Source organism: Arthrobacter sp. IK3 (assembly GCF_051337705.1).
GTDB classification, from domain to species: domain Bacteria; phylum Actinomycetota; class Actinomycetes; order Actinomycetales; family Micrococcaceae; genus Arthrobacter_B; species Arthrobacter_B koreensis.
In genome coordinates this window covers 1-56,351 of sequence record NZ_JBPPSW010000006.1, presented here as the reverse complement: position 1 = coordinate 56,351, position 56,351 = coordinate 1, and the positions used below count along the sequence as shown (strand labels likewise).

Genomic DNA, 56,351 nt, shown 5'->3' with positions numbered 1-56,351 from the left:
GGACATCCCGCTGATCGGTTCGCAGCTGACGCTGGCACTGATCGAAGCGAAGCTGCAGGAGCACCGCATCAAGCCCTTCACCCTGACCGTGACGGAAGGCCAGGTCGAGCAGTTCGGTCCGTTCGAATGCGAATTCGTGGCCGTCAACCACTCCATTCCTGATGCCCTCGCAGTCTTTATCCGCACCCGGGCAGGCAACGTGCTGCACACCGGTGACTTCAAGATGGACCAGCTGCCCCTGGACGGACGCATCACGGACCTCCGCGCCTTCGCCCGCCTCGGCGAAGAAGGCGTGGACCTGTACATGGCGGACTCCACCAACGCGGACGTCCCGGGCTTCACCTCCCCGGAAGGAGCAATCGGCCCGGTACTCGAGGAGCTCTTCGGCAAGGTCAAGAAGCGCATCATCGTTGCGTCCTTCTCCTCGCACATCCACCGCGTGCAGCAGGTGCTCGACGCCGCTGCAGCCCACGGGCGCAAGGTCTGCTTCGTGGGCCGCTCCATGGTCCGCAACATGGCCATCGCGGAGAAGCTCGGCTACCTGCACGTCCCCGACGGCATCCTGGTGGACCTGAAGAACGTGGACAACATGCCGGACCACAAACTGGTCCTGATGTCCACGGGTTCGCAGGGCGAGCCGATGGCAGCACTGTCCCGCATGGCCAACGGCGACCACCGGATCAGCATCGGCAAGGGTGACACCGTCATCCTCGCCTCATCCCTGATCCCGGGCAACGAGAACGCGGTGTTCCGTGTGATTAACGGCCTCATGAAGCTCGGCGCCGACGTGGTGCACAAGGGCACCGCCAAGATCCACGTTTCAGGCCACGCCTCCGCCGGGGAACTGCTGTACACGTACAACATCCTCAAGCCCAGGAATGCCATGCCCGTGCACGGCGAGACCCGGCACCTGATCGCCAACGGCAAGCTCGCGATCCAGACCGGCGTCCCGGAAGAGAACATCATCCTGGCGGACGACGGAACCGTAGTGGACCTGGTGAACGGCAAGGCGAAGGTCGTTGGCGCCATCGACTGCGGCTTCGTCTACGTGGACGGCTCCAGCGTTGGCGAGATAACCGACACCGACCTCAAGGACCGCAGGATCCTCGGCGAGGAAGGCTTCATCTCAGTCATCACCGTGGTGAACCGCAGCACTGGCACCATCGTGTCCGGTCCGGAGATCCATGCCCGCGGCTTCGCTGAAGACGACGCAGTGTTCAACGAGATCAAGCCGAAGATCAGCAAGGCACTCGAAGAGGCTGTGACCTCCAACCGGGACCATACTGCCTACCAGCTGCAGCAGGTGGTCCGCCGAGTGGTGGGAACCTGGGTCAACCGCAGGCTCCGCCGCCGCCCGATGATCGTTCCGGTGGTCCTCGAGGCCTAGGCTCACAAGCCGGTTTCCTTCCCCGGACGGGTTCCTGTCCGGGGAAGGAAGAGCGCCCGGTTGGCGCGTATATTCGCCGGTTTTTCCCCGCTGTCCGGTAGCGTGGCACCTATGGCGACTCGTACTTCCCCTGCCGCGCGCGGCAGTTCCTCCAGCCGGACTCCAGCCCGCGGCGGCGGGAAGTCCGCGCAGCGCGGGAAGTCTTCCAGCCGCACCCCGGCCAAGACCCAGCCCGAAGAGACGCTTCCGCTCCCGCTGCGGGCCATGCAGGGCGCCTGGATGGGCGTTGCCCGCATCGTCGGCGCCGGAATCCGCAAACTGGGCACCGACGTCGTGCCGGACCGGGAGATCCGCAGGGACGGAACCGGTTTCTTCCTGATCCTCTCCGCACTGCTCATTGCCACCGTTGAGTGGTGGGCACTCCGCGGCCCCGTGGCCGATGTAATCCACGCCGGTGCCGCAGGCACTTTCGGCTGGATGGCCGTGGTGCTGCCGTTTATGCTCCTCACCGCCTCCGTACGCCTCTTCCGGTATCCGGAACGGCACCGGGCCAACGGCCGCATCAGCATCGGCCTGACCATCATGGCCTGCGCCGGGGCGGGCCTGACACACCTGATTGGCGGAGCGCCGGCCCTATCCGACGGGTTCGACCGCCTCTGGGTCTCCGGCGGAATTGTTGGATTCCTCGTCGCCGGGCCCCTCTCCGCCGCAATCACCCAGTGGCCTGTCATCATCCTGCTGTCGCTGCTGGTGTTCATCTCCGTCCTGATCGTCACCGCGACACCGTTCCGGCACATTCCGCTGCGGCTGCGTGCCCTGTATGAGCACCTCATGGGCCAGGACCTGGCCGACGACGATCCCGAAGCCCACGACCAGAGCTACCTCTACTCCACGGACCGCCCTGCCAAGCCGAAGAAGGAACGCCGCTTTGGCCGCGCCAGGAAGGAAGCCGAGCAGGAGCACAGCGACGGTTTCGCCGGGGACGAGGCGTTCGAGGCAGCCCTGCTGCGCGACGAGGAAGAACGGGCCGAAGCCGCCGCCGCAGCCGAGCCGCAGGTACCGCCGGGCGTCCGCCGGCCCACCAAGTCCGAGCTCGCCACCCAGAAGCTGCGCCGCGACCAGGGCCTGGAAGACGCCGAGCCGCCCACGGAAGCCATTTCCCTGGTTCCGGAGGCAGCAGCCTCGCTGGTCGCCGCTCCGCCTGTTCCGCCGGTGCCTTCACGCCCCGTGGCCCATGTGCCGCCGTCGGCTCCTATCCCGCAGCGCACCGAACAGCTGCAGCTGTCCGGGGACGTCACCTACACGCTTCCGCCGTCGGAGTTCCTGCCCTCCGGCCCGCCGGCCAAGGAGCGCTCGGAAGCCAACGACGCCGTCGTTGCCGCCCTGACCCGCACGCTCGAGCAGTTCAACGTTGATGCCAAGGTCACCGGGTTCTCCCGCGGTCCGACCGTTACCCGGTATGAGATCGAACTGGGCGAAGGCACCAAGGTGGAGCGCGTGACGGCGCTGTCCAAGAACATTTCCTACGCGGTGGCCAGCTCCGATGTGCGCATCCTGTCGCCGATTCCCGGCAAGTCCGCGATCGGCATCGAGATTCCCAATGCGGACAAGGAAGTCGTCGCGCTGGGCGACGTGCTGCGCTCGAACGCTGCCCGCAAGACCGAGCACCCCATGGTCATGGGCGTGGGCAAGGACGTTGAGGGCGGGTTCGTCGTCGCGAACCTGGCCAAGATGCCCCACCTGCTCGTGGCAGGTGCAACCGGTGCCGGTAAGTCATCCTTCGTGAACTCAATGATCACCTCGATCCTCATGCGTTCAACCCCGGACGAGGTGCGCATGGTCATGGTGGACCCCAAGCGCGTGGAACTGACCGCGTACGAAGGCGTTCCGCACCTGATCACTCCCATCATCACCAACCCGAAAAAGGCCGCCGAGGCGCTGCAGTGGGTGGTCCGGGAGATGGACACCCGCTATGACGACCTCGCGAACTTCGGCTACAAGCACATCGACGACTTCAACAAGGCAGTCCGCAACGGCAAGGTGGTACCGCCGGCCGGGTCCAAGCGCGTCCTGAAGCCGTACCCGTACCTGCTGGTGATCGTGGACGAACTCGCGGACCTGATGATGGTCGCTCCGAGAGACGTGGAAGACTCGATCGTCCGCATCACGCAGCTCGCCCGCGCCGCCGGCATCCACCTGGTCCTGGCCACGCAGCGCCCGTCCGTCGACGTCGTCACCGGCCTGATCAAGGCCAACGTTCCGTCGCGGATGGCGTTCGCGACGTCCTCTGTCACGGACTCCCGCGTGGTCCTGGACCAGCCCGGTGCCGAAAAGCTGCTGGGCCAGGGCGACGCGCTGTTCCTGCCGATGGGCTCGAACAAGCCGATCCGTGTCCAGGGCGCCTGGGTCACCGAATCAGAAATCCACCGCGTGGTGGAGCACGTCAAGAACCAGCTGCAGGCTACCTACCGCGAGGACGTCACCGTCACGGCGCCGAAGAAGCAGATCGACGACGACATCGGAGACGACCTCGACGTGCTGCTGCAGGCCACCGAACTGGTGGTGACCACCCAGTTCGGCTCAACCTCCATGCTCCAGCGCAAGCTGCGCGTCGGCTTCGCCAAGGCAGGGCGCCTTATGGACCTGCTCGAGTCCCGCGGGGTGGTTGGTCCCTCAGAGGGGTCCAAGGCCCGCGACGTGCTGGTGAAACCGGACGACCTGGCGGCAACGCTGGCAGCGATCCAGGGCGGGGAAGCGCTGGCCGGTCCGGAGGCGGCAGAGGTTGCGGCCCTGGCGGACAACGCCAACGTCAACCAGGGCTTCGAGTCCGGCGGTCCCGTGGACCTGGTGGCACAGGACCTGGACTCACGGCCGCAGGCACAGGATTATTACGACGGCGCTGAAGGCTCCGGCGATGACGGCGAAGGTTCCGAGGACGCCTGGAACCTCACCGGGCGCTGAATCCGGTTAGGCTGGTTTTGTGAGCAATTCTGGAACCGAGCGGGTCCCCACCCTCAATATCGCCAACGTCCTGACGGTCATCCGCATCGTCATGGTGCCCCTGTTTATCTGGTTCCTCGTGGCCGACGACGGCAGGGACGGGCTCTTCCGCTGGCTGGCCGTGGCCACGTTCGCCGTCGCCATCTACACCGATAAGCTCGACGGCGACCTGGCGCGCAGCCGCGGCCTGATCACTGACTTTGGCAAGATTGCCGATCCAATCGCTGACAAGCTGCTGATCGGCTCGGCGCTGGTCATGCTTTCCATCTTGGGCGAGCTCTGGTGGTGGGTGACGATCGTGATCCTGGTGAGGGAAATCGGCATCACCGTTATGCGGTTCGTAGTAATCCGCTACGGGGTTATGGCAGCGTCCCGCGGAGGGAAGCTCAAGACCGTCATCCAGACGTTCGCTATCTTCCTGTTCCTGCTTCCCCTCACGTCCTGGCTCGGGGACTGGGCCTGGTGGATCAGCGCCGCAGTGATGGCCGCCGCCGTCGTCGTCACCGTGGTGACCGGTCTGGATTACGTGGTGCAGGCGGTCCGGCTGCGTTCCGGCGCCCGCAGGAACCCGGGGACGGCATCGTGAGCACCCCGGCGGAGCTGGTGGTAGCGGCCGCGGCCGCCACACGAACACGGATCGCAGCAGCGGAGTCACTGACCGCAGGCATGGTCGCGGCCGAACTGGGCACCGTGCCCGGCGCATCCGCGGTTCTCCAGGGGGGAGTGGTCGCCTACCAGAACTCCGTCAAGGAGAGCGTGCTTGGCGTGGACGGGTCCCTTCTTCAGGCAGCGGGTTCAGTGGATGCCCGCGTGGCCGAACAGATGGCTGCGGGGGTGCGGCGGCTCCTCGACGCGGAGATTGGAATTTCCACCACGGGCGTGGCCGGACCCGAGCCCCACGACGGAAAACCCGTTGGTACCGTCTTCATCGGGGTCGCGGCAGCATCCGGCAGCAGTGCACGGGAGTTCCATTTCACGGGGGACCGGGCCTCGATCCGCAGCCAGGCCTGCGCTGCCGCCCTGGACCTGCTCGCCGTCGAGCTGGGTGCCGCTTAGCAGCTGCCGGAGACGGTGTCTGGAGGATCCGGAACGGGTCCGGGAACAAATCCGCCGGGGCATGAGTTACTAGTATCAGGAACCACCAAGGTTTCCGGTTTAGGATCGTAGACATTCCGCGGTTCGAACCGCGGTCGGATCGATATAGGGAGCAGGACATACACATGGTGAAGCAACCCGTGTCCGTGAACGGCGTCATTCGCTGGCGGGATGTAGGGTTGGCGGAAGATGCACACCGGGAGCCTAAGGAGCGCAAAATGGTAGTTCTACGCCACGAGATTGGTGATGTACTCCGTGATGTACGCCAGCGCCAGGGCCGTACCCTGCGTGAGGTGTCGCACAGTGCCCGGGTTTCGCTCGGTTACCTGAGCGAAGTTGAGCGGGGCCAGAAGGAAGCTTCTTCTGAACTCCTGTCCTCTATCTGCAGTGCCCTCGATGTACCTCTGTCCCTGATGCTTCGTGAGGTCAGTGACCGTGTGGCCAGCGCCGAAGGCGTTTCCATTCCCGATACTGTTCCAACGGAGTTCTCGCGCGAGTTCGCCCGCGAGTTCCCGGAGGACCTGGCTCGGGACCTGGCCCGCACGCCGTAACAACCTCGGACAGCAGTGTGAGCTGTCCGCCCCAAAGACATACTCGACAGACCCCGCCTCCGGGCGGGGTCTTTCGTCGTTTGGGGCAGGCTACTTGGAGCCCTCCGGCACCTGCGAAGCGTTGAGTTTGTGGAGCAGGAGGCTGAGGGTATGCACCTCGTCCTCGTCCCAGGAAGCCAGCAGGGCGCGGAAGTGCTTCTCGCGGGCCCGCTGGGTGCGCGCGAGCTGCTCACTTCCGGATTCGGTCAGGCTGATGGTCTGTGCCCGGCCGTCCTCCGGATCCGCCTGCTTCTCCACTAGTCCCAGGGACTCGAGCATGACGATCTGGCGGCTCACGGAAGGTTTGCCCACTCCGATGGCCGCAGCAACGTCCGTCAGGCGCAGCGGACCCCGCCGCTGCAGGAGGACGAGCAGGCCATAGGCTGCCGGCTCGAGGTCCGGGTGCACGGCCCGTGCCACACGCTGGGAGGCAGCGCGCGCCCGGCGCCACAGGACACTGAGTTCCTGTTCGAGGTTCTCGATGGCCTGGTTCGAACTGGAAGCGGCTGCCGGGGGCTTGTCGGTCATACAGCCATTCTAGGCGGCGGAGGGCGGGCGGCTGGGCCGGAGCGGGAAGCACGGACCGGGTTGGGGAGCGGGGCGCCACCCGGGCGTGAGACGATTAATTGATGCGTATCAGTGATTTCTGGCGGCTCATGGATGATGAATTCGGGTCTGCGTACTCCCGCGTGCTGGCGGCGGACCTCGTCCTGACCGGTCTGGGCGGCCGGACCGCGCAGCAGGCACTGGATAGCGGAACGGACCCCAAAAGGGTCTGGCTGGAGGTCTGCGAGATGCAGGAGGTCCCGCCGGAGCGCAGGCTGGGGCGGGACATCAAACCCAAGCAGTCGTAGACACGCGGGAGCGATCTATTCGAATATCTGTTCGGATCCCGATATGCTCCTACACAGGGGTAGCAACTGGTCCGCCCCGCTCCGGCTGTCCACACCGGCACCTGGCCGCCGCGGCAGTGTCAGTGCCGTCGCATACGGTTCACAGTGAGCAACCGACAGTCGGCCCACGGGCCGGGAATATCAGCAACAGCCACAACAACAGAGGTGAAGAATGGCCGCTCCAGACCGCGCCAAAGCACTCGAAGCAGCACTGGCCCAGATCGACAAGCAGTTCGGCAAGGGCTCGATCATGCGGCTTGGCGACGAGACGCGCGCCCCGATCGAAACAATCTCCACCAGCTCCATTGCGCTGGACATTGCGCTGGGCATTGGCGGCCTTCCCCGCGGCCGCGTCGTGGAGATCTACGGACCCGAATCTTCCGGTAAGACCACGGTGGCGCTCCACGCCGTTGCGAACGCGCAGAAAAACGGCGGTATCGCCGCGTTCATTGACGCTGAGCACGCCCTGGACCCGGAGTACGCCAAGAAGCTCGGCGTTGACACCGACGCCCTGCTGGTTTCCCAGCCGGACACCGGCGAGCAGGCGCTCGAGATCATGGACATGCTGGTCGGCTCGGGCTCACTGGACATTGTCGTCATCGACTCCGTGGCCGCCCTTGTGCCCCGCGCTGAAATCGAAGGCGAAATGGGCGACAGCCATGTTGGCCTGCAGGCACGGCTCATGAGCCAGGCGCTGCGTAAGATCACCGGCCGCCTGAGCCAGACCAAGACCACCGCCATTTTCATCAACCAGCTGCGTGAAAAGATCGGTGTGTTCTTCGGCAGTCCGGAAACCACCACCGGTGGCAAGGCACTGAAGTTCTACGCGTCCGTCCGTATTGATGTACGCCGCATCGAGACGCTGAAGGAAGGTACCAACCCGGTTGGTAACCGTACCCGCGCCAAGATCGTCAAGAACAAGATGGCCCCGCCGTTCAAGCAGGCCGAGTTCGACATCATTTACGGTCAGGGCATTTCCCGCGAAGGCGGCCTAATCGACATGGGCGTTGAGCACGGGATCGTCAAGAAGTCCGGTGCCTGGTTCACCTACGACGGTGACCAGCTGGGCCAGGGTAAGGAAAACTCCCGCCGCTTCCTCCGGGACAACCCGGAACTGGCGGACGAGATTGAGCGGCGCCTGCGGGTCAAGCTCGGCGTGGACGTGCAGCCCGAAGAACAGGCAGCTGACGGCAAGGCCAGCGCGGCAGCAGCCGGCGCCTAGCCGAAACCCGTGCAGAAGCGCCGCCGCAGGCCGGGGGGAGGGGGCCAAGACGGTCCCACCCCCGGCTCAGCAGCAGACGCAACGCCGGAAGCCGATCCACACTCCGTAGCGCGTGCGATTATCCTGCGCCAGCTGACGAGCTCCGCCAAGAGCAGGCAGCAGCTGGCGGACAAACTGGCCGAGAGGGATGTCCCCGAAGACGTGGCCAACGCGGTCCTGGACCGGTTCGAAGAAGTCCAGCTGATTGATGACGTTGAGTTCGCGCGCATGTGGGTCAGGAGCCGATCCCAGACACGGTCGCTGGCACGCTCCGCCATCCGGCGGGAACTGGCAGGCAAGGGGATTGATCCGGAACTGGCCGAAGAAGCACTGGAGCAGATCAGCGCTGATGACGAGGTCGAGGCAGCCAAGGACCTGGTTGGGCGCAAACTTCGCCGTGCCGCCGTGCCTGCCGACCCGCAGGAACGAGACAAACTGGTTCGTCGGCTGGTGTCCATGCTCGCCAGGAAGGGCTACTCACCTTCGCTGGGCTTTTCGGTCGTCAACGACGCCCTAAGCGCACGCCAGGACGGTGGGCTGTAACAGCCTTCCAGGCGTCTTGATGTCGTGCCGTATGCTGTCATCACTATGTTTACTGTGAGGCTGTTGGGGCGGAAGTTGCACAGCCCTGCCCTGGCAGCTGTTGCAGCGGGCATTTTGGGGGCCACCCTGCTGACCGGAATACCTTCGGCCGCCGCTGCTGAGTACCCGTCCTGGGACGACATTTCTGCGGCCAAGTCAGACACAGCTTCCACCGAGGAGCAGGTCCGGAAACTCGAAGACCTCCTGGACCGTCTCTATGACGAAGCGGGAAACCTGGGCAATGCCGCCGTGTCTGCGTCGAGCCGCTACGACGAGCTTCGGGCCGAAGTCGAGGCCAGTGACGCACGCCTGGCGGATCTGGCAGCACAACGCAGTGCCGCCTCAGCCCGCGCCGGCGAACTCCGGAACCAGATTGGGGCCTTGGCCGCCCAGACCTACAAGACGGGAGGGATGGACAGCACTGTCCTGTTCCTTCTCGATGCGGAGGAGGGCGCCGAACATCTGGACCGTCTCACCACGCTCTCACTTGTCACCGAACGTACCTCCCGCCTCTATGGCGAAGCTGAAGCGGCCCGGAAAACGGCAGAGTCCCTCGAAGAAGCCGAGCAGCTGGAACGTCAGGCGCGGGGCAAGCTGGCGGCGCTGGCCGGAGAGCAGTACGAGGACGCCCAGTCCGCCACGCAGGCCGCAGAGAAGGCCGTACGTGAGCAGGAAGAGCGCAGTACGGTTCTTGCCGCCCAGCTGGCAGAGCTGCGCAGTTCGACCGCCGAAGCGGAGCTGGACCGGATCCAGGCTGCGCGGCTGGAGGAATCCGTCCGGCAGCAGGCAGAAGAAGCCCGCAAGGCCGCCGAGAATTCATCCGGCAGGGATGCCGACGCGGTGATTAATCCCACAACTCCCAGACCTCCGGCAACGCCGGAAAACACCCCGGCGCCAGCCCCCGTCCCGGAACCAGTGCCCGCTCCGGCGCCGGCGCCGGCACCGAATCCGGCGGTTCCCGCACCCCAACCACCGCCCCCTCCGCCGCCCGCCGCGCCGGTGAATGATCCGGCCGGAGCCCAGGCCTTCGCGGCTTCCATGATGGGCGGCTACGGATGGAGCAACGGTGAATTCAGGTGCCTCGTCGATTTGTGGAACCGGGAATCAAACTGGCTGACCAGCGCCATGAATCCCTACAGTGGTGCCTATGGGATTCCGCAGTCGCTGCCGGGAGACAAGATGGCTGCGGCCGGAAGCGACTGGCGCACCAACTACCAGACCCAAATCCGGTGGGGCCTCAGCTATATAGCGCAGAGATACAAGACGCCCTGCGGGGCCTGGGCCCACTCGGAGCAAAAGGGCTGGTATTAAACCGGCTTCGTTACCGGAACGCAACCCGGGCGTTACCTAAACGCGACCTTGTTCAGGATCGATGTGTACAGTCGCGGTCCTATGAGCAACTTTCAGGGACGCCGTGAACAGAGGCAGCAGCGTGCTGCGCAGCGCCGCCGCAACCGGATGAAGGTGGGCGCGGTCGCCGCTCTCGGTGGAATCATGGTGCTGGGAACCGCCGGTGCTGCCGCGGGCGAAGAAGACTTCCGCGCCACGGCAGGTATCCAGCTGGCGAGTCTCGCGTTGCCGCTGTTCACCGACGCCCCGGTGCCGGAAAGCGGCAATGCTCCCGGGCAGGAGTCCGCTTCGGAACCCGAGCCGAACACCTCCGCTGACGCTGGTCCGCAGGCCGGCGAAACCCCCACGGGGCAGCCCGAGGCGGGGCAGCAGGCGGCCGGACAGCAGACGGCAGACCAGCAGAGTGGTGAACCGGCCGAGGCAGAAGCCCGGGCAGCCGCAGCCCAGGCAGCCGCAGCCCGTGAAGCTGAGGCTGCTGCCGCAGCACAAAAGGCTGCAGCAGACCAGGCGGCAGCCGAAGAAGCAGCCCGCATTGCAGCGGCCTCCGTGCCGGTGGATGATCCCGCCGGAGCCAAGGCCTATGCCGCTTCCGTCCTTGGCGGCCATGGCTGGGACGCTTCACAGATGACGTGCCTGGACACCCTATGGAACAAGGAATCCGAGTGGCTGACCAGCGCAACGAACGCCAGCTCCGGTGCCTACGGCATCCCGCAGGCACTGCCCGGGACCAAGCTGGCCGCCGCCGGCGGCGATTGGCAGACCAACTACCGCACCCAGGTCAACTGGGGCCTGACCTATATCGAGTCGCGCTACGGCAGTCCCTGCTCCGCGCTGAACTTCCACTACGCCAACAACTGGTACTAAGCCCCGGCGAACCGCCGAGAGGCCAGTTACGGCTCTTCCCGGCGCTGAAAAGAGCCGTAACTGGCCTCTCGCGGGAAATTGGGGAGCGGCGCCCGGCGGGACGTACCCTTGAAGGGTGAGCCTGTCTGTATCCCGCCCCGCACCCGAACCGCCTGCCGGCCCTGAGGCCCAAGAGCACCAGCGCACGTACCAGGTGCGGACCTTCGGCTGCCAGATGAACGTCCACGATTCCGAACGGATCTCCGGCCTGCTTGAAGGCGCCGGCTACGTTCCCGCGGAAGAGGGGGACGCCGACGTCGTTGTCTTCAACACCTGCGCCGTGCGGGAGAATGCGGACAACAAGCTGTACGGCAATCTGGGGCAGCTGGCACGTGTCAAGGAATCCCGGCCCGGGATGCAGATCGCAGTCGGCGGCTGCCTGGCCCAGAAGGACCGCGACACCATCGTCGCCAAGGCCCCCTTTGTGGACGCGGTCTTTGGCACGCACAACATCGGTGCCCTGCCCGCCTTGCTGGAGCGGGCCCGGCACAACGACGCTGCGCAGCTGGAAATTCTTGAATCCCTCGAAGTCTTCCCGTCCACGCTTCCGACCAAGCGCGATTCCGTCTACTCCGGCTGGGTTTCAATCTCGGTTGGCTGCAACAACACCTGCACGTTCTGCATTGTCCCGTCGCTGCGCGGCAAGGAACGCGACCGCCGGCCGGGGGAGATCCTCGCGGAGGTCCAGGCGCTGGTGGACGACGGCGCCATCGAAGTCACCCTGCTGGGCCAGAACGTAAATTCCTACGGGGTCGAGTTCGGGGACCGGGGCGCGTTCGCCAAGCTCCTTCGCGCCTGCGGATCCATTGAGGGACTCGAACGTGTTCGCTTCACCAGCCCGCATCCGGCCGCCTTCACCGATGACGTTATCGATGCGATGGCTGAGACGCATAACGTGATGCCCCAGCTGCACATGCCGCTGCAGTCCGGATCGGACAAGGTCCTCAAGGACATGCGGCGGTCCTACCGCTCCGGGAAGTTCCTCGGCATTCTGGAGAAGGTCCGCCGGCAGATGCCGCATGCCGCCATCTCCACGGACATCATTGTCGGATTCCCGGGTGAGACCGAAGAGGACTTCCAGGCAACGCTCGACGTCGTCGAGCAGGCCCGGTTCGCCACTGCCTTCACCTTCCAGTACTCAAAGCGGCCCGGCACCCCGGCGGCCGAACTTCCGGACCAGCTGCCCAAAGCCGTGGTGCAGGAGCGTTACGAGCGGCTCACCGCACTGCAGGACCGCATCGCCGCGGAGGAAAACGCCAAGCAGGTGGGCACAACGGTGGAGGTCATGGTCACGGCCGCGGCCGGCCGCAAATCCGAGGAGACCGGACGCCTTTCAGGCCGGTCACGCGACCAGCGGCTGGTGCACTTCTCCGTTCCCGATGGCGCCCCGGTTCCGCGCCCGGGAGACCTGGTGACCGTTCCGGTTACGTCCGCAGCAGCCTTCCACCTCGTTGCGGACCCGGCGACGCCCGCCGACTACTCGCTGCGCCGCTCCAGGGCCGGCGATGCCTGGGACCGTTCGCAGGCTGACTCCTGCGGCGTGCCGGCCCCAGCGGCCGACGGCGCCGCCCGCGCAGGCGTCTCCCTCGGCATGCCTGCCCTGCCGCCGCGCCGGTGACGGCCGCGCAGCTGCCCGTTGTCGCCGTCGTCGGTCCCACCGGAACCGGCAAGTCCGACCTCGGCGTCGCCCTAGCCCGGCACCTGGGCGGGGAGATTATCAACGCGGACTCAATGCAGTTCTACCGCGGCATGGACATCGGCACTGCCAAACTGCCCGAAGCCGAACGCGGGGGAATTCCGCATCATCTGCTGGACATCCTGGATGTCACCGAAGACGCCAGTGTGTCCGCCTTCCAGGCCCAGGCCCGCGCGGCCATCGACCAGATCCGTGCCCGCGGCAAGTATCCGATCCTCGTGGGCGGTTCCGGACTGTACGTCCGCGCTGCCCTGGACGTCCTCGAGTTTCCCGGCACCGACCCGCAGGTGCGGCAGCGGATCGAAACTGAACTTGAGCGCGCCGGACTCGACGCGCTGCGCGGGCGGCTCGCGGCGGTTGACCCGGTGTCCGCCGGACGGCTGGGCGATGCCCGCCGGGTGGTACGCGCGCTGGAGGTCTACGAGCTCACCGGACGGCCGTTCAGTTCGTTTATGCCGGACCGCACCTACCACCAGCCGGCCATCCAGGTGGGGCTCGACGTCGACCGCCAGGTACTGCACGAACGGCTCGCCCTGAGGGTGGACCGCATGGTCGCGCAGGGCCTGCTGGAGGAAGTCCGGAACCTGGACGCTGCCGGTCTGCGCACCGGACGCACCGCTTCACGGGCTCTGGGGTACGCCCAGTTCCTGAAAGTCCTCGATGGACTGTGGAGTACGGAACAGGCGGTTGAGGACACCGTGGTGGCAACCCGGCAGTTTGCTCGCCGCCAGCTCACCTGGTTCCGGGCCGATCCGCGCGTCACGTGGCTGGATGCCCTCGATCCCAACCTGCATGAGAAGGCGCTCACCGCTATTCTGGATCAGTGAGCACTACTTCCCCCGCTGCCCTGTCCGCCTCTGGTCTGCCCTCCGGCCTGGCCGGCCTCGCCTTCGCGAAGGGACACGGTACCGGCAACGACTTTGTCCTGGTTGCCGATCCGGACGGGCTGCGGGACTACGACGCCGGGGAGGTGGCAGCCGTGTGCGACCGCCACAACGGCATTGGCGCAGACGGCTTCATCCGTGCCGTGCGTTCGGAGCACCTTCCCGAAGGACAGGCACTGCTGCAGACCAACCCGGACGCAGAGTGGTTCATGGACTACCGCAACGGTGACGGCAGTGTCTCGGAGATGTGCGGCAACGGCGTGCGCGTATTCGTCCACTTCCTGCTGGAAGAGGGGCTGGCGCAGCTCGCCGAGGGCCAGGCCCTTCCGATCGGAACCCGCGCAGGACTGAAGACGGTGACCCGCACCGAAAACGGCTACGCCGTGGACATGGGCCCGTGGGAATTCATCTTTCCGGATCACGCTGCGGCGAAGGCCATGGATACAGTGGTGGACGCCGGCGGACTGGAAGTACCCCGGCCCGGCCTCTCAGTAAGCATGGGCAACCCCCACACCGTGGTGGCCCTGGCGGAACTGTCGGAACTGGCTGCGACGGACCTTAACACGGCGCCGTCGGTGGATCCCGTCCCCGAAGACGGGACCAACGTCGAATTCGTCGTTCCGGCGGAACCTCTGGTGGTCGACGGCGTGGGCCAGCTGACCATGCGGGTGCACGAACGCGGGGTGGGGGAGACCCAGTCCTGCGGCACCGGAGCCTGCGCTGCAGCCGCTGCGACCCGCTTCTGGGCCGGAGCCGCTGCCCCGAACAGCTGGAGCGTTGCCGTGCCCGGAGGTGTGCTGGGGATCCGTTTCCTCACCGGACCGGAAGGGCGCGAGCACGTAGAGCTCAGCGGACCCGCCGTGCTGGTGGCACGCGGAACCCTGCTCTAGCGGTTACCGCGGGGTCCTAGGCGGCGCGCTGGACCTTCAGGATGCGGAAGGACTTTGCCGTGCTGTGCCGGGACACGCCGAAATCCGCGCCCAGCGTCTCGTCCAGCCAGCGCTGAAGCGAATCGGACCCGAGGTTCTTCTGCACCACCAGCCAGGCGGTTCCTCCCGGAGCCAGGCGGGGAAGCCAGAGCAGCAGCAGCGCGTGCAGCTCGTCCTTGCCGATCCGGATCGGGGGATTGGACCAGATGGTTTCGAAGCGCAGGGACGGATCGACATCGTCCGGGAGGGACGCCCGCACGTTGGACAGGCCCAGCGCCGCAGCGTTGTCCCGGGTCAGGCCAAGGGAACGCTCGTTGACGTCCACCGCGTAGACCTGGGCCGCCGGGGACTTCAGGGCCATGGTCAGCGCGATCGGTCCCCAGCCGCAGCCGATGTCCAGGAGATTGCCCTCTGCTGCCGGATCGGGAATACCGGAGAGCAGAACCTGCGTTCCCTTATCAACGCCGTCGGGAGAGAAGATCCCGCCCGAGGTTGCGAGGGTGACCTCGCGTCCTGCAAGCGAGACGTGCAGCGGCCTGCGGACCTCCGGCGTTGCCGGCTGCGAACTGAAGTAATGCTCTGAACCCATAACTACCAAGATTAGTGGCTGTCCGGGCTCCAGGCCCCATCGGGGACGGCCGCGAACCTTCTTGCACAACCTGCCGGGCGCCCCTCACAATGTGGGTCCACTGGCATACCATGGTTAACACCGCTTCTAAGGAGATTATGACGATCAACAATTCCCGTCCTGCTGCCGGCTCGACGCCCACGGACCTCCAACCCGAAGAAATTCAGGGTGTCATTGACCGGATCCTGGCCAAGGAAGACGCAGCTGCCGCCAAGCAGAGCGTCAATCCTGCCGGCGGATACCGCGGACAGGCCCAGGCGCTGTCATCGCAGGCAGCAGAGCATTCAGATTATGACGGGGATCAGCAGGATCTGGCGGACCGTCGTGCCCTGCGCCGTGTAGCCGGACTGTCCACGGAACTCGAAGACGTCACCGAGGTTGAATACCGGCAGCTGCGGCTTGAGCGCGTTGTGCTCGCCGGACTGTGGACGGAAGGAACGGCGGCGGACGCCGAGAATTCGCTGCGTGAACTGGCGGCACTGGCTGAGACTGCCGGTTCCGAGGTGCTGGACGGAATGATCCAGCGGCGCCTCAAGCCGGACCCCGGTACTTTCCTTGGCTCCGGCAAGGCCCAGGAGCTCAAGGACGTGGTGATGGCTACCGGTGCGGACACCGTAATTGTGGACAGTGAGCTTTCGCCGTCCCAGCGCCGCGGACTGGAAGACATCGTCAAGGTGAAGGTCATCGACCGGACAGCGTTGATCCTGGACATCTTCGCGCAGCACGCGAAGTCGCGCGAAGGCAAGGCCCAGGTTGAACTGGCGCAGCTTGAATACCTGCTTCCCCGGCTCCGCGGCTGGGGCGAATCAATGTCCCGGCAGGCAGGCGGCCAGGTTGGCAGCGCCGGCGCAGGCATGGGCTCGCGCGGTCCCGGTGAAACCAAGATTGAACTTGACCGCCGGAAGATCCGCACCCGCATGGCCAAGCTGCGCCGCGAAATCGCCGGCATGAAGCCGGCCCGGGAAACCAAGCGTGCCAACCGCCAGCGCAACGAAATTCCTTCCGTGGCGATCGCCGGCTACACCAACGCCGGCAAGTCCTCGCTGCTGAACCGCCTCACGGACGCCGGGGTCCTGGTGGAGAACGCACTGTTCGCCACCCTGGACCCCACGATCCGCCGCGCGGAGACCCCGGACGGCCTGGGCTATACCCTGGCGGACACGGTGGGATTCGTGCGGTCCCTGCCCACGCAGCTGGTCGAAGCCTTCCGCTCCACGCTTGAAGAAGTGGCGGACGCAGACCTCATCCTGCACGTGGTGGATGCCTCCCACCCGGATCCGGAAGGGCAGGTCGCGGCCGTGCGTTCAGTCCTGGCCGACGTCGATGCCCGCCGGATCCCGGAGATCATTGTGCTGAACAAGGCCGACGCCGCGGACCCGTTCGTCATTGAACGGCTGCGCCAGCGCGAACCCCGTACCGTCGTAGTATCCGCCCGCACGGGGCAGGGCATCGACGAGCTCCTCCAAGCCATCTCCGAAGGTATTCCGCGCCCGGGCGTTGAACTCGAGCTGCTGGTTCCTTACGACCGCGGCGATGTTGTTTCCCGCCTGCACAGCCAGGATGCCGAGATCCTGCAGCTGGACCATGAGGAAAGCGGCACCCGGATACGGGTGAAGGTCCGCGATTCCCTGGCTCCGGAGCTGGAGCCGTTCCTTAGCCATGCCTAGGAAAGACACCGCCGGGGAGGTCCTGGACCTGCTGCAGACGGCCGTGACAGCAATGGGCGGCCAGCAGCGTCCGGGACAGCAGCAAATGGCCAGGGAGGTTGCCGAGTCAATCGACTCCGGCCGGCACCTGCTGGTCCAGGCCGGAACCGGTACGGGCAAGTCACTGGCATACCTGGTGCCGCTGATCCACCATGCGCTGCAGAGCAGCAAGCCGGCGCTGGTTTCGACCGCCACTCTGGCCCTCCAGGCGCAGATCGTTGGGCGTGATGTTCCGCGCCTGCTGGCTGCCCTGAAGCCCAAGCTGTCCCGTGACGTTGACGTCGCGCTCCTGAAAGGACGCAGCAACTACGTCTGTGTCCACAAGACGGGCGGCGGATTTCCCGACGACGATGACCCGGGGGCCCTCTTTACCCTTGGCGAAGAAAAGGCGGTGTCCCATCCGGCTCCTGCCGCGGGGCCGACATCGGCCCTTGGCCGAGAGGTAGTGCGGCTGCGGGACTGGGCTGAGGAAACCGAAACCGGTGACCGGGATGAGCTGCTGCCCGGCGTCAGCGACCGCGCCTGGCGGCAGGTGTCCGTCACGGCGATGGAGTGCCTGGGAGCCCAGCGCTGTCCCGTGGCCGAGCACTGTTTCAGTGAACAGGCACGTGCCAAGGCAGCCGTAGCCGACCTCGTGATCACCAATCACGCAATGCTGGCGATCAGTGCGTTCGAAGGACTCGCGGTGCTGCCGGACTATGACGTGGTGGTGATTGACGAGGCCCATGAGCTCCAGGACCGGGTGACCGGGGCAGTGACCGGCCAGCTCTCCGGAACGGTCATCAGCGCCGCCGTGACAGCCGCACGCAAACACACTTCGGCTTCCGTGGAAGAACTGGCAGCAGCCGGCCGTGCCTTTGACTCGTCCGTGGAAGGCCTGCCCGCGGGACTGATGCCCTCCGGCCTCAACGAAGAACAGCAGCTGGCGGTTTCCCGGGTGCGCGAAGCCTGCCGGGTTGCCCTCTCTGATTCGAAGCCCGAAGGCGGGGACGCCGGCGACGGCGGACGGCAGATGGCCCGTTCACGGCTGCTCGCCGTGCTGGAACTGTGCGAACGGCTTCTTGAGGCCCCGGACTCAGGCGAAGTCCTGTGGTCCTCGCGGCCGAGCACGTTCTCCCCGGGCGAGGGATACTCCCCGGCGGACGACTCGGCGCCCGCGACCCTGAACATCGCACCGATCTCCGTAGCCGGACGGCTCAGGGACGGACTCTTCGACGGGCACACCGTGGTGCTGACCTCTGCCACCCTGGCGATCGGCACCGAGTTCGGACCGGTAGCGGGCGGACTCGGCCTGAGCGGAGCCGGCGCCCCGGACTGGACGGGCACCGACGTCGGCAGTCCTTTCGACTATCCCCGGCAGGGTGTCCTGTACGTGGCGAAAGACCTGCCCAAGCCGGACCGCGGCACGTCACCGGCCCAGCTGGAAGAACTCGAAGCGCTCCTCAAGGCATCCGGCGGAGCCGCCCTGGGGCTGTTCTCGTCCCGGCGTGCTGCCGAGGACGCAGCGGCTGCCCTGCGCGACAAAGTGGACTTTCCCATCCTGTGCCAGGGCGAGTCCTCTATGTCCGCCCTGGTCAAGGAATTCGCCGAGGACGACGCGACATGCCTGTTCGGAACCATGTCCCTGTGGCAGGGTGTCGATGTCCCGGGCGAAGCCTGCCGGCTGGTCGTGATCGACCGCATTCCGTTCCCGCGCCCCGATGATCCGCTGATGACAGCGCGGACGAGGGCTGTGGCGAAGGCCGGCGGCAACGGCTTCATGAGCGTCTCGGCGACCCATGCCGCCGTCCGGCTGGCCCAGGGGGCCGGCCGGCTGATCCGTGCTGCCGGAGACCGCGGCATGGTGGCGGTGCTGGATTCGAGGCTGGCGACGGCCCGGTACGGAGCGTTCCTGCGCGCGGCGCTGCCGCCGTTCTGGTCGACCACGGACAGGTCCGTGGCGCTGGGCATCCTGGAACGGCTGAACGCCGGCCAGCGCGCGGAAGCCTAGCTTCGAAGACCGTCGAAGAGGCGGAGACCGGAGCGGGACCTGGGCTGGCTAGAGGGAACGCATCACTGAAACGACCTTGCCCATGATGGTTGCGTGGTCGCCCATGATCGGCTCGTAGCGGGTGTTCTGCGGCAGCAGCCAGGTGTGGCCGTTGCGCTGGCGGAAGGTCTTGACCGTGGCCTCGTCGTCCAGCAGGGCGGCAACGATGTCCCCGTTTTCAGCAGTCTGCTGGCGCCGGACAACTACCCAGTCCCCGTCACAAATGGCGGCGTCCACCATTGAATCTCCGGAGACGCGGAGCATAAAGAGTTCACCGTGACCCACCAGCTGTCGGGGGAGCGGGACCATTTCCTCAACCACCTGCTCAGCCAGGATCGGCCCGCCGGCAGCAATCCGTCCCACCAGCGGAACCATTGCTGTGTCCACGGCGGTGGTCAGCTCCGTGACGGACGCCGCGGCTCCGGTCTCCGGGGTTTCCGGTGCGGAGCCGGAGGTCTCCTTGTGCATCAGCAGCGGTACCAGGATCTCCATGGCACGGGGGCGTTTCGGGTCCCGCCGGATATATCCCATCTTCTCCAGCTGGCTCAGCTGGTGCGTGACGCTGGACAGGCTGGCCAGTCCTACCGTGTCTCCGATTTCGCGCATGGATGGCGGGTAGCCGTTGGCACTGACCGATGCCTGGATGGTCTCCAGGATCTTCTTCTGCCGCGGGGTCAGCGCCCGGGGGCGGGGGGAATCGACCGCAGCAGCGGCAGCCGGGCGGCCTTCGGAGTCTGTCCTACGGGGCACTTCGGCTTCCCTTCGAGCGTTCCGGGCTACCCGGAAGTGGCGGCAATGTCAGTGGCGGGTGTTTTCCTTTAGTCCGAACGCTGATGCCGGAAACGGTCCGCTCATCAAGAGGGTCACATCCAGCGGCTTTCGAAGGTTTCCGCTGGTACCACGCTAGGTGAGCGGAAGGCCATTTTCAAACATTTGTTCGAGTGAGTCTCGACAGCGTTCGTAGATAGATGCTAGAAAAGGAAACAGCAGGAATCGAATACATGTTCGATTCGAAGATGCCAACAGTTCGAATCCAGTTTCGAAGCCGGGTGAGTGTGCCGGCGAAGAAAGGCTTCGATCCGGAAAGGTTTGCCATGTCCGTTCAGTTTGCGGCAGCCCCCAGTTCAATGGGCTCCATCCGTCTCGCCTCCGCTGCCCGCCGCTCAGGTGCCAACCCCGCGGCCGCCCGCACCACAGAAAGCCGTTCCGGCAAAAGCCGCACCGCGCCGCAGGGTCCCTTGAAGCTCACCCGCCGCGGCCGGCTCCTGCTGATCGGCGCTCCAGTGATGCTCGGCGGGGCAGCGCTGCTGACATTCATCGGGTTCTTCACCGCCCCTGCACTCGCCTCGAGCGGCGTCGCAGAGGTAACGCGGACACAGCAGGTGAGCGTGCACACGGGGGGACAGCCTCTGGAGCCTCGCGGGAGAGTACGCTCCCGAACGTGACCCCCGCGCCGTCGTCGCGGACATCATGGAACTGAACAACCTCTCCGACGCCGTGGTCCCCGCCGGTGTCCAGCTCTACATCCCGGTGGCCGGCTAGGCCCTTACAGCACCCCGGGCTGCCGGTCACCGTTACGCAGGATTCTGCGGCGCGGCGGGCAGCGCCTTAAGCTGTAGTGGTGAACGAACAGCTGGAAAGACTCAACCGACTTCCCCTGCGAGACGATTTGAGGGGCCAGACTCCGTACGGAGCTCCGCAGCTGGAAGTGCCCGTCCTGCTGAACGTCAACGAGAACACCCATGGACTGCCGCAGGAAGTTGCGGACGCCATTGCCGGGTCTGTCCGCCAGGCGGTAGCCGGGCTCAACCGCTACCCCGACCGGGAATTCACTGAATTGCGTGAACGGCTGGCCTCCTACCTCGGCCACGGGCTGTCGGTCGAAAACATCTGGGCAGGAAACGGTTCCAACGAAGTCCTGCAGCACATCCTGCAGGCCTTCGGAGGCCCGGGCCGGACCGCCATGAGCTTCCCGCCCACGTACTCCATGTATCCGCTGCTCGCCAACGGGACCGGCACCGAGTACATCGCAGGGCACCGCGCCGCGGACTTTACGCTCAGCGTCTCCTCGGCTGCTGACCAGGTGCGGGAAGCGAAACCGAACATCGTCCTGCTGTGCACTCCCAACAACCCCACAGGCACGGCTCTCGGGCTGGACGTCGTGGAAGCCGTCTATGAGGCGGGCAGCGCCAGCAACGCCGTCGTGATCGTGGATGAGGCGTACGCCGAGTTCTCCCACGCAGGGACTCCGAGTGCGCTGTCCCTGCTCCCCGGACGCGAGCGTCTGATCGTTTCCCGGACCATGAGCAAGGCGTTCGCCCTGGCCGGTGCCCGCCTGGGGTATATGGCCGCGGCGCCGGAGGTTACCGATGCCCTGCGCCTGGTCCGCCTGCCATACCACCTCTCGGCGGTCACGCAGGCCACCGCCAATGCCGCCCTTGCCCACGCTCCCGCCCTCCTGGCCAATGTGGAGGACATCAAGGCCCAACGGGACCGCATTGTCTCCGAACTGACCGAACTGGGCCTGCAGCCGGCCGAGTCGGATGCTAACTTCGTCCTCTTCGGGGGACTCGAGAACCCGCGGAAGACCTGGCAGGGGCTCCTGGATGCGGGTGTGCTGATCCGCGACGTGGGTATCCCGGGGCATCTTCGCGTGACCGCCGGCACGGAGGCCGAAACCACCGCCTTCCTCACCCGGCTCCGTGAGCTGCTCTCGGCCTAGCATGCAGCGGCGACCGGAGCGCCGCCTCCGGTGCGCAAACACTAGACTGGTAACCAGAGCCCCTTCTTCCTAAGGAACCTTTTATGACCGTGGAGACCGCCACCGGCCGCACGGCCCGCCTCGAGCGGACCACCAGCGAATCATCCGTCCTCGTGGAACTGGATCTGGACGGCACCGGACAGTCGGACATCAGCACCTCCGTGCCGTTCTACGACCACATGCTCACCGCCCTGGCGAAGCACTCGCTGATCGACCTCACAGTCAAGGCGACCGGAGATACCCACATCGACGCCCACCACACGGTTGAAGACGTTGCCATCAGCATCGGTGAAGCCCTGAAGACTGCCCTGGGCTCCAAGGCGGGTATCCGCCGCTTCGGCGAGGCCACCGTTCCGCTGGACGAAGCGCTGGCCAACGCCGTCGTCGACATCTCAGGACGCCCCTACCTGGTCCACTCCGGAGAGCCCGCCGGGCAGGAATACCACCTGATCGGCGGTCACTTTACCGGGTCACTGACGCGCCACGTATTCGAGGCGATCACCCTGCACGCCCAAATCTGCCTGCACATGAACGTGCTCGGTGGCAGGGACCCGCACCACATCGTGGAAGCCCAGTTCAAGGCCTTCGCGCGCGCCCTGCGTGCCGCAGTCGAACCGGACCCGCGCGTAGACGGTATTCCTTCCACCAAGGGCGCGCTGTGAGCCGCAACGTCACGGTCCTGGACTACGGATCCGGCAACATCCACTCCGCCGTGCGCGCGCTGGAGCGGGTGGGGGCCAACGTCACCCTGAGTTCCAAGTCGTCGGACGTGCTGGAAGCGGACGGCCTGGTGGTTCCCGGCGTCGGTGCCTTCGCGGCCGTGATGCAGGGACTGAAGGATGTCGACGCGCTGCGGATGATCGGCCGCCGCGTAGCCGGCGGCCGGCCTGTGCTCGGCATCTGCGTGGGTCTGCAGGTCCTCTTCGACGAGGGCGTGGAACACGGTGTCCGCACCCAGGGCATGGGCGAATGGCCGGGCGTGGTGGAGCGGCTGGCCGCGGATGTGGTTCCGCACATGGGCTGGAATACCGTCGAAGCCCCGGCGGGGTCCCGCCTCTTCTCCGGCCTCGAAGACGAACGGTTCTACTTTGTGCACAGCTACGGCGTGCAGAAGTGGGACTTCGACGTCACGCAGCCTGCCATGCAGCCGCCGCTGGTTACCTGGGCCAACCACGGCGGGCCCTTTGTGGCTGCCGTTGAAAACGGTCCGCTGAGTGCCACCCAGTTCCATCCGGAAAAGTCGGGCGATGCCGGCGCCGCGCTGCTTGAAAACTGGCTGAAAGGCCTGGGCTGAGCCGTGTGGAGTGTTGTCCTCATGGGTCTGGCCGGCCTGCTGATTGGCGGAGCCATCTCCTTCCGGCGGCAGGGCATGCCGCGCATGATCTCCATCAGTTTCTGGGTGCTGGCAGGAATGTCCCTGCTCGGTGCCTACGTCCTTACCCTCGGCCTCTGAGCCGGCCCCACCTCTGAAAGCAGGACCATGTCCCTCACCGAAACACCCATCCTCGAACTGCTCCCTGCGGTGGACGTTGCCGACGGCCAGGCCGTGCGGCTGGTCCAGGGCGAAGCGGGCTCCGAGACGAGCTACGGCGACCCGCTGGATGCTGCCATGGCCTGGCAGAACGACGGCGCCGAGTGGGTGCATCTGGTTGACCTGGACGCAGCTTTCGGCCGCGGCAGCAACCTGCCGCTGCTCAAGCGCGTGGTGGAAGAGCTTTCCATCAAGGTGGAGCTTTCCGGCGGTATCCGGGATGACGCATCGCTGGAGAAAGCGCTGGAACTCGGTGCCCGCCGGGTGAACCTGGGCACCGCTGCCCTGGAGAACCCGGAATGGACCGCCAGCGCGATTGCCCGCTACGGCGACGCGATCGCCGTCGGGCTGGACGTGCGCGGCACCACGCTGGCCGCCCGCGGCTGGACCAAGGAAGGCGGTGACCTCTGGGAGGTCCTCGCCCGCCTCGAAGATGCCGGCTGTCCACGCTACGTCGTCACCGACGTGACCAAGGACGGAACCCTCCGCGGACCGAACGTTGACCTGCTGCGTGACGTGCTGGCACGCACCGACCGTCCGGTAGTGGCCTCCGGCGGCATCTCGAGCCTGGATGACCTGGCTGCGCTGCGTGAACTCGTTCCGCTCGGGCTGGAAGGCACCATCGTGGGCAAGGCACTGTACGCCGGCGCCTTCACGCTGCCCCAGGCATTCGACGTCGCCGGCCACCCGGAGCGCTAGTACCCGTGGCCAAGCGCGAACTTCCCGGACACATCGCCGCAGCACTGGCGGGGGCCGGAGGGCCGACGGACTCCGCCGGCGTGCCCTGGGAAGGGCGCAGCCTGGAGGGTGAGGGCAACCCGCTGCACCAGTTCGACAAGGACGACGGCCAGGCGGACGCCGGGTACGCGGCTGCCGTGCAGGCCCTGGTCACGGGAACCGGCACGGAGGCCGGGGTGGTGGAATCGCTTGCCACAGCCAGGGTCTACGTGGCGATCGTCGCGACCCTCGGTGAGGAAGCTACGTCGGACCACGGACTGACGGCAGACAAGGAAGCCGACCTGGCGCTGGTGACCCTTACCGCGCCCGACGGGCGGAAGGCCCTGCCGGTTTTCTCCTCCGTGGACGCTCTTGCGCACTGGCATCCGGAGGCGCGCCCCGTGGCGGTCTACGCACCGCGGGCAGCCCTGTCCGCGGTGTCCGAGGGGGCCCAGCTGCTGGTCATCGACCCCGGCAACGATGTGACGTTCGTGGTACGCCGGCCGGCCATGTGGGCATTGGCCCAGCAGCGGGAATGGGTGCCCTCCTACGAAGACGGCGGGCTTGCCGGGATCGTCGCCGAAGCCGCCGGCCAGGAGTCGGCGGTGCGCCAGGTGCGCCTCGCCGCCGGGGGTGGCGTAGCCTCCCGCACGGCAGGGGGTACGCTGGTTTCCGGCGGGGGCGCAGGGCCGGAACTGAGAATCATTCTCCAACTGGCACCGGGACTCGACGCGGCAGGCGTCCAGTCACTCGCAGCAGCGTTCCAGCAGCGCCTTGCCGGCCATCCCGAATTCGTTGAGCGCGTAGATTCCCTGGAACTGAAAATCACGCGCTGACCGGCCCGAGCGGCCAGAAGAGAAGTGCAGTGAATTTTAGTGTCTACCGGGACCTGCTTGCCATCGTCCCGGTCCGGCGTGTGCTCCTGGTGGGCATGCTGGCCCGTTTCCCCCATGCTGCCGCCGGCGTGCTCCTGACCCTCCACGTAGTGCTCACCCTGGACAAGGGGTATGCCGCTGCCGGAGTCGTCGCCGCCCTTGTGACCATCGGCATCGCCGTCGGAGCTCCGTGGCGCGGCCGCCGGGTGGATAACGTGGGCCTGCGCAAGGCGCTCATTCCCTCGGTGATTTCCGAAGCCGTGATCTGGTCCGTGGCCCCGCACGTCAGCTACGAGTGGCTGTTGGTACTGGCCCTGATCGGCGGGCTGTTCACGCTGCCCGTCTTCAGCGTGGTGCGGCAGTCCCTTGGCGTGCTCGCAAAGGGGGACAAGCGGCGGACCGCCTTCACGCTCGACTCGATCGGCACCGAAGTGGTGTTCATGGGCGGGCCGGCCGTAGGTGCCGTCCTGGCCACTTCAGTCTCCACCGCCGTCGGGCTGACCCTGGTGGGCATCTGCACGGCCGGTGCCGGGCTCTTCCTGATGTGGTTCAACCCGCCCACCAGGTCTGAATCGCCCGAGGCCACGGAGCACGACGTCGAAGCGGCCACGGCGGCCGTGGTGTCCTCCGCGCCGGCCCACCTGGGCGAACCGGCGGCTGAGCTGACCGAAGCGGCCGGTGCCGCGGTTGAAGCGGAAGGCCAGAGCGGCGGACTGCTGGCCCGTGCAGCAGCAGGCTTCTCCTGGCTGACGGTCAGCGTTGCCGTGGTGTTCGTCGTGGCTGCAGGCGCGGGCCTGCTGCTGGCCAGCAGCGACGTCGGCATCGTGGCCCTGGTGGAGTCCTCCGGCAACCCGGGCCAGCTGGGCATAGTCTTCGCGGTCTGGTGCTTCGCCTCGCTCGTGGGCGGCCTGGTCTACGGCGCCATGAAGCGGCGTGTCTCGCCCATGCTGCTGCTGCTCGCCATGGCGGTGCTGACGCTGCCGATGTCCTTGGCAACCGACACCGTGTCCCTGGCGCTGCTTTCGATTCCCGGTGGACTGCTGTGCGCGCCTGTCCTTTCAGCGGCGTCCGAGCGCGTCGCGGACCTGGTCCCGGAAGAACGCAGGGGAGAGGCCATGGGCTGGTACGGGTCCGCGCTGACCACGGGTACCGCCATCGGTGCGCCGCTGGCGGGAATGGCGATCGACGTCGTCGGACCCTGGGCGGGTTTCGCCTTCGCCGGCACCGCAGCAGCGCTGATGGTTCTTCTCACGCTTGGCATTCGGGCTGTGGTGAACGCCCGCCGCACGCTGGTCTAGGCATGCATAAGGCCCGAAGGAACATCCTTCGGGCCTTATGCGTGTGCTGAAACCTAGTTGACGGGTCCGGTGAATTTCTCGCCCGGTCCCTTTCCGGGAGCATCCGGAACGGAGGAAGCCTCACGGAAGGCCAGCTGCAGGGAACGCAGCCCGTCACGCAACGGACCGGCATGCTGGCTGCCGATTTCCGGAGCGGCCGCGGTCACGAAGCCGGCCAGTGCGGTGATCAGCTTGCGGGCCTCGTCCAGGTCCTTGAGTTCTTCTGCATCCGCACCTTCGGCCAGGCCGCACTTCACGGCGGCCGCGCTCATCAGGTGGACTGCCGCGGTGGTGATGACTTCAACCGCCGGGACTTCGGCGATGTCCCGGACGTGGTCCGACACGGGGCTCTCAGAATGGGTGTGGGTTTCTTCTTCGGAGGTTCCGGGGAAGGAATGGCGGGCAGAATCGCCAGCCGGATTGCTCTGTGGGGTACTCATACTGGTAAGCTTGTCACAGACCGACCGGTACACGTTATTTGTGCCCAGCTCACCGACATGATGAAAATCAGTGGAATGCTGGCGCAGGTAACGGGACCGGTATGCAAGCGGAGTCTCTCCCACCCGCGTCAGCCTGATTAAACCAGCCTCACGGCCGGATCAGAGTTGCCGGGTTCTGGTCGGCCCTTCCGGGGCATCATCTTCGGATGATTCCGGGAAGTGCACTGCAAAGCAGTGCCCGGCCGATCCCCGAGGCCTCCGATTGCGCGTGCAATTGGGGGCCTTCTTCAGTTGCAGGCGGTAGCCGTTTTGAGTCAAACAGGAGCTGCAACATTAGCGAGCCAAGAATCAATGATCGGATCCGTGTCCCTGAGGTGCGGTTGGTAGGACCGGCTGGGGAACAGGTAGGTGTGGTCCGGATCGAGGACGCCCTTCGCCTGGCAGCGGAGTCCGACCTGGATCTTGTAGAGGTAGCACCTCAGGCGAAGCCTCCGGTGTGCAAACTAATGGACTTCGGCAAGTACAAGTACGAAGCCGCAGTCAAGGCCCGTGAGGCACGCAAGAACCAGACCAACACGGTCCTGAAGGAAATCCGTTTCCGTCTCAAGATCGACACCCACGACTACGAGACCAAGCGCGGGCATGCCCTTCGCTTCCTCGGTGCGGGTGACAAGGTCAAGGCCATGATCCAGTTCCGTGGACGTGAGCAGCAGCGCCCTGAAATGGGCATCCGCCTGCTGCAGAAGTTCGCTGAGGACGTCTCCGAGGTGGGTGTGGTTGAGTCCAGCCCCCGCATCGACGGCCGGAACATGGTCATGGTGATCGGCCCCCTCAAGAACAAGGCAGAAGCCAAGGCTGAAGCCCGCCGCGCTTCCCAGCGCGCTGAGGCGAAGGCCGCCAACGAAGCCGCCAAGAATGGTGAAGCCCCGGCACGGGTCGACACCAGTGCTGACAAGGCACCCATGACGCAGAGCCTGGCAGATCTGCTGCCGGACGGTCTGCGCCTTGGATCTTCCGCAGCCGAAGCCGACCAGGCCCGTGCTGAGCAGGAACAGGCTGAGAAGGCAAAGGCAGCGCAGGCCGCCAAGGCTGCGGCGGACAAGGCTGCTGCCGATGCCCGCCGTGCGGAGGAAGCAGCCAAGGCTGCTGCCGCCAAGCCGGCCACAAAGCCTGCTGCGGCACCTGCTGCAGCAAAGCCGGCCGAAGCGCCCAAGCCCATGGCAGTGCCCAAGCCGACGGCCGTCAAGCCGTCCGCGCCGAAGCCCGCTGCCCGGCCGAAGCCGGCCGCCGCGCCCAAGCCTGCTGGCAAGGCACCCTCCCCGGGAGCCTCGAGCCAGAAGAAGCCTGGCTCAGCGGAGTAAGCACCGCTAGAACGCCCAGGCGTCCCTAGGAAACCCCGGCACCGTTACAGGTGCCCATATCCCCGCGGGCTCGTACCGCGGAAACCAAAGGAGATCGGTTCCCATGCCGAAGATGAAGACCCACAGTGGCGCCAAGAAGCGCTTCAAGCTGACCGGTACCGGCAAGCTCAAGCGCCAGCAGGCGAACCGCCGCCACTACCTGGAGCACAAGTCCTCCCGCCTGACCCGCCGTCTCGCCGGTGACAAGATCGTCACCCCGGGCGAGGCCAAGGTCATCAAGAAGATGCTCGGCAAGTAACCATCTTCCCCTGCGGTTCTGAGAAGGACTGCTCCATATTTCAACTAACTTTCCCGCGGCCCGACAGGGGCCGCAGCACCGGTAGTGTGCGCGGGACTATTTCTAAGGAGTACGCACGTGGCACGTGTGAAGCGGGCGATTAACGCCCATAAGAAGCGTCGGGTAATCCTCGAGCGCGCCAAGGGCTACCGCGGACAGCGTTCGCGCCTGGTCCGCAAGGCCAAAGAGCAGCTGCTGCACTCGTACGTGTACAGCTACGGTGACCGCCGCAAGCGCAAGGGCGACTTCCGGCGCCTGTGGATCCAGCGCATCAACGCTGCGTCCCGCGCCAACGGTCTCACCTACAACCGCCTGATCCAGGGCCTGAAGGCTGCTGAGATCGAGGTTGACCGCCGCATGCTGGCCGAGCTGGCCGTCAACGACGCCAACGCTTTCGCCACCCTGGTGCAGGTTGCCAAGGACGCGCTGCCGTCCGACACTTCTGCTCCGGCCGCTGCTGCTGCAGCACCGGCTGCCAAGAAGGCTCCCGCCAAGGCTGCTGCCAAGACTGCCCCGGCTGCTACCGCCACCGTTGCTGACGGCGGCTTCAAGGCCTCCGAAGGCGAAGCTCCTGAGGGCTACGTCATCAAGGGTGCGGCAACCGGCAAGTACCACGTCCCGGGTTCCACCTGGTACGAGCAGACCGTAGCCGAGTACTGGTTCAACTCCGTGGAAGCAGCCAAGGCTGCCGGCCTGGAGCCTGCTGGCGGCGAAGCCCGCCAGAAGTTCCAGGGCTAATTTCGGTACCTGCTGAACATGCATGACGCCGGACGCTCCGCCGCTCTGCTGATGTCCAACCCCCGAGCAGATCGGGTGAAGGAGGCAGCGAAGCTGGCGGGGCGTTCGGCTCGTTTAAAGACCGGCCGGTTCCTGGCCGAAGGCCCGCAGGCTGTCCGTGAAGCCCTCGTGGCGCACCGCGCGGCGGTTGCGGACGGCCGTCCCGGCGTCGTCGTCGAGGCTTACGCCACCGAAGCGTGCCTGGACCGGCTTCCCGAGCTGGTTGACCTGGCGGAGCAGACCAGCCTGCGCCTGGCCACGGACGAGGTCCTGGCGGCCATGGCGGACACGGTGTCCCCGCAGGGGATTGTCGCTGTGTGCCGCATCCAGTCGCCGTCGCTCGACGACGTACTGGCCACCCGGCCGAAGCTCCTGGCAGTGATGTGCGAGGTACGGGACCCCGGCAACGCCGGAACCATCCTGCGGGCGGCGGACTCTGCCGGAGCTGACGCCGTGATCCTCACGGCGTCCAGCGTGGATATCCACAATCCCAAGGCTGTGCGCTCCACCGTTGGCTCCCTGTTCCACCTGCCCGTCGTTTCCGGCGTGGACTTTGCTGAGCTTTCCTCCCGGCTGCGTACGGCCGGCATCACGATCCTCGCCGCGGACGGCTACGGCAGCCAGGACCTGGATGCACTCCAGGACTCATCTGCGCTGCGTCGGCTCGCACCCGTTTCCGGAGACCTTGCGCAGGCACCGGCAGATGCTGGTCCGCGCCTGGAAGATCCCACCGCCTGGCTGTTCGGCAATGAAGCCCAGGGCCTTGCCGAAGATGAACTTGCCGCAGCGGACTACCGCGTCGCCGTCCCCGTGTACGGCCAGGCCGAGAGCCTCAACGTCGGCACGGCCGCGACCGTGTGCCTCTACGCCTCCGCCCGCGCCCAGAACCGCTAAAGACCCAGAACCGCTAAAGTCCCAGAACCGCCGCTAGCGCTGCAGTGCCTTCTCCGCCTCGTTCGCGGACGCCCCGGCGGGACGACGGCGGTCCAGAGCCCCGCTGAGCAGGGCAACTCCCAGGCCCAGCAGCGCCAGAACCGCACCCACGATCGCAGGTGACCGGAAGCCCCAGCCCCACGCGATGACCAGACCGCCGGCCATGGCACCCAGGGCGTTGGCCATGTTGAGGGCGGCGTGGTTCAGCGAGGACGCCAGCGACGCGGCACCGGGGGAGACATCCAGGAGGCGGGTTTGGAGTGCGGGAGTCAGTGCTGACCCGATAGCCCCGACCAGGAAAACGAGGATGATCGCACCGGCTTTGTACTGCACGCCCCAGGCATAGACAGCCAGGATCACGACGGTTCCGGCCAGGACGGCATAGATGCTGCCCATGACTGAGCGGTCCGCGATCCGTCCGCCCACGATGTTGCCCACCACCTGTCCCACGCCGTAGAGGCCCACGATCAGCGGCAGCACTCCCATGGAGAAACCTGCAACCTCGGTCATGGTGGGGGAGATGTAGGTGTAGACGGCGAAGAAGCCGCCGAAGCCGACGGTGCCCACGAGCAGGGCCAGCCACATCTGCATCCGGCGGAGGGCACTCAGTTCACGTTTGATGCTGGCATCCGGGTGCGCGGCCTGGAACGGAACGAACCACGCCACCAGGGCGACCGTCAGGAGGGCGATGGCACCAACGAGTACGAACATCCAGCGCCAGCCGGCAAGCTGTCCGAGCCAGGTGGCGAAGGGCACGCCGATCACGTTGGCGATGCTCAGGCCCAGCATGACCATCGAGATGGCCCAGCCGCGCTTTGTGGGTGCAACAAGGGAGGCTGCAATGACCGCTGCGACGCCGAAAAATGCCCCGTGCGGCAGCCCGCTGAGGAAACGGGTGAACAGCAGCCAGCCGTAGTCCGGAGCCATGAAGGACGAAAGGTTGGCGACGGCGAAGAACGCCATCAGCCCCAGTGCCAGCCACTTGCGCGGCAGTTTGGCGCCGGCAGCGGCGAGCAGCGGGGCTCCGACGACGACGCCGAGGGCGTACGCGGAGATGACGTGGCCGCCCTCGGGGACGGAGACACCGAGGTCGGCGACCATTTCCTGGAGCAGGCCCATGATGGCGAACTCGGTGGTGCCGATGGCGAATCCGCCGGCGGCAAGGGCAATGATGGCCAGGGATACGTGGCGGGTTTTGGGCGTCGCTACGCGCAGGGAAGGCATAAGTGCGTGGGGTGCTTTCGGATCAGCGGTGCCGCGGAGCCGTGTAGAGGCACGGGCGCGTCTGGCGGGCCCGGGGCCGGAGCGGGAACGCTGGCGCTGCCGTTGGCCGGGGGCCAAACGGCCACGATGCCGTTCCTTCCAAGTCTAGGCCAGTAGGCACCGTAGACTCGATCTGTGTCGAATTCAGAACTGAAGCAGGTAGTCGGGGCAGCAATCGTGGATGACCTCGGCCGGCCGCAGAGCCTGCTGGCCGCTCGCCGTACCGCACCCGTTGCCTATGCCGGCATGTGGGAGTTCCCGGGCGGCAAGGTTGAACCCGGGGAAACCTGCGAGGCCGCACTGCACCGTGAGCTCACCGAAGAGCTCGGTATCGAGGTGGTGCTCGGGAGCGAGGTCACCGGACCTTTGGATCAGGGTTGGCCGCTGAATCCCCAGGCCGCGATGCGGGTTTGGCTTGTTGAGGTGAAGGCTGGGGAGCCCGGCCCGCTGGAGGACCACGATGAACTCCGCTGGGTGCGGCTGGATTCTCCGGAGCTTGCAGAACTGCCGTGGATTCCAGCGGACCTGCCCATTGTCTCGGCAGTTCGCCGGGCCGCGGATCAGTCCCCGGCCGAATAGGTTCCAGCCGGCCGGGGACTCTCCGGCCTTCGCTAGGCGGACGCCAGGATGGCGTCCATCTGCGACATCGCCTCGGCGGCGCCTTCTACCGCACCCATTGAGATCAGCTCCTCCATCTGGGTCCGGTCCGCGAAGGACGTCACTATTTCTGCAGCTGTTCCGCCGTCTCGGGCCGTGAGCGTCACCGTGACCTCTGTGACGGGCATGTCATCCCGGCGGGTTCCGTCCTGATCAGCAAATCCGTCCCGGAAGCTCAGCTGCCGGGGTGCATCCACCTGCTGCACCGCCCACCAGCCGTGGTAGGTCTGTCCATCCGGTCCAGTCATGAAATAAGTGACGCTTCCGCCGGGTACCAGGCTGTGTTCCCGCACCGTGGCCGGGTAGGTCGGTGGACCCCACCAGCCCTCCAGCTTGCAGGGATCGGCCCAGAGCTCCCAGACCCTCTCCGGGGCTGCCTCGAATTCTGCGAGGGCCCTGATGGTCAGGGTGTCATAGTCCTTGTCAACGCGTTTCACGCTCATGGCGGTTCTTCCCAGCTCCCGGGAGGTTCCCGGGCTTGTCCTGCCGCAGCAGGTCGGACATCCGGTTCAGCCGGCCGGCCCAGGTCTCTGCCAGCGCGTCCAAGGCGCGGTGTGCCTGCTCCACGGCATCGGGTGTGGTGCTCACGAGCTGTTCCCTCCCGCGGCGTTCCTTGGAGACCAGGCCTGCGTCCGCAAGGACCGCGACGTGTTTCTGCACCGCCGCGAAACTCATGGGATAGGCCTCGGCCAGCCGGGATACCGACAGCTCGCCGGCGGCAGCACGGCGCAGGATATCCCTGCGCGTGCTGTCCGCCAGGGCATGGAACAGGCGGCTCACGGCTTCGTCGGGCAACGCATCTACAACCATTTGGTTGTAACTTAGAACCCTCCGCGGCACCGGTCAAGACCTTCCGGAGAATCAGAAAAGGGTTCCGGCTGCCACTGGCATGCCCGCCGCAGTCTTGGGCGCGGGCCGGGCGGCGCCGCGGGTGGCGAGGAACTGGTTCCGGCCGGCGAATCCATGCCGGTTCTTGAAGTGGGTTATTCGTCCCGCAAGCCACTGGCGGTATTCCTTGGACGCGTAGGTGCCGCCGTCGTACAGCTTGTCGTAGCGCGCCGAAAGCTGGGGATAGTCCCGGGCCAGCCACTGGCGGTACCACTCGCGTGCACCCGGGCGCAGGTGGAGGGCACCGGCCGTGACCGAGGTGGCGCCGGCGTCGGCCAGTGCGGAGAAGAGCGCGTCCAGCGATTCGTCGCCGTCAGTCAGCCAGGGCAGGATCGGCATGGCCATCACGTTGCAGTCCATGCCGGCATCCCGGATGCGGCGGACCAGCTCCAGCCGGGCTTTGGGCGAGGGCGTGCCCGGCTCCACCCGCTGGGCAAGGTTCGGATCCAGCAGGGCGAGCGAAATGCCCATGCTGATGCTGGTCTGCTGCGCTGCCTCCGCCAGGAGCGGCAGGTCGCGGGCCAGCAGGGTTCCTTTGGTCAGGATGGAGAAGGGGGTTCCGCTGTCCGCCAGGGCCCGGATGATGCCGGGCATCAGTTTGTAGCGGCCCTCAGCCCGCTGGTACGGGTCGGTGTTGGTGCCCATGGCCACGTGTTCGTAGTCCCAGGAAGGCCGTGCCAGTTCACGCCGCAAGACCTCCGCTGCGTTGGTTTTGACTACCAGCTGGCTGTCGAAGTCTGCTCCGGTGTCCAGATCCAGGTAGCTGTGGGTCTTACGGGCAAAGCAGTACACGCAGGCGTGGCTACAGCCCCGGTAGGGGTTCACTGTCCAGCCGAAGGGCATCGACGAGGTCCTCGGAACCTTGTTCAGTACGGATTTGGCGAGGACCTCGTGGAACGTCACGCCGGCAAATCCCGGGGTCTGCACGGAGCGGACCAGTCCCTGCAGCGGTAGCAGCGCGTCAGGGGACGGCGCCGCCTTGGGTTCCTGCTCCTGCCACCTCATGCCACCCATTAGAACATATGTTCGAATTCGTGCCTACCCTCTCCGCCCCTTCGAGATGGCAGAAACTGCACGTTAGACCCCCCTATTCGGGCAGTTTCTGTGATTTCGATGGCGGCGGGGCGGGAAGCGCGGGTCCGGTAGCCGCCGTCGGACAGGCCGGCCAGGATTTCAAAAATGTTCGACGACGCCGGGTCTCCGGAACGCAGCTTGGAGAACCCCGCTGCGGCGAAGTAAAGCGGCAGGAATGCCGGCCCCAGTACCGCGTACTGGCTGCTGTGCCGCGCCTCATGCCGCAGCAGCGCGGAGGCAGGTCCGGCGTCGAACGCCTGAGAAACCCGGGAACGGTAGAGAATCACGTTTCCCAGGGTGAAGGCTGCCGCGCGGGGAAGTGGATGGTTCCAGCCGCCGGCGAGCAGCAGCCCGCCGGGCCCCTGCCGCACCGGAACCCTGCCCAGCCGGGCAGCGAGCAGGCCTGCCGCCGTCGTGCCGTTGACCAGGTTCACTGCTCGGCGAAGCGCGTGCTGGCGGGACAGGGGAGGAGCCATGCGCCAATGCTAGGACAGGCGGGGTGCCTTCACACTGCCCGGGCGGAGAGGATGAGTTGGTTAGACTGGTAGCCGCAGGCTTCGTGCCTTTGCCTGCAGGACACAGCATCCACAACCATTCACGTCAACACGGCCGGAAACAGGTAAGAACGGTACATGTCGAACTCCATACCGGGGACGGACTCCCCAGACAACGCGGCGCCCAATCCGCTCGACGAGTCAGCCATCGCGGCTGCCGTTGATTCAGCGCTCGCAGCCATCGGTTCCGCAGCGGACCTGGATGCCCTCAAGGACGTCCGCATCGCCGTCACCGGGGAGAAGTCCCCGCTGTCCCTGGCCAACCGCCAGATCGGGTCGCTGCCCAAGGACCAGAAGGCAGCAGCCGGAAAGGTAATCGGCCCGGCCCGCGGACGAATCAACCAAGCGCTCGCGGCCCGCACGGTGGAGCTCGAAGCCGAGCGGGACGCGCGGATCCTCGTCGAGGAAGCCGTGGATGTCACCGCAGCTCCGCGCCGCCGTCGCATTGGCGGACGCCACCCGCTTTCCACCCTGCAGGACCGCGTCAGCGACATCTTCGTGGGTATGGGCTGGGAAATCGCCGAAGGCCCCGAGGTGGAATCCGAATGGTTCAACTTTGACGCGCTGAACTTCAAGCCGGACCACCCCGCCCGCGAAATGCAGGACACCTTCTTCGTGGAGCCTCCCGAAGCGCACCTGGTCATGCGCACCCATACCTCCCCGGTGCAGGTCCGTTCCATGCTCGAGCGCGACCTGCCCATCTACGTGCTCTGCCCGGGCAAGGTGTTCCGCACCGACGAACTCGACGCCACGCACACCCCCGTGTTCCACCAGTTCGAAGGCCTGGCCATCGACAAGGGCCTCACCATGGCAGACCTGGTGGGTACCCTGGAGCACTTCACCCGGGTGCTCTTCGGCGACGAGGCCAAGGTGCGCCTGCGTCCGAACTATTTCCCGTTCACCGAACCCAGCGCCGAGCTGGACATCTGGCACCCAGGCGCCAAGGGCGGCCCGCGCTGGATCGAGTGGGGCGGCTGCGGCATGGTCAACCCCAACGTGCTGCGCGCCGCGGGAATCGACCCCGAGGTCTACTCAGGTTTTGCCTTTGGCATGGGCATTGAACGTGCCCTGATGTTCCGCAACGAAGTATCCGACATGCGGGACATGATCGAAGGCGACGTACGTTTCAGCGAACACTTCGGGATGGAGATCTAAGTGAGAATCCCACTTTCCTGGCTGCGCGAGTATGCCCAGGTTCCGGCGGACGCAACCGCCGAAGACGTCATGGCGGAACTGGTCAAGGTTGGCCTGGAGGAAGAGGACGTCCACCGTCCCACCGACGAACTCTCCGGCCCGATCGTGGTTGGCCAGGTGCTCTCCAAGGAGCCTGAGCCGCAGAAGAACGGCAAGACCATCAACTGGTGCTCCGTACGCGTGGTGCCCGAGGGCGCCGAGCAGACGCTCACCGGGGAGGGCATCGATCCCTCCGGCGTGCAGGGCATCGTCTGTGGCGCGCACAACTTCGAGGTGGGGGACAAGGTAGTTGTCACCCTGCCCGGCGCCGTGCTGCCCGGAGACTTCCGGATCAGCCCGCGCAAGACCTACGGCCACGTTTCCGCCGGCATGATCGCCTCCGTGCGTGAACTTGGCATCGGCGAAGACCACGACGGCATCCTGGTCCTCTCCACCCTGGGACTTGATCCCGAGGTTGGCACCGACGCGATGGAACTGCTCGGTCTTTACGACCAGGCCGCGGAAATCAACGTCACCCCGGACCGCGGCTACGTCTTCTCCATCCGCGGCGCTGCCCGCGAATACGCCCACGCAACGGCTACCAAGTTCACCGATCCCGCCGCCACGGTGGAGGTTCCGGAGGCCGACGGCGCCGGGTATCCGGTGCGCCTGGCCGACGAAGCCCCGATCTACGGCAAGGCCGGCTGCGACCGTTTCGTCGCCCGCACCGTCCGCGGCGTGGATCCGACCCGCCCGACGCCGCCGTGGATGTCTTCCCGACTGCGCCTGGCCGGCATGCGTTCCATCTCCCTGGTGGTGGACATCTCCAACTACGTGATGCTTGAGCTCGGCCAGCCGCTGCACTTCTATGACCTGGACAAGCTCACCGGTGAAATCGTGGTGCGCCGTGCCAACCCGGGTGAGACGCTGAAGACCCTAGACGACAAGGTCCGCACCCTGGACCCGGAGGACCTGCTGATCACGGACGGTTCCGGTGCCATCGGCATTGCGGGCGTCATGGGCGGAAACGCCACCGAGGTCTCTGACGCCACGCAGAACGTCCTGATTGAGGCAGCCCACTTTGAGGAAGTCTCGATTGGACGCTCCCGCCGCCGCCACAAACTGCCCTCCGAAGCGTCCAAGCGCTTCGAACGCGGCGTTGACTGGTACGTCGCGGACATCGCCGCCCAACGCGCCGTCGACCTGCTCGTGGAACTGGCCGGCGGCACCGCCGACGAGTCCATCACCGACGCCGGCATCGCGCCGGAAACCCGCAGCATCTTCCTGCCAGCGGACTTCCCGGCCAATCTGATCGGCCTGAACTTCACCGAAGAGCAGATCACCGGCGCCCTCACCGATCTTGGGGCGGACGTTGAAAAAGCCGACGGCGGCTTCCGGGTTGTTCCTCCGAGCTGGCGGTCCGACCTTGAAACCCGTGAGGACCTCACCGAGGAAATCATCCGTCTGGTGGGCTACGACAAGATCCCGTCCACTCTTCCCGTTGCTCCTCCCGGGCGCGGGCTAACGCGCGTCCAGCAGCAGCGCCGCCGCCTGCTCCAGTCCCTCGCGGCGTCGGGCATGACCGAAGTGCTGTCCTATCCCTTCGTCACCGAAGAAGACAACAACACCTTCGGCACCCCGGTTGCCGGCGAGGAGCGCCCCGCGGTCAAGCTGGCCAACCCGCTCTCCGCCGAGTTCGGCTACCTGCGCACCTCCGTGCTGCCGGGCCTGTTCGACGTCGCCAAGCGGAACCTTTCGCGCGGCTTCCGCGACCTGGCACTGTACGAATCCGCGCTGGTCTTCCTCCCGGGTGAGCAGAACGGGACGGAATCGATCCCGCCGCTGGGCGTCAGGCCGTCCGAGGAGGTCCTCGACGGCCTGTACAACGGCATCCCGGACCAGCCGCTGCACATCGGCGTGCTCTTCACCGGGCACGAATCACCCGCCGGCGCCGGCCACACCCCACGCGCCTGGGACTGGGCCGACGCCGTGGACACCGCGCGGCTCATGGGTGACGTGCTCGGGGTCGAACTGGTCATCAGCCAGGGCGAACACCAGGCCTTCCACCCGGGACGCACCGCCAGGATCTCGCTGCGCAGCGGCGAAACCGTCGGCTACGCCGGCGAACTGCACCCGAAGCTGCTCGCAGCCCGGGACATGCCGGCCCGCACCGTGGCGCTGGAACTCAACGCCGACGCGCTGTTCGACGCCGCGCCGGACGTGATCGTGGCGAAGGAAATCTCCACGTTCCCGGCCACCACGCAGGACGTTGCGCTCATTGTGGCCGCCGAGATCCCGGCCGAGTCCGTGCTGGAAACCCTCCGCGAAGGCGCCGGTGACCTGCTGGAAGACATCGCACTGTTCGACGTGTACACCGGGAAGGGCATCGACGAAGGACAGAAGTCCCTCGCCTTCGCCCTGCGCTTCCGCGCACCGGACCGCACACTGACCGCCGATGAGGCCTCGGAATCCCGGGCCGCCGCTGTCGCGCTGGCTGCCGAGCGTTTCGGTGCCGTTCAGCGGTAGCTTTCCCTGATTGCGTGAAGCCCCGCGGGTACGTTCCGGCGGGGCTTCGCGCATGTTTGTTAGCTTGTGGAGGATGACTACCTTCCCCGCATCCGGCACCTGGTACCTCTTCGACTACGGCAAAGTGATCTCCACCGAGCCCCTCGCTGAAGACTGGGATGCGCTGCAGTATTCAGCCGGACTGGACCTGCGGTCCCCGTCGAGTTCGTATTGGGCTGCGCGGCTGGAGTACGACGGCGGCGGGCTCAGTCCGGCTGAATACTGGTCTTCCGTGCTTGGCCGGGCCGTCGGTGGTGATGACCTGGACCGGCTGGAAGAGCTGGACGCCCGCCTGTGGTCCCGGCTGAACCCCCGAACCCTGGAAGTCCTTGATTTCATGGCGGGGCAGGGGGCGCACTTGGCTCTGCTCTCCAACATGCCCGAAGGGATGTCCCACCGGTACGAGTCGGAGGCCGCCTGGCCAGGGTTTTTCGCCGCCCGCTACTTCAGCGGCCGGCTGCGCATGGTCAAGCCGGAGCCGCAGGTTTACCGGTATGTCCTGAAAGGCCTCGGTGCAGCCCCCGAAGATGTGGTGTTCATCGATGACAACCGGGCGAACATCGAAGCGGCCGAGGCACTGGGTATGCGGGTGGTCCTGCTCAGGGAGGACACGGACCTGCGGCAGGAGCTCGCCCTGCTTGGGGAGCCGGCCTAGCCGCCCTTGATGCGCGGCCCGTCTTCGTCTCTGCCGCCCGCGCATCCGTTTTGGACTGGATCATTTGGTTTCCGGCTCTCCACCAGGGATGAGGTGCTGGTGCCCACTCCGACGAGCAGGCAGCCGGTGGCTAACCAGCCGTACCCCTGGACAGCGCCGTAGAAGAGGACGGGAACCAGAACTGCTCCGGCCAAGGCAGCAGGTCCCAAGCGCTTGCCCCGGGGCCGAACGGTCCGCACGGTTTCGTGCCGTCCCGCGGACTGTCGGTCCCTGATCACCCGGACGGTCAGGGTGAGTCCGAAGAGAAGCGGCGTGGCCTGAACGAGCTGGGCCCTTGGCGGCAGGCTGATCAAACTGGCGCACAGGACGCCCACGACGACGAGGACGATGCTCGCGGCGTCGAGCAGCTTGACGTTATCCGGGGCCTTGGGGCTCGTCATGGCGCAGAGTCTGGCACAAAATCGCTGCGCCGTTGTAAGGGAGCGGTATCAGGCACGGCGTGCGGGGGCCGGCGGGGGCAATTCTGCTGCCAGTTCGGGAAGATCCGACCGGTTCGCACTTGTGCTCCCGCTTCGAACCGGCGGCAGAACCCGGAACCGGCAGCAGAACCCGGAACCGGCAGCAGAACCCCAACCCGGGCGAACGCTACGGAACCAGCAGCACCTTGCCGGTCGTCTTGCGGCCTTCCAGGTCTTCGTGCGCGCGGGCAGCTTCGGCAAGGGGATAGGTTGCGCCGATCCGCACGTCCAGGGTCCCGGCCTCCACCATTTCGAACAGTTCGCGGGCACGCCACTGCCGTTCCTCCGCGCTGAGCAGGTAATCCCTTATGGTCGGCCGGGTCAGGTACAGCGAGCCCAGGGCGTTCAGCCGCTGGATGTCGAACGGGGGCACCTGGCCCGACGCACCGCCGAACAGCACCATCATGCCGCGGGGCCGCAGGCTGGAAAGCGAGCCGTCGAACGTGGCCTTCCCGACGCCGTCGAACACCACATCCACGCCGCGGCCGTCTGTCAGCTCCCGCACCCGGTCAGCGAAGCCGTCGTAGCGCAGCACACGGTCCGCGCCGGCTGCGGCCGCCAGTGCTTCCTTCTCATCGGTGGAGACCGTGGTGATCACGGTGGCGCCCTTGGCTTTGAGCAGCTGGGTCAGCAGCAGCCCGACTCCGCCGGCACCGGCATGGGTGAGGACGGTCTCCCCGGACTGAACCGGATAGGTCGAGTTGCACAGGTAATGCGCCGTGATGCCCTGCAGCGGCAGGGCAGCAGCTACCTCGCTGCTCACATCCCGGGGAACGGGGAGAGCCTTGGACGCGTCCAGCAGCATGTACTCCGAGTAGGCTCCGCCGCCTTCCGCGGTTGCTACGCGGTCCCCGTCGCTGAAAGCAGCAACGTCCAGGCCTGCCTGGACTACCGTGCCGGCAGCTTCGGAACCGGGGATGAAGGGGTACTTCATCGGATAGACACCGCTGCGCTGGTATGTGTCGATGAAGTTCACGCCCGTGGCCGCCACCTTCACGAGCAACTCGTTCGGGCCGGGAACCGGAAGGTCCACGTCTTCGTAGCGCAGAATTTCAGGTCCGCCCGCTTTCGGGACGACAATGGCCTTATGCATGGAATGCCTCTTCCGATGGATGGGCGGGGTTAACCGGGTACGCGAACCCATCGTAGGACGCCTGTTGCCGGGAGGCACAGCGATTGCCCTACCAAGGACACATTGCATAATTATGAAACCCCATGCATAAAACTGCTGTAGGGTGGTGGGCATGACGATTTCCGTAGCTGTATCAGGTGCCAGCGGCTATGCCGGCGGTGAGGTCCTGCGCCTGCTCGCCGGCCACCCCGGCGTCGAAATTGGTGCCATCACCGCCCACAGCAACGCCGGCTCCCGGCTCGGTGAACTCCAGCCCCACCTGCATGCCCTGGCGGACCGGATCCTGGTGGACACCACTGTGGAGAACCTGTCCGGGCATGACGTGGTTTTCCTGGCGCTGCCGCACGGTGCCAGCGCCGAGATCGCTGCGCAGCTGCCCGGAGACACCCTGGTGATCGACGCCGGCGCAGACCACCGGCTCACGGATCCTGCTGCGTGGGAAAAGTTCTACGGATCTTCGCACGCCGGTTCCTGGCCCTACGGCCTGCCCGAGCTGCCCGGCCACCGCGACATGCTCCGCGGCGCACGCCGTATCGCTGTTCCCGGCTGCTATCCCACGTCCTCGCTGCTGGCGCTCACGCCCGGCTTCGCGGCAGGCCTGCTGGAGCCCGACGACGTCGTCATCGTCGCAGCGTCCGGCACCTCCGGAGCGGGCAAGGCAGCCAAGCCGCACCTCCTCGGCTCCGAGGTCATGGGCGGGATGAGCCCCTACGGTGTGGGCGGCGGCCACCGGCACACCCCGGAAATCGAACAGGGCCTCTCCGCCGCAGCGGGGGAGCAGGTCTCCATTTCCTTCACACCGACGCTGGCTCCCATGGCCCGCGGCATCCTCACCACCGCGACGGCGAAGGTCCGCCCCGGCGTCGACGCCGCCGCCCTGCGCGAGGCCTGGGAAACGGCCTACGCCGATGAACCGTTCGTCCGGGTGCTGCCGGAGGGTCAGTGGCCCGCTACCAAGATGGTGGTCGGCTCCAACTACGCCGCCCTGCAGCTCGCCTACGATCCGCACGCCGGCCGCGTGATTGTCTCCGCCGTGATCGACAACCTCACCAAGGGCACCGCCGGCGGCGCCGTCCAGTCCATGAACATCGCCCTGGGCCTCGAAGAGGGCACCGGGCTCACCCTGCAGGGAGTAGCACCGTAATGAGCACCAACGCAGCAACCGGCATCACCGCACCGGCAGGATTCCGGGCAGCCGGCGTCACCGCTGGTCTGAAGGCCTCCGGCGGACGCGACGTCGCGCTGGTGGTCAACGACGGTCCTACCAAGGCAGCAGCAGCGGTCTTCACCCGGAACCGCGTCGCCGCAGCACCCGTGCACTGGTCCCGGCAGGCCATCTCCGACGGCCGGGCCGACGCCGTGTTCCTCAACTCCGGCGGCGCCAACGCCTGCACCGGCCCGCAGGGTTTCCAGAACACCCACGCCACCGCGGAGAAGGTCGCTGACCTGCTCGGCGTTTCCGCGAACGACGTCCTGGTCTGCTCCACCGGCCTGATCGGCGAGCAGCTGCCCATGGACAAGATCCTTCCGGGCGCGGAAGCCGCTGCGGCAGCGTTGGACGCCGACGGCGGTGCCCTGGCTGCCGAGGCGATCATGACCACCGACACCGTTTCCAAGCAGGCAGTGTTTACCGGTTCCGGCTACAGCATTGGCGGCATGGCCAAGGGCGCCGGCATGCTGGCTCCGGGCCTGGCTACGATGCTGGTGGTCCTCACCACCGATGCGGACCTCGACGCCGCAGCCCTGGACACGGCACTGCGCGCCGCCACCGCCGTCACCTTCGACCGCACGGATTCGGACGGCTGCATGTCCACCAATGACACCGTAATCCTGATGGCCTCCGGTGCGTCCGGCACCACTCCGGACACGGAAGAGTTCACCCGCGGACTCACCGAGGTGTGCCATTCCCTGGCCCAGCAGCTGATCACCGATGCCGAAGGCGCCAGCCACGACATCGCCATCACCACCGTCAACGCCGCTACGGTGGCCGATGCCGAGAACGCCTCCCGCGCCGTCGCCCGCTCCAACCTGTTCAAGACCGCCATCTTCGGCAACGACCCGAACTGGGGCCGGGTGCTCTCCGCCGTCGGCACCACGGACGCCGCCTTCGAACCGGAGAACATCAACGTCACCATCAACGGCGTCCAGGTCTGCCGCGGCGGCGGCATCGGCGATCCGCGCGAAGGCGTGGACCTCACCGGCCGGGCCGTCAGCGTTGAAATCGACCTCGCCGCCGGCACCGAGTCCGCGACCATCTGGACGAACGACCTGACCACGGACTACGTCCACGAAAACTCGGCGTACAGCAGCTAGGCGGGAAGAGAAGCATGAGCACAGCCACCCAGCAGGACCAGGCAGCGGCACAGGACAAGGCCGCCACCCTGATCGAGGCACTGCCCTGGATCCAGCGCTTCGCCGGCAGCACCATCGTGATCAAGTACGGCGGCAACGCCATGATCAACGATGAACTGCGCCAGGCGTTCGCCGAGGACATCGTCTTCCTCCACCACGTAGGCGTCCACCCCGTTGTGGTGCACGGCGGCGGTCCGCAGATCAGCGCGCTGCTGGACCGGCTCGGCATCGAATCCGAGTTCAAGGGCGGGCTGCGCGTCACCACGCCCGAAGCCATGGATGCCGTCCGCATGGTGCTCACCGGACAGGTGGGCCGGGAACTGGTGGGCCTGGTGAACTCCCACGGCCCCTACGCCGTCGGCCTCTCGGGCGAAGACGGCGGACTGCTGCAGGCCGTCCGCACCGGAACCGTCATTGACGGCGAGGAAGTGGACCTGGGCCTCGTTGGCGAAGTGGTGGGCGTGAACCCCGGAGCCATCCTGGACCTCATTGAAGCCGGCCGGATTCCGGTCATCTCCACGGTGGCCCCGGAAATCGGCGCCGACGGCAATCCCACCGGCCAGGTGCTCAACGTCAACGCGGACACCGCTGCCGCAGCCCTGGCGGTGGCCCTGGGGGCCTGCCGCCTGGTGGTTCTCACCGACGTCGAGGGTCTCTACGCCAACTGGCCGGACAAGTCCTCACTGATCTCCGCCCTTACCGCCGGCGAGCTCCGGGACATGCTGCCCACCCTTGAATCCGGCATGATCCCCAAGATGGAAGCCTGCCTGGCCGCCGTGGACGGGGGAGTGGACCGGGCCGCCGTCGTCGACGGTCGCATGGCGCACTCGATGCTGCTGGAAGTCTTCACCACCGCCGGCATCGGCACCCAGATCATTCCGGACGGAGCACAAGCATGAGCAACCCCATGACCACCGCGGTTTCCCCGCTGATTGATACTGCCGGTTCCGGCAGCGAATGGCTCGCCCGCTACAGCGACTCACTGATGAACGTGTTCGGCGCTCCGCAGCGCGTCCTGGTGCGCGGCGAGGGCTGCACCGTCTGGGACGCGGACGGAAAAGCCTACCTGGACCTGCTCGGCGGCATCGCGGTCAACGCGCTGGGCCACGCCCACCCGTTTGTCACCTCGGCCATTGCCGGGCAGCTGAACACCCTGGGACATATCTCCAACTTCTTCACCAGCCCCACCCAGGTGGGCCTCGCGGAGAAGCTGCTGCAGCTGGTTCAGGCCCCGGCCGGGTCCAAGGCCTTTTTCTCCAACTCAGGCACCGAGGCCATTGAAGCGGCGTTCAAGCTCGCCCGGCGCCACTCCACCGGTCGCCGCACCCGCATCATTGCCATGGACCGCGCATTCCACGGCCGGACCATGGGCGCCCTGGCGCTGACCGCGAAGCCCGCCTACCGGGAGCCGTTCGCGCCGCTGCCCGGCGGCGTCGAGCACATTCCGTACGGTGACGTCGAGGCGCTGCGGGCAGCGGTCGATGCGACGGTTGCTGCCGTCTTCATCGAACCGATCCAGGGCGAAGCCGGTGTGCAGGTGCCGCCGGCCGGGTTCCTGGAGGCCGCCCGCGAGATCACCCGGGACGCCGGTGCGCTGCTGGTGTTCGACGAAGTCCAGACCGGCATCGGCCGCACCGGCCGCTGGTTCGCGTCCGAAGGCGTGCTGCCGGATGCCATGACCCTGGCCAAGGGCCTGGGCAGCGGCTTCCCGATCGGCGGGCTGATCACGTTCGGTCCCGAGGTCTCTGCGCTGCTGGCCCCCGGCCAGCACGGAACCACCTTCGGTGGAAACCCCGTGGCAACCGCTGCCGCACTGGCCACGCTGTCCGTCATCGAAACCGACGGCATCCTCGCCAACGTGCAGGCCAACGGTAACTTCCTGCGCGACGGCCTGCGCGGCGTCGACGGCGTCACCGAAGTCCGCGGCGAAGGCCTGCTGATCGGCATCGACCTCGCGCAGGAGCTCGCTCCGGCCGCCGTCCAGGCAGCCCTGGACGCCGGCTTCATCATCAACGCCACCGGCCCGGCCACCCTGCGCCTGGCACCGCCGCTGATCCTCACCACCGACCAGGCAGCCACCTTCCTGGCCGCGTTCCCCTCCATCCTGCAGGCCGCCGCGGCCACGACGATTGGACAGTCATGACCCGCCACTTCCTCGTTGACACTGACCTGACCCAGGCCGAGCAGGCCGAAGTCCTGGACCTCGCGGACGCGCTGAAGAAGGACCGCTGGAAATACCAGCCCTACGCCGGGGAAGGCTCGGGACGGCAGACCGTCGCCGTCATCTTCGACAAGACCTCCACCCGCACCCGGATCTCCTTCGCGGCCGGCATCTCCGATTTGGGCGGCGTCCCGCTGATCATCGGCGCGGGGGAGTCCCAGCTGGGCCACAAGGAATCAATCTCGGACACCGCCAAGGTCATGGAGCGCATGGTCTCCACCATCGTCTGGCGGACCTACGCCCAGTCCGGGCTGGAGGAAATGGCCGCGAACTCCAGCGTCCCGGTCATCAACGCACTCTCCGACGACTACCACCCCTGCCAGCTCCTGGCAGACCTGATGACCATCCGCGAGCACAAGGGCACCCTGGCCGGCCTAACCCTCACCTACCTGGGCGACTGCGCCAACAACATGGCCAACTCCTACCTGCTGGCCGGCGTCACCGCGGGGATGCACGTGCGCGTCGCCGGACCGGTGGGCTACCTGCCGGACCCGGCGATCGTCGACGCCGCTGCGGCGCGCGCCGAGGAAACCGGCGGATCGGTCATGATCACCACCGACGCCGCCGAGGCCTTGGCCGGCGCCGACGTCGTAGCCACGGATACGTGGGTGTCGATGGGCCAGGAAGACGAAAAGGCCGCCCGGCAGGAACTGTTCCGGGACTACGCCGTGGACAGCGCCGCCATGGCGCAGGCGGCCCAGGACGCCGTCGTACTCCACTGCCTGCCCGCCTACCGCGGCTACGAGATTTCCGCCGACGTGATCGACGGCCCGCAGTCCGTGGTCTGGGATGAGGCAGAAAACCGGCTGCACGCCCAGAAGGCCCTGATGGTCTGGCTGATGGCGCGGTCCGGCCTCACCGGGATCCCGGAGGAAGCGGCATGAGCATGCCCACCACCAAGACGGCCCGGCAGGCACGCATCCGTGCACTGCTGACCGGGCTGTCGGTGCGGTCGCAGGCAGAGCTCGCCGCACTGCTGGCGGACGACGGCGTGCAGGTCAACCAGGCCACGCTTTCCCGCGACCTGGTGGAACTCGGTGCCGTGCGCATGCGCGGCAAGGACGGCGTGCTGGTGTACGCGGTGCCTGCTGAAGGCGGAACCCGCACGCCGCAGTCCGGCATCACCCAGGAAGTGCTCGACGCCCGGCTGGCCCGGCTGTGCGGCGAACTGCTGGTCACCGCCGAAGCGTCCGGGAACATCGTGGTGCTGCGCACCCCTCCCGGTGCCGCGAACTTCCTCGCCCTGGCCATCGACCACTCGGTCATGCCGTCCATCCTGGGCACGGTGGCAGGGGATGACACCGTGCTGCTGGTGACCCGGGAGCCCGACGGCGGCGCGGACCTGGCGGCGCGTTTCCTCTCCATCGCTGACGAGGCAACCGCCAGCGGGCAGGCCCCTGACAATCGCATACTGTAGAAGCTGGTCCCGGGCAGGAAATCCGCGCAGCTTCCCCCTGTTTTCACAACCAACCCGCAGCCTGAGCGCTGCACCAATCGCAAGAGGAGCACATTCGTGAGCGAACGTATTGTTCTGGCCTACTCCGGTGGCCTGGATACGTCAGTGGCAATCGGCTGGATTGCCGAGGCAACCGGCGCCGAGGTCATCGCCGTGGCGGTCGACGTAGGACAGGGCGGAGAGTCCCTCGAGACCATCCGCCAGCGTGCCCTCGACTGCGGCGCCGTGGAAGCCTACGTGGCTGACGCCCGCGACGAATTCGCCGCCGAGTACTGCATGCCGGCGCTGCAGGCCAATGCCCTGTACATGGATTCCTACCCGCTGGTCTCCGCCCTGTCCCGCCCGGTGATCGTCAAGCACCTGGTAGCCGCCGCCCGCCAGTTCGGCGCCACCACCGTCTCGCATGGCTGCACCGGCAAGGGTAACGACCAGGTCCGCTTCGAAGTCGGCATCCAGACCCTGGGCCCGGACCTGAAGTGCATCGCTCCGGTCCGTGACCTGGCCCTGACCCGTGACAAGGCCATTGCCTTCGCCGAGGAGAAGAACCTGCCGATCGTCACCACCAAGAAGAACCCGTTCTCCATCGACGCCAACGTCTGGGGACGCGCCGTGGAAACCGGCTTCCTGGAAGATATCTGGAACGGCCCCACCCCGGACGTGTACGAATACACCTCCGACCCCGCCTCCGGCATCGCCGCCGACGAAGTGGTCATCACCTTCAAGGAAGGTGTTCCGGTGGCAATCGACGGCAAGCCCGTCACCCCGCTGCAGGCCATCGAGGAAATGAACCGCCGCGCCGGCGCTCAGGGCATCGGCCGGATCGACATCGTCGAAGACCGCCTCGTGGGCATTAAGAGCCGCGAGATCTACGAAGCCCCCGGCGCCATGGCCCTGATGGCCGCGCACCGCGAGCTCGAGAACGTCACGGTGGAGCGCGAGCAGGCCCGTTTCAAGAAGACGGTTGGCCAGCGCTGGACCGAACTGGTCTACGACGGCCAGTGGTTCTCCCCGCTGAAGAACTCCCTGGACGCCTTCATCGGTGACACCCAGAAGTACGTCTCCGGCGACATCCGCATGGACCTGCACGCAGGCCGCGCCACCGTCACCGGACGCCGCTCGGAGTCCTCGCTGTACGACTTCAACCTCGCCACCTACGACACCGGTGACACGTTCGACCAGTCCATGGCCCGCGGGTTCATCGAACTGTTCGGCATGTCCTCCAAGGTGGCTTCCGGCCGCGACCAGCGTTTGGCAGAAGGTAAGTAAGCAATGAGTAACGGCAAGCCGTCAATCGAATCCCAGCCTGGAGCCGGCGGCTCCACGGTCCAGGGTGCACTGTGGGGCGGCCGCTTCGCCGGCGGTCCGGCCGACGCACTGGCAGCCCTGAGCAAGTCCACCCACTTCGACTGGCGGCTTGCCGGCTACGACATCGCCGGCTCCCGGGCACACGCCCGGGTGCTGCACAAAGCCGGCCTGCTCTCCGAGGAAGAGCTGGCCGGCATGCTGGAGGCACTGGACGCGCTCGACGCCGATGTGCGCTCCGGCGCCTACCTCCCGGCCGACTCGGACGAGGACGTGCACGGCTCGCTGGAACGCGGACTGATCGAACGCGCCGGACCGCAGCTGGGCGGCAAGCTCCGCGCCGGCCGGTCCCGCAATGACCAGATCGCCACGCTGGGCCGCATGTACCTGCGCGACCACGCCCGGATCATCGCCGCCGGCGTGCTGGCTACGGTCGATTCCCTGGTGGAACAGGCCGAGAAACACCTCGGCGTGGCCATGCCCGGCCGCACCCACCTGCAGCACGCCCAGCCGGTGCTGCTCAGCCATCACCTCCTGGCCCACGCCTGGGCCCTGCTGCGCGACGTGCAGCGTCTGGCCGACTGGGACAAGCGCGCCGCGGTGTCCCCGTACGGTTCCGGTGCCCTGGCCGGTTCCTCCCTCGGTCTTGACCCCAACGCCGTCGCTGCGGACCTCGGCTTCGACTCCGCGGCCTGGAACTCGATCGACGGCACTGCCTCGCGTGATGTCTACGCCGAGTTCGCCTGGGTCGCCGCCATGATCGGCGTCGACCTGTCCCGGATCAGCGAGGAAATTATCCTCTGGGCCACCAAGGAATTCTCCTTCGTCACGCTCGACGACGCCTTCTCCACCGGATCCTCGATCATGCCGCAGAAGAAGAACCCGGATGTGGCCGAGCTTGCCCGCGGCAAGGCTGGGCGCCTCATCGGGGACCTCACCGGGCTGCTGGCCACGCTCAAGGGCCTGCCCCTGGCCTACAACCGTGACCTTCAGGAAGACAAGGAACCGGTCTTCGACGCCACGGACACACTGGAGCTTCTGCTCCCTGCCGTGTCCGGCATGATCGCCACCCTGGTCTTCAACACCGAACGCATGGAATCCCTGGCTCCGCAGGGCTTCGCCCTGGCCACGGACATTGCCGAATGGCTGGTCCGCCAGGGTGTGCCGTTCCGTGAGGCGCACGAGCTGTCCGGTGCCGCCGTGAAGCTTGCCGAATCGCGCGGCGTCGAACTCTGGGACCTGACTGATGAGGACTACGCCGGGATCTCGGAGCACCTGAGCCCGGAGGTCCGCACCGTCCTTTCCACCGAAGGTTCGCTGGACAGCCGCAGTTCGCAGGGCGGAACCGCCCGCACGGCGGTCGAGTCGCAGCTGGCCGAGCTGAAGAAGCAGCTCGACGCCGCCCGCGCCTTCGCTGCGTAACCCCCATCCCCCTCCATCGAGAGGCCAGTTACGGCCGGTTTGAGCCCGCAAACCAGCCGTAGCTGGCCTCTCGCATGCCGGGAGGCAGCTAGCCTAAGGCCCATGCCTATCTTCGAGCCCGGTCCGAACCTGCAGCGCACGCTGCGTGCGCTGCCCGACTTCGCCGATAACCTTCCCGGCTTCGACCCGGAGCAAGCGCCGACGGACCCCGCCGAGCTGTTTCTGGCCTGGCTGGAGGAAGCCCTCGCCGCAGGGGTGCCCCAGCCGCACGCCTTCTCCCTCGCCACGGCCGATGCCGCAGGGAACCTTTCCTCCCGCATGCTGATCCTGAAGGGCCTCGACGCCGACGGATGGCACTTCGCCACCTCGCGTTCCTCCCGCAAGGGCCGCGAACTGGAGCAGAACCCACGCGCGGCGATGAACTTCTACTGGTATGCCCAGGGCCGCCAGGTCCGGGTGACGGGGAACGTCGTGCAGCTCAGTGCCGAGGCCTCCGCCCGGGACTGGAACGAACGCCCCGTCACGGACGGGTCAGAGAACCCGCACTGGCAGCTCTACGCGCTGGTCCCCAGGGAGGTCGAGTTCTGGCAGGCGGATCCGGCCAGGCGGCACATCCGGCACCGCTACGAGCTCTAGACACTGCCGCGCCACCGGGGCAAGGTGTGTGCACCCCCTCCCGCCGGACGTCCGCCGCCGCTAGCCTGAAGTGGTCCGCATCCACCGTCCAGGAAGGCCGGGCCATGGCTGAAAGCACATCACCGTCCACCAGCAGAGAATCCCGGCCGGTTCCCGAAGGCAGGATCGAGAGGACAGCCGGCGGATGGGTGCTGGCGTTCGACAAGCAGCTCGATTACCCCGCAGCGCACATCTGGGACGTCCTGACCAACCCGCGGAAGGTCGAGCAGTGGCTGGGACCCGTCCATCCCGATTGGGAGCTGGGCAAGGAATACACCCTTGAAAAGGGCGGCAGCGGGGTATCCGGCACGGTGCTGCAGCTCAATCCGCGTTCGGCCCTGCAGATCAGCTGGGACGACGAACTCGGTGAGGAATCTGTCCTGGACTGGCAGGTCCTGGAGTCCGACGGCGGGTGCCTCCTGAAGTTCCGGGCCCACTCGGAAACCCCGGACTTCCTCGCCGAAGGAAGCGCCGGCTGGCAGGGGATCATGGGCGCTTTCGCCGCCGTCGCCGCCGGGAATCCGCCGCCGGAACAGGAACCGGGCGACTGGCAGGCCCTGCGCGACGCCTACTCCCGTGAGTTCAAGATCAGCCCCACCATGGGCAGGGTGGTGGCGGACCAGGACGGCACCAGCTTCGAGTTCGAACGCTGGTACAACGCCCCCGCCCAGGATGTAGGCGCCGCCGTCGAAGCGTCCAGCGGGAACCTCGGGATCGGCGAGGAAGCGGTCACGGAAGTGCGCGACGACGGCGGGCTGGCCAAGCTGCAGGTCCGCCAGCGGGTGGCGGGCGGCACCACGGAGGACACCGCAGCGCTGATGGCGGCCTGGCACCTGGCCCTTGACTCGGCGGCGGTCCGCCTCACGGGGGAAACGCCGCATCCCAATTCGCACCGGCTGCGCGCCCTCGAAGCGCTGTACCGCACCGCGATCTGATTTTTTGCCCGGGGCGTCCCGGCCCTTACGGTAAGGGAATGGACGTTTCCGATGCCCGCAGCCTCCTGGCCGTCCCAGCGACCGAAGCAGCTCCCTGGCTTTTGGGGGCAGTCCTGCACCGGGAATCAGACGAAGGGCCGGTGGCGGTGCGGATCACCGAGGTTGAGGCATACCTGGGGGAAGCCGATCCCGGATCGCACGCCTTCCGCGGACAGTCTGCGCGCAACTCCACCATGTTCGGCCCGGCCGGCCACCTCTACGTCTACTTCACCTACGGCATGCATTACTGCGCCAACGTCGTTTGCGGACAGGCGGGACAGGCGACCGGGCTGCTGCTGCGGGCCGGGGAAATCGTCGAGGGAACGGCGACTGCACGGCACCGGCGAAATGAACCCAGGACGGACCTTGACCTTGCCCGCGGTCCTGCCCGGCTCGCCCAGGCGCTGGGGATCGACCGGGAACTCAACGGAGCCGACGTCTTTACCGGCCCCCTGCGGCTGGAACTGCCGGCTGCACCCGCGGACCCCGCACGGATCTCGCGCGGGCCGCGGGTGGGAGTCAGCGGCGAGGGCGGGGGAGAGGCCTATCCGTGGCGATACTGGCTCACCGGCGAACCGACTGTCTCCAAGTACCGGCCCGCCGTGAAGCGCCGCCGCCCGGCCGGAGCCACCGCACAAAAGGCCTAGGCGCACTATCGTGTGACCAGCAGCGCAGCCGCGGAACGGCGCCGGGCAGGCGAGGCAGGGCCTCCGCCCGGTAAGGTGGATGGGTGAAAGACGAAGCTTCAGCCCCCGTTGCCGGTTCAGCTGCTCCGGCAGAATCCATCCTCGAAACCATTGACCGTCTCTGTGCAGTGGTGCCGAATTACCCGACGCCGGGGGTGACGTTCCGCGACCTGACCCCGGTCTTCGCTGACGGACCGGCGCTGCGCGGCATGGTCGATGCCCTGCTGGCAGAGTTCGAGGGGACCTTCGACTTCGTGGCCGGTGTTGAAGCCCGCGGCTTCCTGCTCGCCGCTGCCGCCGCCTATGCCTCCGGACACGGTGTGATCACCGTCCGTAAGCCCGGCAAGCTGCCGCGCCCTACCTACAACGAGACGTATTCGATGGAGTACGGAACCAACAGCCTCGAAGTGCACATCGGTGACATTCCGCACGGCTCCCGCGTCCTGGTGCTGGACGATGTCCTGGCCACCGGCGGCACCCTGGGCGCTACCGCCCGGCTGATCGAACGTGCCGGCTCCAGCGTTGCCGGCATCGGCGTCGTTCTTGAACTCGACGGACTTGGCGGCCGGGAAAACCTCGCCGGCTACAAGGTCCATTCGCTGCGCACGTACTAGCCTTTTGCGCCCGGGCGGCGTGCCAATAAGCCGGACTCTGGACAGGGCATACAAAATGTGCCGACGCGGGGTAAACTTGACGGTCTGCCTTTGCGAGAGGGAACGCGAACATGCCTGAAGAGTCTTCGGCCCACACGGAGCTGGAAAACGAGCGCCAGTACGTAGCTGGTCTGTACCACCGGCTCGATGAGCTGCGCGATGAAAAACGTGAGCAGCTGGCCCAGGTGCGCCGCAGCCACTCCGCGGGGTCGCACCAGAACCGTTCCGAACGCGACGCGTTCGCAACCATGTATGAAGACCGCCTCGCGCAGCTCATGGCCGTCGATGACCGCCTGGTCTTTGGCAGGCTGGACCTCGACGACGGCGAGACCCGCTACATCGGGCGCATCGGCCTGTCCACTGCGGACCTGCAGCGGCTCATGGTGGACTGGCGTGCACCGGAAGCGGGCACCTTCTACCAGGCAACGGCCTTCGAGCGGCAGGGCGTGCGCCGCCGCCGTCACCTGATGCTCAAGGGCCGCGAGGTCCAGGGGCTCGAAGACGACGTGCTGGACTACTCCATGCTCGAAGAAGGCCAGGACCTGCAGGGTGAAGGTGCGCTGCTGGCCGCGCTGAATTCGAAGCGCACCGGACAGATGTCGGACATCGTCGGTACCATCCAGGCCGAACAGGACCGGATCATCCGCGCGCCGCTGCCCGGAACCCTGGTAGTCCAGGGCGGGCCGGGCACCGGCAAGACCGCCGTCGCGCTGCACCGCGCCGCGTACCTGCTTTACACCCACCGCGAACGGCTGAAGTCCGCCGGTGTGCTCCTGGTGGGACCGTCCAACGCCTTCATCCGCTACATCGAACGCGTGCTTCCCTCCCTGGGCGAGACCGGCGTCGTCATGTCCAGCCTTGGCCAGCTGATGCCGGGCATCGCGGCCACCGCCGAAGAGTCTGCCGAAGCGGCGGAGATCAAGGGACGGCTGTCCATGGCCGACGTCGTAGCCCGCGCCGTCGCGAACCGGCAGCGCAACTTCACCGAGCCGCGCCGCCTGAACATCGAAGGCACATGGGTCACCCTGACACCCAAGCAGGTCTCCCGCGCAAGGGACCGTGCCCGTGCCACGGGCAAGCCGCACAATGAGGCACGCGTGACGTTCGTGAAGATCCTGCTGCGCGAACTTACCGACCAGATGACCGAAATCCTGGAAGAGTCGGCCGGCGCCGGCAACAGCACGGACCGCGCGTACCTGGCCGAGGACGTGCGCAGCTCGCGCGACGTGCGGGTGGCCCTGAACCTGTGCTGGATGCCGCTGACGCCGGAGAAGCTCATCAGCGAGCTCTTCAGCAAACCGGGCCAGCTGGAAGCTGCCGCACCGGAACTGACCGATGCGGAGCGTGAGGCGCTGCGTCGCAGCCCGGACGCGCCGTGGACCGAAGCCGACGTTCCGCTGCTCGACGAAGCCGCAGAACTGCTCGGTGAACTGGACGCCTCCGCCGGCCGGGACAGCGCAGCACTGGAAGAAGCCCGCAAGCGGGACCTCGCGAACGCCGAACGGGCCATCGAGAACACTGAAGGCTTCCTGGAAGACTCGGGCGCCCACGGCATCCTCTCCGCGGAGGACCTGGCCAACCACAACATGGCCACCGAGCAGCGGCTCACCGCCGCGGACCGCGCCGCCGTGGACCGCACCTGGGCCTTCGGTCATGTGGTGGTGGACGAGGCGCAGGAACTCTCCGCCATGCAGTGGCGCCTGCTGATGCGCCGCTGCCCGCTGAAGTCCTTCACCGTGGTTGGCGACATAGCCCAGACCTCCTCGGCCGCCGGAGCCACGTCCTGGCAGCAGGCGCTGGATCCGTTCGTGGGGGAGCGGTGGACGCTGGAAGAGCTGACGGTCAACTACCGCACACCCGCCCAGATCGCCGAGGCCGCGGTCCGCATGGCCAATGCCGCCGGCCTGGTGGTCTCCGCTCCCAAGGCCGTCCGTGAAGGCCTGTGGGCGCCCTTCCTGGACGAGGTGCAGCAGGGAGGCCTGCTGCCGCGGCTGCTCGAGACGCTGACGGAGGACCTCGCCGCGATCGAGGGCGGCCTGCTGGCCGTCATCACCGAGGACCACCGGCTGGAGCAGGTCCGCGAGGAGGTAACTGCCGTGTACGGGAACCGGGTCGGTACCGGTGCCGGCGGCCTGAGCCAGGACATCGTGGTGATTTCGCCGCGGGAGGCCAAGGGCCTGGAGTTCGACGCCGTCGTCATCCTTGAACCGTCCGAACTGCTCACCGCAGCTGCCGGCAAGGTAGGGGATCTGTACGTTGCCATGACCCGTCCCACGCAGCGCCTGCGACTTATTGCGGAGCACGGCATCCCGGCGGGCATCGACGGCAGCGAATCCTGATAATTTAGAAGGCGTGCCACAGAATACCCAGACCTCCGAGGGCCTTGCTGCCCAGCAGAACGATCCGAGCTTTGCCAATATCTGGCAGGAACTGAAATGGCGTGGGCTGATCAAGCTCTCCACCGATGAGGCGGAACTTGAAAAGCTGCTCGCCGGGGATCCGGTCACGTATTACTGCGGCTTCGACCCCACCGCGCCCAGCCTCCACCTTGGCAACCTCGTCCAGCTGCTGACCATGCGCCGCCTCCAGCTGGCCGGCCACCGGCCCCTGGCCCTGGTGGGCGGCTCCACCGGCCTGGTCGGCGATCCGCGCCCGACGGCGGAACGCACCATGAACACCAAGGAGACGGTGAATGAGTGGGTTGGCTACCTGCAGGGACAGGTGCAGCGTTTCCTGAGCTTTGAGGGTGAAAACTCCGCCCGCATGGTGAACAACCTGGACTGGACGGCGCCGATGAGCGCCATCGACTTCCTCCGCGACATCGGTAAGCACTTCCGGGTGGGCACCATGATCAAGAAGGAAATTGTTGCCTCCCGCCTGAACTCAGACGACGGTATTTCCTACGCCGAGTTCAGCTACCAGGTGCTGCAGGGCATGGATTACCTCCAGCTCTTCCGCGACTACAACTGCGTCCTTGAAACCGGCGGTTCGGACCAGTGGGGCAACCTGACCTCCGGCACCGAACTGGTGCGCAAGGTGGAAGGCGCCACGGTCCACGCGCTGGGCACCCCGCTGATCACCAACTCCGACGGCACCAAGTTCGGCAAGAGCGAAGGCAACGCCGTGTGGCTGGACGGGTCCATGACCAGCCCCTACGCCATGTTCCAGTTCTGGCTGAACACCGCCGACGCCGACGTCATCGACCGGATGAAGGTCTTCACCTTCCGCACGAAGGCAGAGATTGAAGAACTTGAGCGCTCGGTGAAGGAAGCCCCGCACAAGCGGGAGGCCCAGCGCGCCCTCGCGTACGACGTGACCTCCCTGGTGCACGGCGTCGACGCGACTGAGAAGGTCATCGCTGCCTCGGCAGCACTGTTCGGTCAGGGATCGCTCGAAGAACTGGATGAAGCGACCCTCACCGCCGCCACCGCTGAACTGCCGCGGGCCGAGGTTGCTTCGGACGGCCTGGGCGTTATCGACCTGCTGGTGGCCACCGGACTCTCGAAGACCAACTCGGAGGCACGGCGGACCATCACCGAAGGCGGTGCCTACGTGAACAACCGCAAGGTCACCGGAATCGATGAAGTTGTTGCTGCGTCCGAACTGCTGCACGGCAAGTACCTTCTACTGCGGCGCGGCAAGCGGAACCTCGCCACTGCGGTGGTTGCAGGAGAGTAGAACGTCGATGGACGAGGCCGGTTCCCAGGGGGAGCCGGCCTCGTCCCGTTTGGGGACCCGGCCTCTTGTTGTGCGGAGCGGGGTCCCGGCTTTCCTGCGCGGAGCGGGGGAGGGGCGCCGGGCCGGATACCGGGCAGTGGACAGCGTCACAGGAGGCTGGCTTGCACGGGTGCCGGGCGGTGTGTAAAGTAATTGGAGTCGCCGCGGTTGGGGCGCCGGAAGCTAGCCTTCCGGATATCCCAAACGGTGGCCAACCCACACAAAACAAAAGCTGCTTCACGGCTGTGCTGTGAAAAAGCTTAGTTTTCGTGTGGCATTATCTTATTGTTTCGAGCTCTTCCGGTAAATACGCCGAATTGCGGAGAATAAGATGATGGAATATGCTGGTAAAACACACAGCGGTGCGAAAAGAAAACAAATATTCCCCGTGAGGGAATGGTTTTCCGAGTAG

Annotated in this window: 56 protein-coding genes (1 of these 56 running past the window's edge); 45 read left to right on the top strand and 11 right to left on the bottom strand. The window is 66.6% G+C overall.

Annotation, left to right across the window (positions count from 1 at the left end):
• The 5 genes from ACSLGO_RS09405 to ACSLGO_RS09385 all read left to right on the top strand — a co-directional run.
• Positions 1–1,387, top strand: partial view of a ribonuclease J gene (locus ACSLGO_RS09405; RefSeq protein WP_152275242.1) — the 3' portion only. Its footprint begins 305 nt before the window's first position; the window shows 1,387 of its 1,692 coding nt (coding positions 306–1,692); the start codon falls outside the window, past its left edge; it ends in the stop codon at positions 1,385–1,387.
• Positions 1,388–1,498: 111 nt separating this feature from the next.
• Entirely contained in the window at positions 1,499–4,348 is a 2,850-nt protein-coding gene (locus tag ACSLGO_RS09400) for a DNA translocase FtsK 4TM domain-containing protein (RefSeq protein WP_436400982.1), read from the top strand.
• 19 nt (positions 4,349–4,367) lie between these two features.
• Entirely contained in the window at positions 4,368–4,973 is a 606-nt protein-coding gene (gene pgsA / locus ACSLGO_RS09395) for a CDP-diacylglycerol--glycerol-3-phosphate 3-phosphatidyltransferase (protein WP_091606137.1), read from the top strand.
• A complete protein-coding gene (locus ACSLGO_RS09390) occupies positions 4,967–5,443 on the top strand; it encodes a CinA family protein (protein WP_091606134.1) in 477 nt (158 codons plus the stop codon). Before pgsA ends, ACSLGO_RS09390 begins: the two co-directional genes overlap by 7 nt.
• A gap of 164 nt (positions 5,444–5,607) precedes the next feature.
• Entirely contained in the window at positions 5,608–6,033 is a 426-nt protein-coding gene (locus ACSLGO_RS09385; RefSeq protein ID WP_091606131.1) for a helix-turn-helix domain-containing protein, read from the top strand.
• Between the two features lie 90 nt (positions 6,034–6,123).
• Here ACSLGO_RS09385 and ACSLGO_RS09380 read toward each other — a convergent pair whose 3' ends face one another.
• The gene (locus ACSLGO_RS09380; protein WP_091606128.1) at positions 6,124–6,600 is read right to left on the bottom strand and encodes a MarR family winged helix-turn-helix transcriptional regulator; all 477 of its coding nucleotides are present in this window, start codon (positions 6,598–6,600) and stop codon (positions 6,124–6,126) included.
• 101 nt (positions 6,601–6,701) lie between these two features.
• Here ACSLGO_RS09380 and ACSLGO_RS09375 point away from each other — a divergent pair, with 101 nt between their 5' ends.
• The 8 genes from ACSLGO_RS09375 (at position 6,702) to dapF (ending at position 14,531) form a co-directional block, all read left to right on the top strand.
• A complete protein-coding gene (locus tag ACSLGO_RS09375) occupies positions 6,702–6,926 on the top strand; it encodes a DUF3046 domain-containing protein (RefSeq protein ID WP_091606125.1) in 225 nt (74 codons plus the stop codon).
• 211 nt (positions 6,927–7,137) lie between these two features.
• Entirely contained in the window at positions 7,138–8,187 is a 1,050-nt protein-coding gene (gene recA / locus ACSLGO_RS09370) for a recombinase RecA (RefSeq protein WP_091606123.1), read from the top strand.
• Positions 8,188–8,196: 9 nt separating this feature from the next.
• Positions 8,197–8,769, top strand: a complete 573-nt coding sequence (locus tag ACSLGO_RS09365; RefSeq protein WP_436400981.1) for a regulatory protein RecX — start codon at positions 8,197–8,199, stop codon at positions 8,767–8,769.
• 63 nt (positions 8,770–8,832) lie between these two features.
• The gene (locus tag ACSLGO_RS09360) at positions 8,833–10,119 is read left to right on the top strand and encodes a lytic transglycosylase domain-containing protein (protein WP_436400980.1); all 1,287 of its coding nucleotides are present in this window, start codon (positions 8,833–8,835) and stop codon (positions 10,117–10,119) included.
• Positions 10,120–10,200: 81 nt separating this feature from the next.
• A complete protein-coding gene (locus tag ACSLGO_RS09355; RefSeq protein ID WP_386917324.1) occupies positions 10,201–11,022 on the top strand; it encodes a hypothetical protein in 822 nt (273 codons plus the stop codon).
• 121 nt (positions 11,023–11,143) lie between these two features.
• A complete protein-coding gene (gene miaB, locus ACSLGO_RS09350; RefSeq protein WP_091606919.1) occupies positions 11,144–12,679 on the top strand; it encodes a tRNA (N6-isopentenyl adenosine(37)-C2)-methylthiotransferase MiaB in 1,536 nt (511 codons plus the stop codon).
• Positions 12,676–13,584 carry a tRNA (adenosine(37)-N6)-dimethylallyltransferase MiaA gene (miaA, locus tag ACSLGO_RS09345; protein ID WP_436400979.1) on the top strand — a complete coding sequence of 303 codons (909 nt, stop codon included), beginning with the start codon at positions 12,676–12,678 and terminating at the stop codon, positions 13,582–13,584. The genes miaB and miaA overlap by 4 nt, the downstream gene beginning before the upstream one ends.
• Positions 13,581–14,531, top strand: a complete 951-nt coding sequence (dapF, locus tag ACSLGO_RS09340; RefSeq protein ID WP_436400978.1) for a diaminopimelate epimerase — start codon at positions 13,581–13,583, stop codon at positions 14,529–14,531. The genes miaA and dapF overlap by 4 nt, the downstream gene beginning before the upstream one ends.
• 16 nt (positions 14,532–14,547) lie before the next feature.
• Here the strand turns inward: dapF and ACSLGO_RS09335 are convergent, their stop codons facing one another.
• Positions 14,548–15,159 carry a class I SAM-dependent methyltransferase gene (locus ACSLGO_RS09335; RefSeq protein ID WP_091606113.1) on the bottom strand — a complete coding sequence of 204 codons (612 nt, stop codon included), beginning with the start codon at positions 15,157–15,159 and terminating at the stop codon, positions 14,548–14,550.
• Between the two features lie 137 nt (positions 15,160–15,296).
• On the opposite strand from ACSLGO_RS09335, the gene hflX reads away from it, so the two are divergent.
• Positions 15,297–16,865 carry a GTPase HflX gene (gene hflX, locus ACSLGO_RS09330; RefSeq protein ID WP_436400977.1) on the top strand — a complete coding sequence of 523 codons (1,569 nt, stop codon included), beginning with the start codon at positions 15,297–15,299 and terminating at the stop codon, positions 16,863–16,865.
• Entirely contained in the window at positions 16,858–18,894 is a 2,037-nt protein-coding gene (locus tag ACSLGO_RS09325) for an ATP-dependent DNA helicase (RefSeq protein WP_436400976.1), read from the top strand. The genes hflX and ACSLGO_RS09325 overlap by 8 nt, the downstream gene beginning before the upstream one ends.
• Positions 18,895–18,942: 48 nt before the next feature.
• Here ACSLGO_RS09325 and lexA read toward each other — a convergent pair whose 3' ends face one another.
• Positions 18,943–19,611 (bottom strand): transcriptional repressor LexA, encoded by a 669-nt coding sequence (gene lexA, locus ACSLGO_RS09320; protein WP_226802581.1) that lies wholly within the window; start codon positions 19,609–19,611, stop codon positions 18,943–18,945.
• A gap of 416 nt (positions 19,612–20,027) precedes the next feature.
• Between lexA and ACSLGO_RS09315 the strand changes: the two genes are divergently transcribed.
• From ACSLGO_RS09315 to ACSLGO_RS09280, 8 genes are all read left to right on the top strand, one after another.
• On the top strand, positions 20,028–20,378 hold the full coding sequence (locus tag ACSLGO_RS09315; RefSeq protein ID WP_436400975.1) for a hypothetical protein: 351 nt from the start codon (positions 20,028–20,030) through the stop codon (positions 20,376–20,378).
• A 176-nt stretch (positions 20,379–20,554) separates the two neighbouring features.
• Positions 20,555–21,655 (top strand): histidinol-phosphate transaminase, encoded by a 1,101-nt coding sequence (locus ACSLGO_RS09310; RefSeq protein WP_436400974.1) that lies wholly within the window; start codon positions 20,555–20,557, stop codon positions 21,653–21,655.
• Positions 21,656–21,738: 83 nt separating this feature from the next.
• Positions 21,739–22,356 carry an imidazoleglycerol-phosphate dehydratase HisB gene (hisB, locus tag ACSLGO_RS09305; RefSeq protein WP_436400973.1) on the top strand — a complete coding sequence of 206 codons (618 nt, stop codon included), beginning with the start codon at positions 21,739–21,741 and terminating at the stop codon, positions 22,354–22,356.
• Entirely contained in the window at positions 22,353–22,988 is a 636-nt protein-coding gene (gene hisH, locus ACSLGO_RS09300; protein ID WP_091606099.1) for an imidazole glycerol phosphate synthase subunit HisH, read from the top strand. The genes hisB and hisH overlap by 4 nt, the downstream gene beginning before the upstream one ends.
• Positions 22,989–23,009: 21 nt before the next feature.
• Complete coding sequence (locus tag ACSLGO_RS09295) at positions 23,010–23,147, top strand: hypothetical protein (protein ID WP_193313291.1); 138 nt, start codon at positions 23,010–23,012, stop codon at positions 23,145–23,147.
• Positions 23,148–23,174: 27 nt separating this feature from the next.
• Entirely contained in the window at positions 23,175–23,924 is a 750-nt protein-coding gene (gene priA / locus ACSLGO_RS09290) for a bifunctional 1-(5-phosphoribosyl)-5-((5-phosphoribosylamino)methylideneamino)imidazole-4-carboxamide isomerase/phosphoribosylanthranilate isomerase PriA (RefSeq protein WP_152275249.1), read from the top strand.
• A 5-nt stretch (positions 23,925–23,929) separates the two neighbouring features.
• Positions 23,930–24,778 (top strand): SseB family protein, encoded by an 849-nt coding sequence (locus tag ACSLGO_RS09285; RefSeq protein ID WP_436400972.1) that lies wholly within the window; start codon positions 23,930–23,932, stop codon positions 24,776–24,778.
• Positions 24,779–24,807: 29 nt separating this feature from the next.
• A complete protein-coding gene (locus ACSLGO_RS09280; protein ID WP_152275251.1) occupies positions 24,808–26,115 on the top strand; it encodes an MFS transporter in 1,308 nt (435 codons plus the stop codon).
• A 53-nt stretch (positions 26,116–26,168) separates the two neighbouring features.
• Here ACSLGO_RS09280 and ACSLGO_RS09275 read toward each other — a convergent pair whose 3' ends face one another.
• Complete coding sequence (locus ACSLGO_RS09275) at positions 26,169–26,594, bottom strand: DUF1844 domain-containing protein (protein WP_263128729.1); 426 nt, start codon at positions 26,592–26,594, stop codon at positions 26,169–26,171.
• A gap of 374 nt (positions 26,595–26,968) precedes the next feature.
• Here ACSLGO_RS09275 and infC point away from each other — a divergent pair, with 374 nt between their 5' ends.
• From infC to ACSLGO_RS09255, 4 genes are all read left to right on the top strand, one after another.
• On the top strand, positions 26,969–27,955 hold the full coding sequence (gene infC, locus ACSLGO_RS09270) for a translation initiation factor IF-3 (protein WP_377955806.1): 987 nt from the start codon (positions 26,969–26,971) through the stop codon (positions 27,953–27,955).
• Between the two features lie 103 nt (positions 27,956–28,058).
• The gene (gene rpmI / locus ACSLGO_RS09265) at positions 28,059–28,253 is read left to right on the top strand and encodes a 50S ribosomal protein L35 (protein WP_055240480.1); all 195 of its coding nucleotides are present in this window, start codon (positions 28,059–28,061) and stop codon (positions 28,251–28,253) included.
• Between the two features lie 117 nt (positions 28,254–28,370).
• Positions 28,371–29,030, top strand: a complete 660-nt coding sequence (gene rplT / locus ACSLGO_RS09260) for a 50S ribosomal protein L20, sunset domain variant (protein ID WP_091606083.1) — start codon at positions 28,371–28,373, stop codon at positions 29,028–29,030.
• An 18-nt stretch (positions 29,031–29,048) separates the two neighbouring features.
• Positions 29,049–29,963 (top strand): TrmH family RNA methyltransferase, encoded by a 915-nt coding sequence (locus tag ACSLGO_RS09255; RefSeq protein ID WP_436400971.1) that lies wholly within the window; start codon positions 29,049–29,051, stop codon positions 29,961–29,963.
• 33 nt (positions 29,964–29,996) lie between these two features.
• Here the strand turns inward: ACSLGO_RS09255 and ACSLGO_RS09250 are convergent, their stop codons facing one another.
• On the bottom strand, positions 29,997–31,226 hold the full coding sequence (locus ACSLGO_RS09250) for an MFS transporter (RefSeq protein ID WP_436400970.1): 1,230 nt from the start codon (positions 31,224–31,226) through the stop codon (positions 29,997–29,999).
• 174 nt (positions 31,227–31,400) lie between these two features.
• Between ACSLGO_RS09250 and ACSLGO_RS09245 the strand changes: the two genes are divergently transcribed.
• Positions 31,401–31,844 (top strand): (deoxy)nucleoside triphosphate pyrophosphohydrolase, encoded by a 444-nt coding sequence (locus tag ACSLGO_RS09245; protein ID WP_436400969.1) that lies wholly within the window; start codon positions 31,401–31,403, stop codon positions 31,842–31,844.
• 32 nt (positions 31,845–31,876) lie between these two features.
• Here ACSLGO_RS09245 and ACSLGO_RS09240 read toward each other — a convergent pair whose 3' ends face one another.
• The 4 genes from ACSLGO_RS09240 to ACSLGO_RS09225 are packed head-to-tail and all read right to left on the bottom strand — an operon-like array spanning position 31,877 to position 34,360.
• Entirely contained in the window at positions 31,877–32,365 is a 489-nt protein-coding gene (locus tag ACSLGO_RS09240; protein ID WP_436400968.1) for an SRPBCC family protein, read from the bottom strand.
• Complete coding sequence (locus ACSLGO_RS09235; protein ID WP_436400967.1) at positions 32,346–32,732, bottom strand: ArsR/SmtB family transcription factor; 387 nt, start codon at positions 32,730–32,732, stop codon at positions 32,346–32,348. The genes ACSLGO_RS09240 and ACSLGO_RS09235 overlap by 20 nt, the downstream gene beginning before the upstream one ends.
• Positions 32,733–32,783: 51 nt before the next feature.
• The gene (locus tag ACSLGO_RS09230; RefSeq protein WP_436400966.1) at positions 32,784–33,815 is read right to left on the bottom strand and encodes an Rv2578c family radical SAM protein; all 1,032 of its coding nucleotides are present in this window, start codon (positions 33,813–33,815) and stop codon (positions 32,784–32,786) included.
• Positions 33,816–33,823: 8 nt separating this feature from the next.
• Positions 33,824–34,360, bottom strand: a complete 537-nt coding sequence (locus ACSLGO_RS09225; RefSeq protein ID WP_436400965.1) for a hypothetical protein — start codon at positions 34,358–34,360, stop codon at positions 33,824–33,826.
• 156 nt (positions 34,361–34,516) lie between these two features.
• Here ACSLGO_RS09225 and pheS point away from each other — a divergent pair, with 156 nt between their 5' ends.
• From pheS to ACSLGO_RS09210, 3 genes are all read left to right on the top strand, one after another.
• Complete coding sequence (gene pheS, locus ACSLGO_RS09220) at positions 34,517–35,593, top strand: phenylalanine--tRNA ligase subunit alpha (RefSeq protein WP_263128736.1); 1,077 nt, start codon at positions 34,517–34,519, stop codon at positions 35,591–35,593.
• Positions 35,594–38,137 (top strand): phenylalanine--tRNA ligase subunit beta, encoded by a 2,544-nt coding sequence (gene pheT, locus ACSLGO_RS09215; RefSeq protein WP_436400964.1) that lies wholly within the window; start codon positions 35,594–35,596, stop codon positions 38,135–38,137.
• Between the two features lie 73 nt (positions 38,138–38,210).
• A complete protein-coding gene (locus tag ACSLGO_RS09210) occupies positions 38,211–38,831 on the top strand; it encodes an HAD family hydrolase (RefSeq protein WP_436400963.1) in 621 nt (206 codons plus the stop codon).
• Here ACSLGO_RS09210 and ACSLGO_RS09205 read toward each other — a convergent pair.
• Positions 38,828–39,271, bottom strand: a complete 444-nt coding sequence (locus tag ACSLGO_RS09205; RefSeq protein ID WP_436400962.1) for a hypothetical protein — start codon at positions 39,269–39,271, stop codon at positions 38,828–38,830. The two genes, ACSLGO_RS09210 and ACSLGO_RS09205, sit on opposite strands and share 4 nt — an antisense overlap.
• Before the next feature lie 205 nt (positions 39,272–39,476).
• Positions 39,477–40,442: a quinone oxidoreductase family protein gene (locus ACSLGO_RS09200; RefSeq protein WP_436400961.1), complete on the bottom strand. Its 966-nt coding sequence runs from the start codon at positions 40,440–40,442 to the stop codon at positions 39,477–39,479.
• Positions 40,443–40,593: 151 nt separating this feature from the next.
• Here ACSLGO_RS09200 and argC point away from each other — a divergent pair, with 151 nt between their 5' ends.
• The 14 genes from argC (at position 40,594) to tyrS (ending at position 55,900) form a co-directional block, all read left to right on the top strand.
• The gene (gene argC, locus ACSLGO_RS09195) at positions 40,594–41,625 is read left to right on the top strand and encodes an N-acetyl-gamma-glutamyl-phosphate reductase (protein WP_263128740.1); all 1,032 of its coding nucleotides are present in this window, start codon (positions 40,594–40,596) and stop codon (positions 41,623–41,625) included.
• Complete coding sequence (gene argJ / locus ACSLGO_RS09190; RefSeq protein WP_387004895.1) at positions 41,625–42,794, top strand: bifunctional glutamate N-acetyltransferase/amino-acid acetyltransferase ArgJ; 1,170 nt, start codon at positions 41,625–41,627, stop codon at positions 42,792–42,794. The genes argC and argJ overlap by 1 nt, the downstream gene beginning before the upstream one ends.
• A 14-nt stretch (positions 42,795–42,808) precedes the next feature.
• Positions 42,809–43,732: an acetylglutamate kinase gene (gene argB, locus ACSLGO_RS09185; protein ID WP_091606049.1), complete on the top strand. Its 924-nt coding sequence runs from the start codon at positions 42,809–42,811 to the stop codon at positions 43,730–43,732.
• A complete protein-coding gene (locus tag ACSLGO_RS09180; protein ID WP_436400960.1) occupies positions 43,729–44,976 on the top strand; it encodes an acetylornithine transaminase in 1,248 nt (415 codons plus the stop codon). Before argB ends, ACSLGO_RS09180 begins: the two co-directional genes overlap by 4 nt.
• On the top strand, positions 44,973–45,938 hold the full coding sequence (gene argF / locus ACSLGO_RS09175) for an ornithine carbamoyltransferase (protein WP_377956440.1): 966 nt from the start codon (positions 44,973–44,975) through the stop codon (positions 45,936–45,938). Before ACSLGO_RS09180 ends, argF begins: the two co-directional genes overlap by 4 nt.
• Positions 45,935–46,471, top strand: a complete 537-nt coding sequence (locus ACSLGO_RS09170) for an arginine repressor (RefSeq protein ID WP_091606041.1) — start codon at positions 45,935–45,937, stop codon at positions 46,469–46,471. The genes argF and ACSLGO_RS09170 overlap by 4 nt, the downstream gene beginning before the upstream one ends.
• Before the next feature lie 96 nt (positions 46,472–46,567).
• Positions 46,568–47,776, top strand: coding sequence for an argininosuccinate synthase (locus ACSLGO_RS09165; protein ID WP_152275266.1), 1,209 nt, complete (start codon positions 46,568–46,570; stop codon positions 47,774–47,776).
• 3 nt (positions 47,777–47,779) lie between these two features.
• A complete protein-coding gene (gene argH, locus ACSLGO_RS09160; protein WP_386886172.1) occupies positions 47,780–49,234 on the top strand; it encodes an argininosuccinate lyase in 1,455 nt (484 codons plus the stop codon).
• Between the two features lie 102 nt (positions 49,235–49,336).
• Positions 49,337–49,870, top strand: a complete 534-nt coding sequence (locus tag ACSLGO_RS09155; RefSeq protein WP_436400959.1) for a pyridoxine/pyridoxamine 5'-phosphate oxidase — start codon at positions 49,337–49,339, stop codon at positions 49,868–49,870.
• 104 nt (positions 49,871–49,974) lie between these two features.
• Positions 49,975–50,844: an SRPBCC domain-containing protein gene (locus ACSLGO_RS09150; RefSeq protein ID WP_436400958.1), complete on the top strand. Its 870-nt coding sequence runs from the start codon at positions 49,975–49,977 to the stop codon at positions 50,842–50,844.
• A gap of 38 nt (positions 50,845–50,882) precedes the next feature.
• Positions 50,883–51,530 (top strand): DNA-3-methyladenine glycosylase, encoded by a 648-nt coding sequence (locus tag ACSLGO_RS09145; protein WP_419242942.1) that lies wholly within the window; start codon positions 50,883–50,885, stop codon positions 51,528–51,530.
• An 83-nt stretch (positions 51,531–51,613) separates the two neighbouring features.
• A complete protein-coding gene (locus tag ACSLGO_RS09140; RefSeq protein WP_263128748.1) occupies positions 51,614–52,183 on the top strand; it encodes an adenine phosphoribosyltransferase in 570 nt (189 codons plus the stop codon).
• A 110-nt stretch (positions 52,184–52,293) separates the two neighbouring features.
• Positions 52,294–54,561: a UvrD-helicase domain-containing protein gene (locus ACSLGO_RS09135; protein WP_325786500.1), complete on the top strand. Its 2,268-nt coding sequence runs from the start codon at positions 52,294–52,296 to the stop codon at positions 54,559–54,561.
• A gap of 13 nt (positions 54,562–54,574) precedes the next feature.
• A complete protein-coding gene (tyrS, locus tag ACSLGO_RS09130) occupies positions 54,575–55,900 on the top strand; it encodes a tyrosine--tRNA ligase (protein WP_263128750.1) in 1,326 nt (441 codons plus the stop codon).
• The last annotated feature ends 451 nt before the right edge of the window (positions 55,901–56,351 follow it).

Excerpts from the sequence above, each read along its gene's own strand:
- ACSLGO_RS09400 (WP_436400982.1), top strand. The coding sequence starts at position 1,499 with ATGGCGACTCGTACTTCCCCTGCCGCGCGCGGCAGTTCCTCCAGCCGG.
- ACSLGO_RS09385 (WP_091606131.1), top strand. The coding sequence starts at position 5,608 with ATGGTGAAGCAACCCGTGTCCGTGAACGGCGTCATTCGCTGGCGGGAT.
- ACSLGO_RS09380 (WP_091606128.1), bottom strand. The coding sequence starts at position 6,600 with ATGACCGACAAGCCCCCGGCAGCCGCTTCCAGTTCGAACCAGGCCATC.
- ACSLGO_RS09375 (WP_091606125.1), top strand. The coding sequence starts at position 6,702 with ATGCGTATCAGTGATTTCTGGCGGCTCATGGATGATGAATTCGGGTCT.
- recA (WP_091606123.1), top strand. The coding sequence starts at position 7,138 with ATGGCCGCTCCAGACCGCGCCAAAGCACTCGAAGCAGCACTGGCCCAG.
- ACSLGO_RS09355 (WP_386917324.1), top strand. The coding sequence starts at position 10,201 with ATGAGCAACTTTCAGGGACGCCGTGAACAGAGGCAGCAGCGTGCTGCG.
- ACSLGO_RS09335 (WP_091606113.1), bottom strand. The coding sequence starts at position 15,159 with ATGGGTTCAGAGCATTACTTCAGTTCGCAGCCGGCAACGCCGGAGGTC.
- hflX (WP_436400977.1), top strand. The coding sequence starts at position 15,297 with ATGACGATCAACAATTCCCGTCCTGCTGCCGGCTCGACGCCCACGGAC.
- ACSLGO_RS09325 (WP_436400976.1), top strand. The coding sequence starts at position 16,858 with ATGCCTAGGAAAGACACCGCCGGGGAGGTCCTGGACCTGCTGCAGACG.
- ACSLGO_RS09315 (WP_436400975.1), top strand. The coding sequence starts at position 20,028 with ATGTCCGTTCAGTTTGCGGCAGCCCCCAGTTCAATGGGCTCCATCCGT.
- hisB (WP_436400973.1), top strand. The coding sequence starts at position 21,739 with ATGACCGTGGAGACCGCCACCGGCCGCACGGCCCGCCTCGAGCGGACC.
- ACSLGO_RS09295 (WP_193313291.1), top strand. The coding sequence starts at position 23,010 with ATGGGTCTGGCCGGCCTGCTGATTGGCGGAGCCATCTCCTTCCGGCGG.
- priA (WP_152275249.1), top strand. The coding sequence starts at position 23,175 with ATGTCCCTCACCGAAACACCCATCCTCGAACTGCTCCCTGCGGTGGAC.
- ACSLGO_RS09275 (WP_263128729.1), bottom strand. The coding sequence starts at position 26,594 with ATGAGTACCCCACAGAGCAATCCGGCTGGCGATTCTGCCCGCCATTCC.
- rpmI (WP_055240480.1), top strand. The coding sequence starts at position 28,059 with ATGCCGAAGATGAAGACCCACAGTGGCGCCAAGAAGCGCTTCAAGCTG.
- ACSLGO_RS09255 (WP_436400971.1), top strand. The coding sequence starts at position 29,049 with ATGCATGACGCCGGACGCTCCGCCGCTCTGCTGATGTCCAACCCCCGA.
- ACSLGO_RS09250 (WP_436400970.1), bottom strand. The coding sequence starts at position 31,226 with ATGCCTTCCCTGCGCGTAGCGACGCCCAAAACCCGCCACGTATCCCTG.
- ACSLGO_RS09240 (WP_436400968.1), bottom strand. The coding sequence starts at position 32,365 with ATGAGCGTGAAACGCGTTGACAAGGACTATGACACCCTGACCATCAGG.
- ACSLGO_RS09235 (WP_436400967.1), bottom strand. The coding sequence starts at position 32,732 with ATGGTTGTAGATGCGTTGCCCGACGAAGCCGTGAGCCGCCTGTTCCAT.
- ACSLGO_RS09230 (WP_436400966.1), bottom strand. The coding sequence starts at position 33,815 with ATGAGGTGGCAGGAGCAGGAACCCAAGGCGGCGCCGTCCCCTGACGCG.
- ACSLGO_RS09225 (WP_436400965.1), bottom strand. The coding sequence starts at position 34,360 with ATGGCTCCTCCCCTGTCCCGCCAGCACGCGCTTCGCCGAGCAGTGAAC.
- pheS (WP_263128736.1), top strand. The coding sequence starts at position 34,517 with ATGTCGAACTCCATACCGGGGACGGACTCCCCAGACAACGCGGCGCCC.
- ACSLGO_RS09210 (WP_436400963.1), top strand. The coding sequence starts at position 38,211 with ATGACTACCTTCCCCGCATCCGGCACCTGGTACCTCTTCGACTACGGC.
- ACSLGO_RS09205 (WP_436400962.1), bottom strand. The coding sequence starts at position 39,271 with ATGACGAGCCCCAAGGCCCCGGATAACGTCAAGCTGCTCGACGCCGCG.
- ACSLGO_RS09200 (WP_436400961.1), bottom strand. The coding sequence starts at position 40,442 with ATGCATAAGGCCATTGTCGTCCCGAAAGCGGGCGGACCTGAAATTCTG.
- argC (WP_263128740.1), top strand. The coding sequence starts at position 40,594 with ATGACGATTTCCGTAGCTGTATCAGGTGCCAGCGGCTATGCCGGCGGT.
- argJ (WP_387004895.1), top strand. The coding sequence starts at position 41,625 with ATGAGCACCAACGCAGCAACCGGCATCACCGCACCGGCAGGATTCCGG.
- argB (WP_091606049.1), top strand. The coding sequence starts at position 42,809 with ATGAGCACAGCCACCCAGCAGGACCAGGCAGCGGCACAGGACAAGGCC.
- ACSLGO_RS09180 (WP_436400960.1), top strand. The coding sequence starts at position 43,729 with ATGAGCAACCCCATGACCACCGCGGTTTCCCCGCTGATTGATACTGCC.
- argF (WP_377956440.1), top strand. The coding sequence starts at position 44,973 with ATGACCCGCCACTTCCTCGTTGACACTGACCTGACCCAGGCCGAGCAG.
- ACSLGO_RS09170 (WP_091606041.1), top strand. The coding sequence starts at position 45,935 with ATGAGCATGCCCACCACCAAGACGGCCCGGCAGGCACGCATCCGTGCA.
- argH (WP_386886172.1), top strand. The coding sequence starts at position 47,780 with ATGAGTAACGGCAAGCCGTCAATCGAATCCCAGCCTGGAGCCGGCGGC.
- ACSLGO_RS09155 (WP_436400959.1), top strand. The coding sequence starts at position 49,337 with ATGCCTATCTTCGAGCCCGGTCCGAACCTGCAGCGCACGCTGCGTGCG.
- ACSLGO_RS09150 (WP_436400958.1), top strand. The coding sequence starts at position 49,975 with ATGGCTGAAAGCACATCACCGTCCACCAGCAGAGAATCCCGGCCGGTT.
- ACSLGO_RS09145 (WP_419242942.1), top strand. The coding sequence starts at position 50,883 with ATGGACGTTTCCGATGCCCGCAGCCTCCTGGCCGTCCCAGCGACCGAA.
- ACSLGO_RS09135 (WP_325786500.1), top strand. The coding sequence starts at position 52,294 with ATGCCTGAAGAGTCTTCGGCCCACACGGAGCTGGAAAACGAGCGCCAG.